This is a genomic window from Nonomuraea sp. NPDC003707 (genome assembly GCF_053587055.1).
This window is the reverse complement of record NZ_JBSFNK010000002.1, coordinates 562,480-619,792: the sequence shown is the minus strand read 5'-3', so window position 1 is coordinate 619,792 and position 57,313 is coordinate 562,480. Positions and strand designations below refer to the sequence as shown.

The window sequence follows — 57,313 nt, the reverse complement described above, 5'->3', positions numbered from 1 at the left end:
CCAGCAGGCCGGCGACCGCGAGCTGTTCGCCCGCACCACACCCGGCGCCCTGTGCGAGGCGGGCATGCCGATCCATCACCGCCACGGGCTGATCCGCCACGACCGGCCCCTGCCCGAGCTGACCTACGCCGTGCACGCCGTGCTCACGGGGTTCGGCGCCGCGCTGTCCGACCCGGCCACCGCCGCCCTCGGCGTCGATCCCGACCAGGTCCTCGCCGACACCGTGGCCCGGCTGCTCGAACCCGCCGTCGCCCCCGCCGACTCGGCCGTCGCCGCGGCCGCCGACGAGGTTCTCGCCTTCCTGCGCCAGATCCAGAAAGGGATGCTGGACCTCATCGAACGCAGCCAGACCCTCCAGCAGTGAACCGCGGCGCGGCGCCGGCTATCGGCGCGGGGGATCGATGCGGGCGCCGTCGAGGGTGAAGATCATGATGCGGGAGAGGTCGATCGCGACCTTGGCGGCGTCGCCCGTGCGCCAGACGGGGCGGTTGCCCAGGCGGACGATCAGGTCGGAGCGGCGGTGGATGCCGCTGTTCGGGTGCTGGCCGACCTGCTCCTGCTCCTGGTGCTCCTCCTCCCGCTGGGAGGAGAAGATCCGCCGTACCAGCCCCGACAGCTTCCCCGAGCCGCTCTTGTCCCCGTTGCTCCGCTGGCGCGGGTCCGGCGGCTCCGGCACCGGTACGGCGGGCACCCCGCACGCCAGGTACGCCAGCCACTCGTGCCCGTGGTACTCCAGCGCCCGCACCCGCCCGAAGAACGACGGCCCGTCGTACGACTCCTGCACCGGGGCCAGCCCGTCCGGGCGCATGCCCACCAGCACCTGCCCGCCGGTGTGCTGCGAGATCGCGTACGCCCTCGGATCGCTCCACGCCATCGTGAGCTGGTGCGGGCCGAAATCGAGCATGACGTACTGGTTCTGGGGCGTCCTGACAGTGGCCGACAACAGGTTCAACTGCTGGGAGTTGAGGAACGCCGCCACGAACGCGGTGGCTGGATCGTTGTAAATCTGGGCGGGCGTGCCGACGTCCTGGAGCACCCCTCGGTTCAGGATGGCGATCCGGTCGGCGAGCGTCAGCGCCTCCACCTGGTCGTGCGTCACGTAGATCGTGGTGACGCCGAGCGACCTGACCAGCGCCGAGATCTCCATGCGCAGCTCGGTACGCATGCCCGCGTCCAGGTTCGACAGCGGCTCGTCCATGAGGAACAGCTTGGGCTGCCGGACGATGGCCCGCCCCATGGCCACGCGCTGCCGCTGGCCGCCGGAGAGCGTGCCGGGGCGGCGGTCCAGCGTCTCGTCGATGTGCAAGGCCTTCGACAGCTCGGTCACCCGCTCGCGCACCATCGCCGGGTCCGACTTGGCGATCTCCAGGGGGAAGGCGATGTTCCCGCGCACCGTCCGGTGCGGATACAGCGCGCCGTTCTGGAACACCATGGCGACGTCACGATCGCGCGGGGCCAGATGGTTGGCGATCTCGCCGTCCAGCCACAGGTCACCCTCGGTGATCTCCTCCAGTCCCGCGATCATGCGGAGCAGCGTGGACTTGCCGCAGCCGGAGGGGCCGAGGAGGACGAGGAACTCGCCGTCTTCAGCCCGCAGGCTCAACCGGTCGACTGCGAGGTAGCCGCCCGGATACACCTTGGACACTTTGTCGAGAACGACCGAGCTCATGGGCCCACACCTTGCGCACGTGTCACCTGTGACGGGGCTGATTGAAGAGGTAGTACATCGCGCCTTAACGCTAGATGTCCACCCTTGACATAAAGAATCTCCTGCGCAGGCGTTTCGGTCGAGGGCTTTGTGGGTTCTTACGCCGAAATTTCCGGATTGGAGGGGTATGTAAGGGCTTGCGTAAACTTGCGGCAAGGGATTTCATAGTCGAGACCGTCAGGGGGAGACTATGACCGCATGGTGGCGAGACGCCGCGATTTACCAGGTGTACGTGCGTAGCTTCGCCGACGGAGACGGCGACGGCGTGGGTGACCTGATCGGCGTTCGCGATCGCCTGCCCTACCTGGCCGGGCTCGGCGTCGACGCCATCTGGCTGACGCCCTTCTACACCTCCCCCATGGCCGACTTCGGGTACGACGTCGCGGACTACCGGGACGTCGACCCGCTGTTCGGATCGCTCGCGGACGCCAAGGCGCTCATCGACGAGGCGCACGACCTCGGCCTGCGGGTGATCGTGGACATCGTCCCCAACCACACCTCCTCGGCCCACCCCTGGTTCCAGGAGGCGTTGCGCGGCGAGCACCGTGATCGTTACATCTTCCGCGACCGGCCGAACGACTGGGAGTCGATCTTCGGCGGCCCGGCGTGGACGCGGGTCGAGGACGGGCAGTGGTACCTGCACCTGTTCGATCCCGCGCAGCCGGACCTCAACTGGGACAACGACGAGGTGCGCGGCGAGTTCGAGTCGATCCTGCGGTTCTGGCTCGACCTGGGCGTGGACGGCTTCCGCGTGGACGTGGCGCACGGCATGGTCAAGCCGCGCGACCTGCCCGACATCGGCCACCCGAACCAGACCACGCTGATCGGCAAGGAGCCGGTGCCGTACTTCGACGACGACGGCGTGCACGACATCCACCGCGCGTGGCGGCGCGTGCTCGACTCCTATCCCGGCCAGCGCATCGGCGTGGCCGAGGCGTGGGCGCCGACGGCCGAGCGGCTGGCGATGTACGTCCGCCCGGACGAGCTGCACCAGGCGTTCAACTTCCACTACCTGTTCACCCCGTGGGACGCCGCCGAGCTCAGGGCGGTGATCGACTCCTCGCTCGCCACGGCCGGCTCCGTGGGCGCCCCGACCACCTGGGTGCTGTCGAACCACGACGTCAAGCGGCACGTCACCCGCTACGGCGGCCTGGCCAGGGCCCGCGCGGCCGCGCTGCTGACGCTCGCGCTGCCCGGCTCGGTCTACGTCTACCAGGGCGAGGAGCTGGGCCTGCCCGAGGTGCTCGACCTGCCGGAGGAGGTGTGCCAGGACCCGCAGCGGCTGCGCGACCCCGACAGCGGCCGGGACGGCTGCCGCGTCCCGCTGCCGTGGACGCGCGAGTCCGGCTGGCAGGACCCGTGGCTGCCGATCCCGTCCGAGTGGGCCGAGCTGAGCGTGGAGGCGCAGGAAGGGACGCCCGGCTCGACGCTGGAGCTGTACCGGGAGGCGCTGGGGCTGCGGCGCGCGCTCAGCGGGGACAGCGGGGACCTCGTCTGGCACGAGTCGCCCGAGGGCACGCTCGTGTTCTCCAGGGGGCCGTACGTCTGTGGCGTCAACCTCACCGCGACGCCGGTGGACTTCGGGATCGACGGGGAGCTCCTGATCGCGTCGGATGTCCCTGGAGCAGGGGATTCGGCGGCCTGGTGGAAAGTAAAGTGAGTGGCATGAACGGTCACGCTCGCCTAGCCGACATCGCCGCCCAGGCCGGGGTGAGTGAGGCCACGGTCAGCAGGGTGCTCAACGGCAAACCCGGCGTCTCGGCCGCCACCCGCCAGGCGGTGATGACCGCGCTCGACCTCATGGGCTACGAGCGCCCGCCCCGCCTGCGCCAGCGCAGCAACGGGCTGGTCGGCCTGGTGACGCCGGAGCTGGACAACCCGATCTTCCCCGCGTTCGCGCAGGCCATCGAGAAGGCGCTGACCCAGCACGGCTACACGCCGGTCCTGTGCACCCAGCTGCCCGGCGGCGCGCCGGAGGACGAGTTCACCGAGCTGCTGGTCGATCGCGGGGTGAGCGGCATCGTGTTCATCTCCGGGCTGCACGCCGACAGCACCGCCCGCATGGACCGCTACACCCGCCTGACCGACCGCGGGCTGCCGATCGTGCTGGTCGACGGCTACAGCGAGCACATCGACGCGCCCTTCATCTCGCCCGACGACCGCATGGCCGCCCGGCTGTCCGTGCAGCACCTGGTCGACCTCGGCCACGAGCGGATCGGGATCGCACTGGGGCCGCGCAGGTTCGTGCCGGTGATCAGGAAGATCGAGGGCTACAAGCAGGCCATGGCTCAGCTGCTCGGCGCGACCGACGTCGACGAGCTGATCGCCCACTCGCTGTTCTCCGTCGAGGGCGGGCAGGCGGCCGCCGCGCAGCTGCTGGCCCGCGGCTGCACCGGCATCGTGTGCGCGAGCGACCTGATGGCGCTGGGCGCCATCCGGGCCTGCCGGGAGCGGGGGCTGTCGGTGCCGGGAGAGGTGTCCGTGGTGGGGTTCGACGACTCGCCGCTGATCGCGTTCACCGACCCGCCGCTGACCACCGTACGCAAGCCGATCGGCGCGATGGCCTCGGCCGCCGTGCAGACGCTGCTCGAAGAGGTGAACGGCGCCCCCGCCAAGCACGTCGAGCTGATCTTCCAGCCGGAGCTCGTCGTCCGCGGCTCCACCGGCTCCGGCCCGCTGGTCAACCGGTGACCCACGATGTCCTGGTCCTCGGCGGGGCGGGGGTCGATTCGACCGTGTACGTGCCGGAGCTGCCGCTGCCGTACCGGGACACCTACCACGTGCCCCCGGTCGTCGACCGGATCGGCAACACCGGCGCGGGCGTGGCGCTGGGCTGCCACGCGCTCGGGCTCGCCGTCGCCTTCGCCGACCTGATCGGCGACGACCCGCAGGGCGCCCTGGTCCGTCAGGCGCTGCGCGAGGTCGACTGCTCCTTCGGGCCCGCCGCGGCGGGCACCCGGCGCAGCGTCCTGCTCGTGGGCCCGGACGGCCGCCGCACCTCGCTCCACGACCCGAAGGCCACGCCGGACGAGCGGCTGCCGCGCGAGCTGTACGCGAACACGCGCGCCCGGCACGTCCACCTGTCGATCATGGACTTCTGCCGCCACGTCTACCCCGACCTCGACGGCACGCCGATCTCCACCGACCTGCACGACTGGGACGGCGCCAACGACTATCACAAGGACTTCGCCTACCGGTCCGACCTGGTGTTCCTGTCGGCCACCGCGCTCCCCGACCCGGCCGCCACGATGCGCGACATCCTCGGGCGCGGCCGCGCCCACACCGTCGTCTGCACGCGCGGGGCCGACGGCTGCCTCGTCCTGACGCGCGACTCCGGCGTGCGCGCCTTCCCGGCCGCGCCGCTGCCCGGGCCGGTGGCCGACAGCAACGGCGCGGGCGACGCGTTCGTCTCCGGCTTCCTGTACGGCACGTTGCGCGGCCGGTCGCTGGAGGAGTGCGTACGGCTGGGCGCGGCAGCCGGGGCGCACGCGTGCACGGTCGCCGGCACGCACGAGTCCCCGATCACGGAGTCCGCACTGCTGGCTAGGTTTTCGCGGTAGGCGACTGATCCAGCTCCCGCCAGGCCCGGCAGACGAACGGCGGGATGGACGTGATCAGGTAGAGGCTGGTGAACGCGTAGAGCGTGGTCCGCAAGCTGGTCAGCTCGGTGAGGGAGCCGGCCAGCAGCCCGCCGGCCGGCATGGCCGCGTACGCGGCGGCCGTCATGGTGCCGAGCGCCCGCGCTCTCATGGGGGCGGGGATGCGGCCGAACTGCAGGATGCCGAGGATCGGGTTGATCGCGCCGGCCGCGAACCCGGACAGCGCGGCCGTGGCGAGCGCCACGGGGAACGGCGCGCCGAGCGCCAGGACCAGTACGCGCGGGACGCCGGCGATGAGGAAGCACACTCCGTAGGTCAGCCTCATGGGTAATCGTTCGCCGGCGGCCCCGTACACGATGGTCCCCGCCACGGCGCCCGCCCCGAGCGCGCCGGTGAGCAGGCCGAACGCGCGGGGGTCGCCTGCCACGTCGCGGGCGTACAGGGCCAGCAGCACCTGGGTCACGCCCGTGTCGAGCATGTTGACGACCACGATCATGCTGGTGGCGCTCATCTGCAGGCGGTCGCGCCAGAGGAAGGCCAGGCCGTCGCGCAGGTCGCGGATGTAGCCGCCGGATTCGCGTTCGCCGTTCTCGATGCGCGGGACTCCGCCGGCGATGAGCGCCGCCGACAGGAGGAAGGTGACGCCGTCGACGATGAGGAGCGTGCTCGGTCCCGCCCAGAGGATCAGGATGCCGGCGAGCGGGGCGCCCACCATGGTCGCGCCGCGGCTGGCGCCGTCGTACGCCGCCGTCGCGTGCTCGATGCGGACGCGGCCGAGGGCCGACAGGTCGGGCAGCATGGCCTTGCGCGCGGTCTCCCCCGGCGTGGCGGCCAGCCACCGTACGAACAGCAGGAGCAGCAGGAGCGGATAGGACAGCCCGGTCGTCAGGAACAGCGCCGGAACGGCGAGGACGACCATCCCGCTCACCAGGTCGGACACCACGCTCGCCCCACGGAACCCCAGCCAGTCCACCAGCGTGGCGCCGAACGCGGCGGAGATGACGATGGGGAACGTGGTGGCGAAGGCGGCCAGCCCCGTGAGCCCGGCGCTTCCCGTGGTCTCCAGGACGAACCAGGGGACGGCGAGCATGGAGAGCACGTTTCCGGTGACGGACAGAGCGTTGGCGGACAGCAAGGTGATGAATGGACGCCTCACGCGTAATGCCCCCGGCATCGTCTCCCGCTTCAGCGTTCCTCACGGTCGGCGTGCGGTCAAGGGAGGGTTCCGTGGCCGGTTGCCCGAGGCGCGGCGGCGGGCTCAGCCCGGCCGGTGGGTGGACAGGCTGGCGTGGTGGTCGGCGCCCGCGGGGCCGTGCGGGTCGGTGTGGACGGTGGCGGCTCTCAGCCGCGGGAGTTCGTGGATGAGCCGGTGCTCGGCCTCCACCGCCACCGCGTGGGCGTCCACCACCGACATGTCATGATCTACCAGGATCTCCACCTCGGCGTGCAGGGCGTGGCCGATCCAGCGCAGGCGTACGGAGCCGACGCGGTGCACCCCGTCCACCGCGCCCAGGATGCTCTCGGCTCGGTCCACGAGGGCGGGGTCCACGGCGTCCATGAGCCGGTGGTAGATCTCGCGGGCGGCGTCCCGCAGCACGAAGCAGATGGCGAACGTGATCAGCAGGCCCACGATCGGGTCCGCCAGCGGGAAGCCGAGCGCGGCGCCGCCCGCGCCCAGGAGGACGGCCAGCGAGGTGAAGCCGTCGGTCCTGGCGTGCAGCCCGTCGGCCACCAGGGCGGCCGAGCCGATCTCCCGGCCCACCCTGATCCGGTAGCGGGCCACCCACTCGTTCCCCGCGAACCCCACCACCGCCGCCCCGGCCACCCATCCGACGGCCCGGAGGTCCTGGGGGTTCAGCAGCCGGGTGACGGCCTCGTATCCGGCCAGGGCCGCCGAGGCGGCGATCAGCAGGACGATGACGATGCCCGCGAGGTCCTCGGCCCTGCCGTACCCGTAGGTGAAGCGCCGGGTGGCGGCGCGGCGGCCGAGCGAGAACGCGATCGCCAGCGGGACGGCGGTGAGCGCGTCGGCCACGTTGTGCAGGGTGTCGCCGAGCAGCGCCACCGACCCGGAGGCCACGACGATCACCGCCTGAACGGCGGCGGTGACCATCAGGACGCCGAACGAGACGGCCAGCACGCGCATGCCGCGACTGCTGGTCTCCAGGGCGGCATCGGTCTTGTCGGCGCTGTCGTGGGTGTGGGCGCTGAGCGGATTGTGAGCCGCGACAGCGTGCCCCACCCGGGCGAACCACCCTCGGCTCTTGCCGAGATGCCCGTGCCCGTGCCCATGTCCGTGTGGCGTATGGCCCCTGTGGTCAGTCATGGCATTCCTCGCTTGCGCAATTCGACCCTTTTGACCAGGATATGTAGTCATGTACGCACGCGACAACGTCTCAGGTGCCGACCAGTCGCAAGAGCAACCCACTCCCGCTCAGGTGAACGCGGCGGTGGACGCCTTCCGCATGCTCAGCGACGGCACCCGGCTGAGGCTGATGTGGTTGCTGTCATCGGGCGAGAAGGATGTGAACTCGCTTGCCGAGGCCATCGGCGTGCCCCGCCCGTCCGTGTCGCAGCACCTCGCCAAGCTCCGGCTGGCGGGACTGGTGGACACTCGCAGGGACGGGCGTCGCGTGCTCTACAGCGCACGCGACTCCCACGTACGGGCTCTCATAGCGGAGGCCCTGTTCCATGCCGGCCACGAGGTGTCCGGCCTGCCCCGCCACGACTAGCCGGTTGCCGCCCCGGGCCGGGCGCGGGCGGCCAGCTTGGCGACCACGTCCACGATGCGGGCGGCGCGCTCCAGCTCGGCGCGGTGGAACACCGGCCCGTCCGCCCTGGCGACCACCAGGTGCAACCCCTGTGCCACCACCGGCAGCAGCATGAGGCGCAGTTCATTGGCGTCCAGGGTGGCGGCCCGCGGCGGGGGTTCCGGCAGGTTCAGCTCGAATTTCTCGGGGGCGGCCAGCGAGGCGTGCCGTACGGCACCGTCGGCCAGGGCCACCGACCACTCCGCGCCGCACAACCCCGGCAGCGCGTCCACCAGCGCGGCGAATCCCCGGGCGGGCTGGGACACGACGTGCATGAGAAGGTCATAGTCCAGCGCCGAGCCCGGCACCTCCTTGGTTGCCCAGACGCCCTCCACCCGTACGCCTGGCATTGCCGACAATCGATCGCGAGCCTCTGAGGCGGTCACCGGCCCAGGCCAGGAAACAGTGAAATCGTCCACGGCCCGTCCGGCCTCGCGTTCGAGCACGGTGACCTGCAGGATGTCCGCGCCCAGCGCTCCAAGAGACTTGGCGACCTGGCCAAGGCCGCCCGGCCGGTCCGGCAGCGACACCCTCAGTCGCAGCAGCATTGCCGCCCCCTTTCAGAGGCTCTCACAGTGCCGTGGAAAAGTTTCGAGCATGTTCCACGGATATGTCGCGCATGCTGCGGTTATATCCCAGCATGCAGCGTTAAGTCCGGAATGTCGATAAAGGGCTGTCGCAGGTTTCCGCAGGTCATGGTACGCCCCTCCCCCGCCCCTCCGACCACCCCAAACCGTCCACCGGACCGAGCTCTCACGCCCTGCACCGGCCACCCATCACCACCCCGCGACACGCGATCGCACACCCTTGAATACGCCCCCACAGCCACGCGCCGTTCAAAGGCGCCGGCCCCCGCCGCACAACACCCCGCCAACGCGGCGTGGCGTGGCGGAGGCACCCGCCGTTACGGACCGCCGTGACGGACCGCCGTTATCTCCGCACGGTGAGTGACCCCCGCCGCGCCGCAGCTCGCCGACCCGGGGCCGGCCGACCGGCTGGGAGCGCGGAGCGGGCGGGGGCGGGAGGTCAGGCGAAGACGTCCTGTTGGTAGCGGCCGGAGGACTCCAGCTCGGCCAGCCACCCCGCGCCGTCCTCCCCCGTCCGTGACCGGTAGATGTCCAGCAGCGTCTGCCGCACCGCGGGAGCCATCCGCAGCCCGTCACCGCAGACGTACACGTACGCCCCCTGGGAGAGCAGCTCCCACACCTCGTCGGCGTGCGCCGCGACGGCGTCCTGGACGAACCGGTACGGATGCCCAGGAACGGCGGAGTACGCGGCGTGCGCGGGCACGCCCCAGCGGGCCAGGTCGTCCGCGTACAGCTCGTCGTGCCGGGGATGGCGGGAGCCGGTGAAGACGGCGGCGCGGCCGGGAGCCCCGGCCAGCAGGCGCTCCTCGATGAAGCCGCGCAGCGGCGCGAAGCCGGTGCCGGGGCCGATGAGGATCACCGGCGTGGCCGGGTCGTCCGGAAGCCGGAACGGCGGCGCGGGCACGCGGATGTAGCCGTAGAACACCTCGCCCTCCTTGAGGGCGGCGAGGTAGGCCGAGCACATCCCCTGGTAGGTGCCCGAGCCGGACCAGGCGGGGCCCTCGACGAGGCCCACGGTGAGGCGTACGAGCGAGGGGTCGGCCAGCGGCGAGGAGGAGACGGAGTAGTAGCGCGGCTTGATCGGCCCGGCCAGCTCCAGGAACACCGGCAGCGGCAGCTCGATCGCGGGGAAGCGGTCGAGCAGGGTGAGCGGGGAGACGCGCTTGGCGAGGATCTCGTCGGCGTAGTTCGCGGTCAGCTCGGCGAGCTGGCCCTTGGTCCAGGGGCAGGCGGTGTGCGCGGCCAGCGCCTCCAGGTCGGACCTGGTGGCGACCTCCTGCAGCTCGGCGAACTCGGCCAGCAGCAGACCCGCCGTGACCGCCGTGTCCACGGGCAGGTGGGTGGATCCGGCGGCGCGCAGCCGTACCACCTGGTCGCGGGGGACGCGCAGGCAGCGCAGCGCCCACTCCACCAGCTCGGGGTCGTTCTTGGCGAAGACGGCCACGTGGTCGCCCGCCGAGTAGGTGACGCCTTCGGGCAGCCGGGCCACGATGGAGCGCACGCCGGGGCGCGGCGCCTCGGTCGAGAAGTCCCAGAGGCCGGTCGGGTCGGAGGTCAGCTCCTCGTTGGAGACGACGGTCAGCGGGAACGCGCGCGAGGAGACGACCGAGGGCCTGACCTCGGCCTCGCTGAGCACCTCCATCTCGTAACGCGGCCCGGCGCTCTCGGTGCCCAGATTCGCAGCTGCCGAGTACTCCTCGGCCAGCGCCACCCACAGCCCGGCCGTCCAGGCGGTCACGTCGCCGTCGAAGTCGCCGTCCGCGTCGGCCTCGCCGCGCTCGATCAGCGGCACCGCTCCGGCGGCCGTCAGCTTCTCGTACGCGCGCTTCGGGAACTCCTGGTACGTGGGCCACTGCGTGTTCCCGCAGCCCAGCACGGCCAGCCGGACCCCGGACAGGTCGGGCAGCGCCTCCAGCGCGTCGAAGCGCTGGGCGTTGTCGGGGGCCTTGCCGTTGTAGGAGGAGGCGACCACGATCAGCAGGCCCTCGCTCGGCGGCGTCATGTCGTCGAGCGAGGTCAGCGTCGTGGCGAAGCCCGCGCGGCCGGCCCGCTCGGCCAGGCGTTCGGCGATGTCGGAGCTGGTGCCGAGGTTGGAGCCGTAGGCGACGGTGAGCGGCACGCCGGTGACGGCGATCTCCTGCTGCGCGCTCTCCTCGACCTCCTGGGCCACGACGACGGTCCGCTCGTGCGCCCGCCGCTCGCGGACCCTGAGCGTGAACCCGTCGGGCTTGAGGGTGAGGGTCTGCTTGATCTTCATGCGGTAGACGCTCGGGTCGGAGATCGCGAACCGCCGCAGGATCATCGCCAGCGCCAGCCTGGCCTCGGTCAGCGCGAACTGCCGGCCGATGCAGGCCCGCTCGCCGTTGCCGAACGGCTTGTACGCCCCGGGGTGATGGCTCTGCTTGTTCTCCGGCAGCCAGCGGTCGATGTCGAACTCGTCCGGCCGCTCCCACGCCTTGGGGCTGCGGTGCAGCACCGGCAGCAGCACGACGACGCCCTGGTCCCTGGCGATGGGGTAGCCGCCGATCGTGGTGTCCTCGACCGCGCTGACGCTGAACCCCGGGATCGGCGACCAGTGCCGCAGGGTCTCCTCCAGGACGCGCGCGATGACGTCGAGCTTCATGATCGTCTCGTACGTGGGCGGCTCGTCGCCCGGCAGCAGCCGGTCCACCTCCTCATAGGCGCGGGCCAGGGTGTGCGGCTCGCGCAGCAGGTTGTAGAGGGCGAAGGAGAGCAGGCCGCTGGTCGTCTCGTGGCCGGCGATGAGGAAGGTGAGGACCTGGTTGCGGATGTTCTCGTCGGACAGGCGGGCGCCGCTCTGCGGGTCGGACGCCTCCAGCATGAGGCCGAGCAGGTCCTTGGAGCCGGTGGCGCCCTCGGTGCGGCGCTGCGTGATCACGTCGTCGACCAGCGACTGCATGGTGGCGATGTCGCGCCGGTACGCCTCCTCGCGCCCGCGCTTGAGCTTGGTGACGAACGGCAGCTGCTGGTTGCGCAGCATGGCCTCGGTGAGCGCGCCGCCCATGGCCTGCAGGAACGGGTGCAGCTCGGGAGAGTCGAAGGAGTTGAACCGGTAGCCGAACCCGGTGAGCGAGATCGTGTCCAGGGTCAGCCGGGTCATGTCGTCGGCGACGGGCAGGTCCTCCCCCTGGCGGGCGGCCCACGACTCGACGAGCTGCTCGGCGACCTCGAGCATCTGCCCGTAGTAGGCCTTCATGGCCCGCTGGCTGAAGGCCGGCATCAGGATGCGGTGCGCGTGCCCCCACACCGGCTCGTCCGGGTCGGCCGTGAACAGCCCGTCACCGGCGAAGTCGCGCACGATCGTCAGCGGCGGCTTGATCCGCTTGACGAACCGGCTCTCGTCGCACACCTCGGCGACCAGGTCGGGGTCGTACACCACCACGACCGTGCGGCCGACGATCTCCAGCCGGTAGATGCCCTCGTCGTAACGGGTGGCGACCTGGGCGAAGTGCTCCATCGGCGAGTGAGAGGGAATCTGCAGCGTGTTGCCGAGGATGGGCAGGCCCTGCGGGGCGGGGATCTCCGCCATGATTGCTCCCTTCGAGTAGCCATACACCGTATGGCTGACGCTACCATACGGTGTATGGCAGTGAGCGCACGCAGGGGCGCACCCCTGACCCTCGACGAGATCGGCACCACGGCGGTGCGCCTGATGGACGAGAGCGGGGTGGACGGGCTGTCCATGCGCAAGCTGGCGGCCGAGCTGAACGTCAACCCGATGTCGCTCTACCACCACGTGGAGAGCAAGGACGCGCTGCTGGCGCTGGTCTGCGCCACGACGGCCGAGCGCATGCACGTCCCGCCGGACGACGGCGCCCCGTGGGAGGAGCAGCTCATGGCGCTGGCGCTGGACTATCACCGGCACGCGAAAGAACACCCCGCCATATGGAGATATGTCCACACCCATCCGAGACTCGTCGCCGACCGGCGGTTGCCCGTCTGGCAGACGCTCTACCGCATCCTGCGGCTGGCGGGGGTCCCGGAGTCGGAGCTGCGGCGGACGAGCGACATCCTGCACGCGTTCGTCTCGGGTTTCATCCTGGCCGAGACCGAGGGGCACATGTCGGACGATCCCGAGGAGATCGGCCGCACCTTCGACGCGGCCATCCAGCTGATCATCGACGGCCTGGCGCGCTCCACCTCCTGATCAAGGAGGTCCGTTGGAAAATCAAACCCACCGGGTCTAGAGTGGGTTCAGTTTTCCAACTGATGAGGAGGGCGCTGTGCGTGATGCCGTCATCGTGCAAGCCGTACGTACTCCGATCGGCAAGGGCAAACCGGGCGGCGGCCTGTCCGCGATCCACCCGGTGGACCTGCTCGCGCACACGCTGCGCGCCCTGATCGAGCGCAGCGGGGTGGACCCGTCCCTGGTGGACGACGTGATCGGCGGCTGCGTCGACCAGGTGGGCGAGCAGGCCATGAACACCACCCGCAACGCCTGGCTGGCGGCCGGCCTCCCGGAGTCGGTGCCCGCGGTCACGGTGGACCGGCAGTGCGGTTCGTCACAGCAGGCGGTGCATTTCGCCGCCCAAGGGGTCATGTCCGGCGCGTACGACCTGGTGGTGGCGTGCGGCGTGGAGTCGATGAGCCGGGTGCCGATGTGGTCGAACGTGCCCGCGGGCGCCGACCCGTTCGGCCCGGCGCTGGCCGCGCGCTTCCCCGGCGGCCTGGTGCCGCAGGGCATCAGCGCGGAGCTGATCGCGGCCAAGTGGTCGCTCAGCCGCGAGCAACTCGACGAGTTCTCCGCCGGCTCGCACCGCAAGGCCGCCGTCTCCTCCTTCGCCGGCGAGCTCGCGCCCGTCGGCGGGCTCGACCGGGACGAGTCGGTACGCCCGAGCACGACGCCGGAGATCCTGGCCGGGCTCAGGCCCGCCTTCACCGACCCCGGTTACGCCGAGCGGTTCCCGCAGATCGACTGGTCGGTGACCGCGGGCAACAGCAGCCCGATCAACGACGGGGCGGCGGCCGTACTGGTCACCACCTCGGAGACGGCGGCCCGCCTGGGCCTGCGGCCCCTGGCCCGCCTGCACAGCTTCGCCGTCGTCGGCTCGGACCCGATCCTCATGCTCACCGGCGTCATCCCGGCCACGGAGAAGGTCCTGCGCCGCGCGGGGCTGAGCCTCGCCGACATCGACCTGTTCGAGGTCAACGAGGCGTTCGCGAGCGTCGTGCTGGCCTGGCTCCAGGAGACCGGCGCCGACCCGGCCAAGGTCAACGTCAAGGGCGGCGCCATCGCCCTCGGCCACCCGCTGGGCGCCAGCGGCGCCCGCATCGCCACGACCCTGGTCCACGCCATGGCCGAGCGCGGCGCCCGCTACGCGCTGCAGACCATGTGCGAGGCGGGCGGCCTCGCCAACGCCCTCATCCTCGAACGTCCCTGACAACACCATTGGAGCAGTCGTCATGAAGATCTCCGGCAGCGTCGCACTCGTCACCGGCGCCAACCGCGGCCTGGGCGCCGCCTTCGCCCAGGCCCTCCTGGACCGGGGAGCCCGCACGGTCTACGCGGCCGCCAGGAACCCCGCCACGATCACCGGCGCGAACCTCACCCCGATCGAGCTCGACGTCACCGACCCGGCCGCCGTCGCGGCCGCGGCCGAGCGCTGCGGCGACGTGGACCTGCTCGTCAACAACGCCGGCATCTCGCGCTCCGGCAGCTCGGACCTGGACTCGGCGCGCGCCGAGATGGACACCAACTACTTCGGCACGCTGTCCATGAGCCGCGCCTTCGCCCCCGTCCTGGCCCGCAACGGCGGCGGGGCGCTGGTGAACGTCCTGTCGGTGCTGTCGTTCATCACGGCGCCCCAGGCGAGCGGGTACGCCGCGTCGAAGGCGGCGGCGTGGTCCCTGACCAACGCCCTGCGGCTGGAGCTGAAGGAGCGGGGCACCCACGTCCTGGGGGTGCACGCGGGCTACATCGACACCGACATGGCCGCCCACGTCACCGGACCCAAGATCACCCCTGAGGAGGTCGTCGCGCAGGCCCTCGACGCCCTGGAGACCGGGGCCTACGAGGTGCTGGCCGACGCCATCAGCCGGCAGTCGAAGGCCGGGCTCTCGGGCGAGCTGGAGCGCCTCTACCCGGTGCTGGCCGCCGGCAGCTGACGCCTCAGTCGCTTGCCTCCCAGACGGCCTCGAACGCCTGCTCCGTGATCTCGGCCAGCTCCCAGACCTCCAGCGGCTGGTCGGTGAGGAAGCCGTACTCGTCCTGCAGGTGGCGCCACCAGTAGCGGCGGGCGGTTCGGTCGGCGCTCACCAGCACCTGCCTGATCGCCCACTGCTCGAGGCCGTCGCCCTCGACGCTCTCGAACAGCCAGGCCCGCCCGTCCTCGTCGCCCAGGTGCCAGTAGCGCCGGGGGACGTCGGACTCGGCGAGCTGCCGCACCAGCGGCTGGCGAAGATCTGGAAGCACCCGTCCACTCTAGAACGGGCGCAGCCCGCCGATGGCGATCTCGGCGGCGCGGGCCATCGAGGCCACGATCTCCTCATCGGACTGGCCGGCCTCGCGGGCGGCGCCGCCCGCCCCCTGGACCGCGCCCACGAACGCCCCCGCCACCGCCGCGGCGCTGATCGGGTCGAGTACGTCGGGGAAGGCCTCCAGCAGGTGCCGGGCCGCCTCGCGCTGCACCCCGAACATCATGTGCAGCGCCTTGGCCTGGATGGAGGGCACGGTCGCGACCAGGTGCTCGTAGACCTTCGCCAGCTCGCGGTCGCCCGCCAGCGGACCCTTGGTCAGGTAGTGGGCGATGACCCGGTCGTAGGTCTTGAGCAGCACGTCGGCGACGCGGTCCGACGGCTCGCGCTCGGCGACCACGCCGGCCATCTGCTCCATGTACTCCAGGACCTCGGCGAACAGCACGTCTTCCTTGGTCGGGAAGTAGTTGAAGAACGTCTTGGTGGCGACGTCGGCCGCGGCGGCGATCTGCGCGACGGTCGTCTGCTCGTATCCCTGCTCGGCGAACAGCCTGAGCGCCGTGCCGACGAGCAACTGCCTGGTCTGGCGCTTCTTACGCTCGCGCCGGGACTCCTCCATGGCATGCAAGCTTACACTCACTGCATCTTTACACCCGCCAGGGCAGAGGAGCCTTTCCCACCGTCCGGGGCCCGCACCGGCGCAGGGGGCGACGCCGATGCGGGAAGGGCCAAGAGTGGCGCGTCAGCGCTGGTAGGCGCCTGCGTCGGGGGCGCCGGCCAGGGGCCTGCCGACCATGTCCTTGCCGAGCGCCTTGCCGCCGTACCACGCGGGGCTGAGGGTCAGGCCGCGGCCGAGCGCCGGCGAGCCGGGCCGCAGCCGCAGGTCGGTACGGGAGACGAACTTCGGGTCGGCCACGATCGACTTCGGCCCCAGCTTGAACTTGTTCACCCGGCCCTGGTAGACGCTGCCGCCCTCGTCGGCCCCCTTGCCGTCCTCCCAGCCGGCCTCGCCGCCCACCACGATCACGTTGTTGCGCAGCTTCAGGATCGACGGGGCGCAGCCGTCGTGGCAGGACCAGCCGATGGTGTCCCGGGCCGGCAGGTAGACCGAGTTCTGGACGGCGATCGTGCCCTTCACGGGCCCGACGATGTGGCGTGGGCCGCGGGTGATGAGGAACGAGCCGCGGCTGCGGGAGGAGGTCACGACGTTGAAGGCGAACACGTTGCCGGTGGCGGTCTTGCCCTTCTGGGCTCCGAGCTCGGTGAACGTCTCGTTGTTCCTGGAGATGTTGTGGGTGACGCGGTTGCGGTCGCCGTCGAAGATCTCCACGGCGGCCCCGTCGGTGCCGTAGTCGGCGCTCTTGGCGTAGCTGCCGGTGATGGTGTTGCCGGTCACGAGGTTGTCGTCGCCGTTGAGCAGCACGCCGAAGGCGCCGGAGTCGTTGTCGCCGCCCTCGTCGTTGACGCTCATCCGGTTGTTGTCGGTCAGGACGCTGTCGCGGATGACGTTGCGCGAGCCGGACGGGGTGACGTAGACGCCCGCGATGTTGCCGTCGGCCTGCACACCGGCCAGCTCGTTGCTGTCGCCGGCGACCTCGAAGCCGGCCCAGCGGCAGCGGGAGGCCCGCAGGCCGCCGACGCGCCAGTGGTCACCGCTGAGCACGACGCAGTCGTCGTCCATGCCGCTGATCCTGGCCAGCGGGCCGGTGCCGTACGCCTGGATGACGATGGGCCTGGCCGCGGTGCCGTTGGCCGCCAGCTTCAGCGGGCCGGTGAAGGAGCTGCCGCGCTTGAAGCTGACCGCGTCGCCCGGCTTGAGGTCGGCGGAGTTGACCTTGTCGAGTGACTTCCACGGCGCGGTGGCGCTGGTGCCCGCCGCGTCGTCGTCACCCGACTTCGAGTCCACGTAGTACGTGGTGCCCGCCAGCGCGTGGGCCGGGGCCGCAGGCGAGAAAGCAGGCAGGACAGCCGCCATGACGGCTACGGGCAGCAACCTCATTCGAGCACACCACTATCGAGTTGGAGCGGATGGGGGGTAGCCCAAGGTAGCGTGATCAGCGCGCGAGACGCCAGAGACGCACCGAAGGTCCGTCGCCCGGAAGCACGTCCCCGTCCTCGGCGTTGTAGAGGCCGTGCGCGTGGACGCCGAGGCGCAGCGGCGCGCCGGGCGCCCGCCGCACGCACACCAGGATCGACTCCTCGTACGTCTCCCGCGCGAAGACCAGGCAGTCGGCGTCGGCGTGCAGCCAGCGCAGGCCGCCGTGGCGCAGCGCGGGCTCGGCCCGGCGCAGCCCGAACAGCTCCCGGTAGGCCGCCAGCGTCGGGAGGTCCTGGTCCGCGGGCCGGTTCCAGGGCATCGGGGTGCGGGAGTGCTCGCCGTTCACCCCGGTCAGGCCGAACTCGCTGCCCGCGAACACCATCGGCGTGCCCGGCAGCGTGGCCTGCAGGCCGAGCGCGAGCAGGTGGCGCTCGCGCGAGCCGGTGACGGTGCGGATGCGGGGCGAGTCGTGCGAGTCGAGCAGCTGCCAGGAGTGGATGAGCGAGCGCCACGACATGTGGGACGCGAACGACCGGAACGTGGCCAGCGCGGCCGTCCCGTCGCGCGCCGGGACGCCGCCCGGCACGCCGAGGAAGTGGTCGAGGTCCAGCTCGGGGCCGCGCAGCCAGGTCCAGACGGGGCGGGTGAAGCCGCCGTAGTTCATGGTGCCGTGCCAGCCGTCGCGGTCGAGGTCGGAGGAGGCGTCGTGGTTGTGCTCGGCGATGAACGCGGCCTCGGGGCCCAGCTCGGCCCGCAGCATGGCGGCGACCTCGTGGTTGTGGTCGTCGGCGGCCCGCCGGCCGGTCATGTTGGCCACGTCCACGCGCCAGCCGTCCAGCGGCCCGAGCCACTTGTTCAGCACGGCCCGCATGCGGGCGCGGACGAGCTCGCTGCCCCAGTTGAGCTTGGGCAGCGTCTTGACGCCCCACCAGGACTCGTAGTCGCCGGAGTCGGGGTCGAAGTAGAACATCTCGCGCTCGACCGCGTTCACGTCGGAGACGGCCGCGGTGAACCATTCGTGCGTGTCGCCGCAGTGGTTGGTGGTGATGTCGCCGAGCAGCCGCATGCCGCAGGCGTGCAGGGCGCCGGACAGGCGGTGCAGCGCCTCGTCGCCGCCGAGCAGCGGATCGACGTGCTCGAACGTGGAGGCGTTGTAGCGGTGGTTGGAGCGGGCGGGGAAGATCGGCGTCAGGTAGACGGTGTTCACACCGAGGCTCTGGACGTGGTCGAGCCGCTGGGCGACGCCGTCGAGGTCGCCGCCGTAGAACTGCCCCGCGGTGCCGGGGCCGGCGGGGATGACCGGGTCGTGGTCCCAGTCGCGCGGCAGCGCCCAGTCGGGCAGGTCGCGCATGGGCCGGGAGCGGTCGAAGCGGTCGGGGAAGATCTGGTAGACGATCGCGTCCGACATCCAGGAGGGCGGCGGCTGATGGCACACGAGGCGGAAGTCGCCCGCGTCGGTCACGTCGTGGGTGACGAGCCCGGCCGCGGTCAGCCACGCCTGGCCGCCCCGCGTGGCGAGCAGGAACCGGTACGGGGTCACCGGGTTGACCGCGGTGATCTCGGCCCGCCACCAGACGTCCGTGCCGCCGTACCCGCCGGCCTCCCGCCGCGACGGGTCCGGCGCCGCCTCGGCGTAGCGCGGCTCGCCGTCGTGCACGGTACGCACGTGCACGCCCGTGATCCCGGCGGTCAGCGGCGCCCGCAGCCACAGCGTCACCCGCGAGCCGAGTGCGGGCTCTTGCTCGGAGACGTACAGAGCTGAGCCGTCGTGATGCGGCTCCCCGATGAAGCGCAAATGCACCTATCCCTTGACAGCCCCGGCGGTGAGCCCGGAGACGATGTACTTCTGCAACCAGAGGAACACACTCACCGTCGGAATCGCGGTAAGCAGCGTCGCCGCGGCGAACATGCCGAAGTTCGCGTTGCGGTGGTCGCCGGCGATCATCCCGTACATGCCGACGGCGAGGGTCTTGCTCTCGGGGTCGCGCAGGAACACGTTCGCCATGAGGAACTCGCTCATCGTGCCGATGAACGCCAGCAGCGCCGTGACCGCGAGGATCGGCGTGACCAGCGGCATGATGACCCGCCAGAAGATCTGCGCGTGCGTGGCCCCGTCCACGGTGGCGGCCTCGTCCAGCTCCTTCGGCACGGTGTCGAGGAAGCCCTTCATCAGCCAGGTGTTCACGCCGAGCGCGCCGCCGAGGTAGAGCAGCATCAGCCCCCACACGGTGTTGAACCCGAAGGCCGGATACAGCTCGGTCACCCTGGTGAAGATCATGAAGATCGTCACGATGGCCAGGAACTGCGGGAACATCTGGATGAGCAGCAGCGCCAGCAGCCCGACCCGGCGGCCCGCGAAGCGCATGCGGCTGAAGGCGTACGCGGCGAGCATCGACAGCAGCAGGCTCGCGAACGACGCCACCAGCGCGATGAACACCGAGTTGAAGAACCACCGGCCGAACGGGTAGCTGTCGGAGGTCAGCAGGTGGGCGAAGTTGGCCAGGCTGGCCCCGGTCGGCAGCAGGTCGGTGGAGGCCAGCGTGCCCATGGGGTTGATCGCGGCCGAGACCACGAACAGGATCGGGAAGAGCGCGAACGCGCACACGATCAGCACGAAGACGTGCCTGAGGGCGAGCTTCACGCGTAGACCTCCTCCTGCTTGCGGGTACGGTGGAACGCCACGGCCGAGATGACGGCCACGATCGTGAAGATGAACACCGAGACCGCCGCCGCGAAGCCGAACTGCGCCCCGCCCGCCCCGAACGCCAGCCTGAAGGTGTAGGTGATCAGCAGGTCCGTGCCGCCCACCTGCGGGTTGTCGGCCGGGAACGGCCCGCCCTCGGTGGTGAGCGCGATCGCGTTGAAGTTGTTGAAGTTGTAGGCGAACGACGAGATCAGCAGCGGCGTGAGCGCCACCAGCAGCAGCGGCAGCGTCACCCGCCGGAACGCCTTCCACGGCGTGGCCCCGTCGATGGCCGCCGCCTCGGTCAGCTCGCGCGGGATGGCCTGCAGCGCGCCGGTGGTGACGAGGAACATGTACGGGAAGCCGAGCCAGAGGTTGACCAGGATCACCCCGAACCGGGCGGTCCCGGTCTCGCCCAGCCAGTCGACGTTGGCGCCGAGAAGCTGGTTGATCAGGCCGAAGTCGCGGTTGAACATGTCACGCCAGACCAGCAGCATGGCGAAGGCGGGCATCGCGTACGGCAGGATCAGCGCGATCCGGTAGAAGCGGGTGCCGCGCATCCGCGGGTGGTGCAGCGCCAGCGCGACCGACATGCCGAGCGCGAACGTGCCGAGCACGGAGGCCAGCGCGAAGACCAGGTTCCAGCCGAACACCCCCGCGAAATATCCCGAAATAGTCGGATTCGTCAGCACCCGAGCGAAGTTGTCGAGGCCGACGCCGACCTGCCAGCCCTGCGCCAGGTGCTCGCCCTTGGCGTTGACGAAGAAGCCCTGGCTCTCGTCGGCCGTCCAGGTGTCGCCGTTGCCGCGCACGCAGTCGCAGCCGGCGTCGTACACGAGCGCCGCCTTGCCCTCGACGGCCCGGCTGAGCCCGTTCGCCTTGATCACGCCGTCGCCGGTCGGCACGGCCAGCGCCGAGATCTCCTGCCCGCGCGCTGCGGCCTCGGGCGTCTTGAGCACGGTCAGCCCGGGGGCCGCCAGCACCTTGCCGGTGACCCCGACCTGGGCGCCCGCCAGCGGCGACAGCCCCTTGGCGTCGCCCAGCCGCACCTGCTTGGTCTTGGGGTCGACCAGCAGGAACACCAGCTCGTCGCCGCGCAGGGCGGCCGTCATGGCGTACTCGGGCGAGCCGGGGGTCTGGCGCACCGAGCCGGTCTCGATGGCGGTGACGGCGGCGGCCTTGTCGCCGCGGTGCCCGTCGCCGAAGTTCGTGAACGCGGTGGTGACCGTGTAGGCCACGGGGAACACCTGGAACGCGATCAGGAAGACGGTGCCGGGGACCAGATACTTGGCCGGGATGAAGCGGCGGGTCAGGTAGAGGTAGGCGATGGCCGCGCTGACGGCGCCCAGCAGCCCCAGCGAGACCCATGATTCGGCGGCGACCAGCGGCGGCGCGGCGTAGAGCAGGATCGCGGCGGCCACGGCCAGCACCGCGATCCTGCTCACCACGAACGCCGTGGTGATCTCCCGGCGGGGCCGTGGAGCCGGCTTGCTCTCCACGGCCTCGCGCACGTCGAGGGTCATGATCAGTGCTTGAGCGAGCCGTCGATGGCCTTCTGCGCGGCCGCGGCGGCCTTGGCCGCGTCGCCGCCCTTGACGACGGCGTTCTCGGCGATGCCGAACGGCTCCCAGATGGCCGCCATCTCGGGGATGGCCGGCATCGGCAGGCCGTCCTTGCCCGCCTCCATGAACTTGACGGCGTCCGGGTCGCTCGCCTGGACCTCCTGGAGGGCGGCGGTCAGCGCCGGGGGCCGCGGGTCGGCCTCGTAGAGCGCCTTCGCGACGTCCTTGTTGGTCACGTAGTTGGCGACGAACTCCTGGGCCAGGGCCTTGTTCTTGCCCTTGGAGGCCACGAAGAACGTCTGCACGCCGACGAACGGGGTGGCGGGCTTGCCGCCCTTGAACGACGGGACGGCCGTGATGTCGTACGTGATGCCGCCCTTCTTGACCTCGCTCATCGCCCACGGGCCGGAGATCAGGTAGGCGCACTTGCCGCCGGCGAAGTTCACGATGTAGTTCTCGTTCGTGATCGACGTGCGCAGCGCGCCGTCACCCTTCTCGCCCAGGTCCTTGAGCTTGCCGAACGCCTTGACCGAGTCGGGCGAGCCGACCAGCACCTGCTTGGGGTCGGGGTCGCCGGTGGAGGTGGCGCCGAACAGCGCGCCGCCCGCGGAGGCGAAGATCGGGTAGACGTGGAAGGCGTCGCCCTTCTGGCCGACGGGGATGCAGAGCACCTCCTTGACCTTGCCGGCCGCCTTGAGCTCCTTGCCCTTGGCGATCATGTCCTCGATCGAGGCGGGCGCGTCGGGGGCGAGCTTGGTGTTGCGGATCAGGGCGATGTTCTCCACCGCGTACGGGGCGCCGTAGACCTGCCCGTTGAACGTCACGGCCTGCATCGCCTTGGCCGAGAAGGCGGCCTTCTGCTCGTCGGTCAGGGTGACGGGGTCGATGGCGCCGTTCTGCACGAGGTTGCCGATCCAGTCGTGCGCGCCGATCATGATGTCCGGGCCGCTGCCCTGCTGGGAGGCGGTGAGGAAGGTCGTCTGGTTGTCCTTGCTGATCTCCTTCACCTCGACGGTCACGCCGTTCTCGGCGCCGAACTGGTCGGCGAACGGCTTGAGCGGCTTGACGCGGCTGGGGTCGGCCCAGATCACGAGCGTGCCGCCGCTCTTGGCCGCCGGGGCGGAGGCGGACGCACCGGGTGCCGCCGGGGACGCCGACTGGGAAGCCGGCTGGGATTCGCCGCACGCCGTGGCGGCGAAAGCGAGGGTCGCGAGAGCGGCCACACCCAGAGCCCGCATGCGCATGGGACCTCCTGAGGTCACGCAGGAACGGCGGTGCCACGCGAGCGCCGCCGGAAGAAAGCTCTAACGTTTCCGGGACGTTAGCGGCTCTTTGCAAGAATTGGAAGAACTTGCGAAAGAGCGTTACGTGATCCTCACCGAACCTCACGAAAGCGCCTCCCGCAAGCGGCCTCAGGCCGGAGTACGGGCGGGTCAGGGTGACGTATGCAACTTTCCGCAAGTTGCGCTTGACCCCGGCCGAACGATCGCGACATCCTTCACCACAACCTCACGGGACATCTCGGGCATCCAGGGAAGGACAGCCATGCTCGGCAACGACGACTGGTGGCGTGACGCCGTCGTGTACCAGGTCTACCCGCGCAGCTTCGCCGACGCGGACGGCGATGGCATGGGCGACCTCGCCGGCGTGCGCGACCGCCTCGGCTACCTCACCGACCTGGGCGTGGACGCCATCTGGCTGAGCCCCTTCTACACCTCCCCCATGGCCGACGGCGGCTACGACGTGGCCGACTACCGGGACGTGGACCCCATGTTCGGCGCGCTCGCCGACTTCGACGCTCTCATCGCCGACGCCCACGACAAGGGCATCAGGGTCATCGTGGACCTGGTGCCGAACCACTCCTCCGACCGGCATCCCTGGTTCCAGGCCGGGCTGCGCGACCGCTACATCTTCCGCGACGAGCCCAACGACTGGGAATCGATCTTCGGCGGCCCCGCCTGGACGCAGGTGGCGGACGGGCAGTGGTACCTGCACCTGTTCGCCCCCGAGCAGCCGGACCTCAACTGGGAGAACCCGGACGTGCGCGCCGAGTTCCGCGACATCCTGCGCTTCTGGCTCGACCGGGGCGTGGACGGCTTCAGGGTCGACGTGGCGCACGGCATGATCAAGGCCGCCGGGCTGCCCGACGTGGGGCCGAAGGAGGGCCGCCAGGCCGAGATGCTCGGCGACGAGCAGCTCCCGTACTTCGACCAGGACGGCGTGCACGAGATCTACCGCGAGTGGCGGCCGATCCTCGACTCCTACCCCGGCGGCCGGATGGCGGTGGCCGAGGCGTGGGTGTCCTCCCCCGAGCGGCTGGCCCGCTACGTCGGGCCCGACGAGCTGCACCAGGCGTTCTCGTTCGAGTTCATGATGGCCGACTTCCACGCCAAGTCGTTCCGTACCGTCATCGAGAAGGCGCTGAAGGAGTCGGAGCTGGTCGGCGCGCCCACCACGTGGGTGCTGTCGAACCACGACAAGCCCCGCCACGTCACCCGCCACGGCGGCCTGGCCCGCGCCCGGGCGGCCACGCTGCTCATGCTGGCCCTGCCCGGCTCGGCCTACCTCTACAACGGCGAGGAGCTGGGCCTGCCCGAGGTGCTCGACCTGCCGGACGAGCTGCGCCAGGACCCGGCCTTCCGGCGCACCGGCGAGAGCCGCGACGGCTGCCGGGTGCCGATCCCGTGGACCGCCTCCGGCGACTTCGGCTGGCGCGACCCGTGGCTGCCGATCCCCGCCTCGTGGGGGCCGCTGTCGGCCGAGGCCCAGGAGCACGACCCCGCCTCCACCCTGAACCTCTACCGCGCCGCGCTGAAGCTCCGCAGGGAGCACCCGGCGCTCGGCGGCGGCACCGTGACGTGGCTCGACTCCCCCAAGGACGTGCTGGCCATCGAGCGCGACCCGGGGCTGGTCGTGGTGCTCAACACGGGCGAGGAGCCGGCGCGGCTCGACCTGGGCGGCGAGGTGCTGCTGTCCAGTGGCCCGCTAGCCGAGGACGGGGCCGTCCCGCCGGACACCGCGGTCTGGATCCAGCGCTGACCGGATCCGGCCCCGGGTTGGGGGAATCTTTCCCTTAACGCGGCAAATGTCGGTAATCACGCTCGGTAACCTCACAGGGTGCCACCCTGGTGGGCCAGATCCCTGCGCGGACGCGTCACCCTCATCGCGACGGCTGTAGCCGCCCTCGTGCTCATCCCCGTGGCCGTCGCCGGGGTGATCACCGCCAGGTCGCTGATGACGGCCAGCGTCTTCCGCGACACCCGGGACACGGCCGAGCGGATCGCGTACGAGATGCGCGGCGGCGCGCTGCCCATGGGCGCCGCCATCCCGGTGCCCAACCCGCCGGTGGACCTGATCCAGGTCGTCGGTCCCAACGGGCAGATCCTGGCCAGCAGCGACGCGGCCAGGAACCTGCCGCCGCTCAGCGACATCCGCCCCACGCCCGAGAACCGGGTGGTCAGCGTGATGAACTGCCTGCCGACCGAGTGCATCCACGTCACGGCCGTCCGGGTGAGCCTGTTCGCCGACTCCCCCGTGGTCTACGCGGGCCGCAGCACGCCCGACCTGCTGGCCAACCGCGGCCTGGAAGTCGTGGTGTTCATCGAGGTCGGGGTGCTCATCGGGCTGGCCTCGTGGGCCACGTGGCTGGTCACGGGACGCGCGCTGAGACCGGTGGCGACCCTGCGGGCCGAGCTGGACGCCGTACACGCGGGCGACCTGAGCCGGCGCGTCACGCAGCCACCGGGCGCGGACGAGGTGTCCCAGCTCGCCAAGTCCGTCAACGGCACGCTGGCCCGGCTGGAACGCTCGGCCCAGCAGCAGCGCCAGTTCGCCTCCGACGCCTCGCACGAGCTGCGCACCCCCATCGCGGGCCTGCGCGCCCAGCTGGAGAGCGCCCAGCTCTATCCCGACGACACCGACGTCGAGGCGCTGGTGGACAGCGCGCTGCGCGACACCGACCGCCTGGAGGCCATCATCACCGACCTGCTGCTGCTGGCCAGGATCGGCTCCCGGGTGGACGTGGTCAAGGAGCGGGTGGACCTCGCCGAGCTGGTGCGCCAGGAGCTGTCCGTGCGCTGCGACAAGGTGCCCGTGCACGTGGAACTGACCGAGGGGGTGGTGGTCGAGGGCGTACGGCTCCAGCTCGCCAGGGTGCTGACGAACCTGCTGGACAACGCCCAGCGCCACGCCGAGCACACGGTCCAGGTCGAGGTCCGCAGGGAGGGCGAGCACACGGCGCTGCTGGCGGTCGAGAACGACGGCGTGGAGATCGCCGAGGAGGATCGCGAGCGCATCTTCCAGCGCTTCACCCGCCTGGACGCCGCCCGCAGCCGCGACGCCGGCGGAACGGGTCTGGGCCTGGCCATCGCGCGTGACGTCGTGGTGGCTCATGGGGGCCAGATCACCGTTGAGGACCGTGTGGGCGGGGCGCGATTTGTGTTGAGACTTCCAGCCGTTTGACCGCTTTTCGTAGATTTCCGGTGCTCAAGTCATAGATCATGGTGTCATGACGGAACAAGCGCCGCAGGGCGTCGACCCTCACATCCCTAACGCGGCGCGCATGTACGACTACTTCCTGGGTGGCAAGGACAATTTCCAGGCCGACAGGGATCTGGCCGAGCTGGTCCTGAGCGCGGTTCCCGAAACCCGTGAAGGCACCAGAGAGAACCGGGCGCTCATTGGCCGGTTTGTGCGTTACCTGTGCGAACAGGGCATCACGCAGTTCCTTGACCTCGGCTCCGGCCTGCCTGCGCAGGAGAACGTGCACGAGGTCGCGCTCCGCCACACCCCCGATGCCCGCGTGGTCTACGTGGACAACGACCCGGTGGTGGCCACGCACGGCAGGGCCCTGCTGGCCGACCCGGACCGGGTGGCCATGGTGCTGGGCGACGTGCGCCGGCCGAAGGAGATCCTGGCCAACCCCGAAGTGCGTGCGCTCCTGGACTTCGAGCGGCCGGTGGCCGTGCTGATGATGTTCATCCTGCATCTGATCCCCGACGAGGACGACCCGAGCACGTTCGTGGCCGGCTACCGCGAGGCGATGGCGCCGGGCAGCTATCTGGCCATCTCGCACGTGGGCAGCGACTCCCACTCGGCGCTCACGGACCGGGTGGTCGAGTTCTACCAGCGGGCCAACATGCCGTTCAGGCCGCGACCCGGCAAGGAGATCGCGGCCTTCTTCGGTGACTTCGAGTTCATCCCGCCCGGCCACCTCGCCAACGGCATCGGGCCGGAGCTCGGGTGGCCGTACATCGATCGCGACATCCCGATCTTCCTCGACGCGGACATGTCGCGGCTGGGCTACGCGGGCATCGCCCGCAAGCTCTAGACCTTCGACAGCTCCCGGTCGCCCGACTCGTCGGGACCGGGGCGGTTGTCGTCGTCCTCGTCCAGCAGCGTGGCCTCGTCGAACGGGGCGTTCCCGGCGAGCACCTCATTCGCGCGCTCCCGGTCGAAGTCGCCGGTCCAGACGGCGACCAGCACGGTGGCGACGGAGTTGCCGGCGAAGTTCGTCAGCGCCCTGGCCTCGGACATGAAGCGGTCGATGCCCACGATGAGGCCGACGCCGTCGACCAGCGCGGGACGGTGCGCCTGCAGCCCGCCGGCCAGCGTGGCCAGCCCGGCCCCGGTCACGCCCGCGGCGCCCTTGGAGGCGATCATCATGAACAGCAGCAGCGCGATCTGCTCGCCGAACTGCAGCGGCGCCCCGGTGGCCTCGGCGATGAACAGCGTGGCCATGGTCAGGTAGATCGCGGTGCCGTCGAGGTTGAAGGAGTAGCCGGTCGGCACGGTGATGCCAGCCACGGTCTTGCTCACACCCAGGTGCTCCATCTTGGCGATGAGCCTGGGCAGCGCCGTCTCCGACGAGGAGGTGGACAGGATGAGCAGGAACTCGCGCCCCAGGTACTTCAGCAGCGACCACAGGTTGATCCGGGCGACCAGCCACAGGATCGAGCCGAGCACGACGCCGACGAACAGCAGACAGGTGATGTAGAAGGCGACCATGATGATCGCCAGGCTCTTGAGCGCCTCCAGCCCGGTCTCCCCGACGACCGCGGCGATCGCGCCGAACGCGCCGACGGGCGCGGCCCACATGATCATGGCGAGGATGCGGAACGTCAGCCGCTGGAAGTGCTCGATGGTGCGCAGGATCGGCTCGCCCTTGGCGCCCATGGCCTGGATCGCGAACCCGGCCAGCAGCGCCACGAGCAGCGCCTGCAGCACCGAGCCGCCGGTGAGCGAGGACACCAGCGTCTTCGGGATGATGCCGAGCAGGAAGTCGACCGTGGTGGACTCGCCGCCCTTGGCCGCCTGCGCCTCCGCGGCCTGCTTGGCGGCGTCGCTGAGGTGCAGCCCCGAGCCCGGGTCGATGACGTTGCCGACCAGCAGGCCGATGAGCAGGGCTACCGTGGACATGACGATGAAGTAGCCGAGCGCGAGGCCGCCGACCTTGCCGACCTTGGCCGCCTGGCGTACCGAGCCGATGCCCAGCACGATCGTGCAGAAGATGATCGGCCCGATCACCATCTGGATGAGCGCGACGAAGCCGGTGCCGAGCGGTTTGAGCTCCTTGCCCACGTCCGGCCAGACGAATCCGACCAGGATGCCGAGTAGGACCGCCCCGATGACGGCCAGATAGAGGTAACGAGTGCGATCACGCATGGGGGGCTCTCCAGCGGTGATGGAAATGACCTTCTAGACGCCCGAGTATGCGCCTCACAGTGACATAGGTCACCATTGAGTAAGTTTCGTTCACAGGGGAGATGTCAGATGCGGCGCTGGAGCCTGGCGGGCCAGATGCTGGTCCTGCAGCTGCTCGTGGTCGCCGTCACGGTGGCGGGCCTCGCGGTGCTCGCGCTCGTGCAGGCGCACGAGCTGCTCACCGACGAGGCGAGCAGCAAGGCCAGGGCCGTCGCGGTGAGCGTGGCCGCCTCGCCCAGCGTGCTGGCCGCCCTCGACGACCCGAACCCGTCGGTACGGCTGCAGCCGTACGCCGAGCAGGTACGCCACCAGACGGGCGTCGACTTCATCACCATCATGAAACCCGACGGCACCCGCTACACCCACCCGAACCCCGCCGAGATCGGCAAGCACTACCTCGGCCACACCGAGCGGGCCCTGGCGGGCGAGACGTTCACCGAGACCTACACCGGCACACTCGGCGACTCCAGGCGGGTGGTGACCCCCGTCATGTCGGACGGCCGGGTCCGGGCACTGGTCAGCGCGGGCATCACGATCAACAAGATCAGCGCCAAGGTCCGCGACCAGCTCGCCTGGGGCGGCCTCATCGTCGCGCTCGCGCTCTCGCTGGGCGCCGCCGGCACCTGGCTGGTCACCGCGCGGCTGCGCCGCCAGACGCATGGCCTCGGCCCGGTCGAGCTGGGCCGCATCCACGAGCACCACGACGCCGTCCTGCACGCCGTCCGGGAGGGCCTGCTGCTGGTGGGCAAGGACGGCACGCTGACGCTCTGCAACGACGCCGCCAGGATGCTGCTCGGCCTGCCCGCCGACGCCGAAGGGCGGCACGTGGACGAACTCGGCCTCTCGGAGGTGCTGGCCGACGACGACGAGCGCGTCCACCTGGTCGGCGACCGCGTCCTCGCGGTCAACAGCGCCGCCAGCCGGCTCGGCACCGTCGTGACCGTGCGCGACCACACCGAACTCCAGGCGCTGACCGGGCAGCTCAACGCCGAGCGCGACTTCGCCGACTCGCTGCGCTCGGCCGCCCACGAGGCCGCCAACCGGCTGCACACCGTCATCACGCTGGTGGAGCTGGGCCGTACCGAACAGGCCGTGGCGCTCGGCACGGCGGAGCTGCGCGCCGCGCAGGAGCTGACCGACCGGGTGGTCGGCGCGGTGCGCGAGCCGGTGCTCGCCGCGCTGCTGCTCGGCAAGAGCGCCGAGGCCGCCGAACGCGGCGCCGAACTCGTGATCAGCCAGGACAGCGAGCTCGACGACCTGGGCCTCGACCCGCGCGAGCTCGTCACCATCGTGGGCAACCTGATCGACAACGCCATCGAGGCGGCCTCCCGGGTGGAGGTCCACCTCAGCGCGGGCGGCGGCGAGGTCCTCATCAGGGTCGCCGACAACGGCCCCGGGCTGGCCGACCCGCAGGCGTTCGCGAAGGGCTGGACCACCAAGGGCGACGGGCGCGGGCTGGGGCTGGCGCTGGTGGGGCAGGCGGTGCGGCGGCTGGGCGGCACCATCGACGTGAAGGGCTCGGTGTTCACCGTGCGGCTGCCGGTGCCGGAGCGGGTGCGATGACCATCTCGGCGCCGGGATCGGGCGCGAAGATATCCGTGCTCGTCGTGGAGGACGAGGAGATCACGGCCGAGGCCAACCGCATCTACATCGAGCGGACCCCGGGCTTCGAGGTGGCCGGCGTGGTCAGGACCGGCGGCGCGGCCCTGCGGTTCCTGCGCGGCAAGCCCGTGGACCTCGTCCTGCTCGACCTGTACCTGCCGGACATGCACGGGCTGGAGGTGTGCCGGGCGATCCGCGCGGGCGGGCTCATGTGCGACGTGATCGCCGTCACCTCGGCCCGCGACCTGGCCATGGTGCGCTCCGCGGTCTCCCTCGGCATCTCCCAGTACCTGCTCAAACCGTTCACCTACGCGACACTCTCCGAAAAGCTGACGCGTTACGCCCGGTTCAAGGACGAGGCGGGCCTGGCCGTCGGGCAAGGGGACGTGGACCGGGTCCTCGGCACCCTTCGGGGCAGCTCAGAGCTGCCGAAGGGCATGGCGCGCGACACCCTCGACACGGTCGCCGCGAAGCTGCGCGACAGCCCCGAAGGCATGGCGGCCCAGGCCGTGGCCGACGCGATCGGGGTGTCCCGCGTGACGGCCCGCCGCTACCTGGAATACCTGGTCGAGCTGGGGGTGGCCGCCCGCATCCCGCAATACGGAGGAGTCGGCCGGCCAGAACTCCTCTACCGGATCCCCATGGAAAGTTAATGATGGTGACGCTGGCCGTTCAATCCGGGCCTCTAGCTTCTGGTGCAGTCCGATGCACTGAGGAGACAGATCTTGCGAGTCCTGGCCGTAGTTCCCGCCCGCGGAGGTTCGGCGGGCGTACCCCTGAAGAACCTCGCCCTGGTCGGCGGCGTCCCGCTGGTCACCCGAGCGGTACGGGCCGCCCGGCGGGCCGAGCTCGTGGACCAGGTCGTGGTCAGCACCGACCACGCGGGCATCGCCGAGACCGCCCGTGAGGCGGGGGCGATCGTCGTGGAGCGGCCCGAGGAGCTGAGCGGCGCGACCGCCTCCAGCGAGTCGGCGGTGCTGCACGCGCTCGACGCCCTCGGCGAGGACCCCGAGGTCGTCGTGCTGGTGCAGTGCACCAGCGCGTTCATCGACCCGGAGAACCTGTCCGAGGCCGTGCGCAAGGTGCTGGACGGGGAGGCCGACTCGGTCGTGTCGGGGCTGCCGACGCACGAGTTCCTGTGGACCGCCGCCGGAGGCGGCATCAACCACGACCCCGCCGTCCGGCAGCGCCGCCAGGACCGCGACCCCGAGTTCCGCGAGAACGGCGCCTTCTACGTCATGCGCACCTCCGGCCTGCGCGAGCACGGCCACCGCTTCTTCGGCCAGGTCGCCGTCCAGCCGGTGTCGCCCAAGCACGCCGTCGAGATCGACAACCCGGATGACCTGGAGCTGGTGCGCGCGCTCGCCCCGTTCATCGACGAGCCCGAGCCGATCGACGTGGACGCCGTCATCACCGACTTCGACGGCGTGCACACCGACGACCGCGCCTACGTCGACTCCGACGGCCGCGAGATGGTGCTCGTCAGCCGCTCCGACGGGATGGGCATCGCGCTGCTGAAGCGGTCCGGGGTGAAGGTGCTGGTCATGTCCACCGAGCACAACCCGGTGGTGGCCGCCCGCGCCCGCAAGCTCGGCGTCCCCGTGCTGCAGGGCCTGGCCGAGAAGCGGACCGTGCTGCGCGACTGGCTGACCATCGAGGGCCTCGACCCGGCCCGCGTCGCCTACGTCGGCAACGACGTCAACGACCTGGGCCCGATGGCCGAGGTCGGCTGGGCCATCGCCACCCCCGACGCCCACCCGCGCGTGCGCGCCGCCGCCAGGGTCGTGCTGACCAGGGCCGGCGGGTCCGGCGCCGTGCGCGAGCTGTGCGACCGCGTCGTGGCCGCCCGGCCCGAGCCGCCCGCCGCCGAGGTCCGCACGCGGCCCAGGCTCGGCCTGGAGCGGAGGAGCTCCGGGGGAGAGAGCGAGGGACGAGCCAACGAGCCCGGAAGCGGCCGCGACCATGAGCACGTCGCGATCGGCGACGTCCTGGTCGGCGACGGCGAGCCCGTGTACGTGATCGGCGAGATCGGCATCAACCACAACGGCGACATCGACATCGCCCGCCGCCTCATCGACGTGGCGGCCGAGGCCGGTTGCCAGGCGGTCAAGTTCCAGAAGCGCACCCCCGCGATCTGCGTGCCCGAGGAGCAGAAGGGCCAGATCAGGCAGACGCCGTGGGGCGAGATGACGTACCTGGAGTACAAGGAGCGGACCGAGTTCGGCTACGACGAGTACCGGCAGATCGCGAAATACTGCGACGAGCGCGGCCTGCACTGGTTCGCCTCGCCGTGGGACGTGCCCTCCGTGGAGTTCCTGGAGGAGATGGACGTCCTCGTCCACAAGGTGGCCTCGGCCAGCGTCGCCGACCACGAGTTGCTGCGGGTCCTGGCCGCCACCGGCAAGCCGATCATCCTGTCCACCGGCATGTCCACGCTGTCGGAGATCGACGCGGCCGTCGAGATCCTCGGCACCGACAAGCTGATCATGATGCACGCGACGTCCACGTACCCGCTGCCGCCGGAAGAGGCGAACCTGCGCACGATCACCACGCTCAAGGAGCGCTACGGCGTGCCCGTCGGCTACTCCGGCCACGAGCGCGGCCTGCAGATCTCCCTGGCCGCGGTCACGCTCGGCGCGGTCACCGTGGAGCGGCACATCACGCTCGACCGCACCATGTGGGGCTCCGACCACGCCGCCTCGCTGGAGCCGGCCGGCCTCGAGCACCTCGTCCGTGACATCCGCATCATCGAGCAGGCCATGGGCGACGGCGTCAAGCGCGTCTTCCCCGGCGAGGAGGCTCCCAAGGCCCGCCTGCGCCGGGTGACCGTCTGACCTCGTCCGCACTCTGGAGAAACCACTCTTGATCACTCTCTCGGTCGTCGTGCCGGTGCTGAACGGCGAGAAGTACATCGCCGACACACTGTCGTCGCTCTGCCGCAACGCCCGGCACGACTTCGAGTTCATCGTCGTCAACGACGGGTCCACGGACGCCACCGCGGACATCGTCGACGACTTCACCCGTGACCTGCCCGGGCTGACCATGCTGCGCAACCCGGCCCCCGTCGGGCTGGCCGACGCCCGCAACACGGGCCTGTCGGCCGCCTCCGGCCGGTACGTCACGTTCATGGACGCCGACGACTGGCTCGCCCCGGGCTACCTGCCACGGCTCGTCGAGGCGATCGACGGGCTCGGCTGCGACTTCGTACGCGCCGACCACGTGCAGGTCGAGGGCCGCAAACGGGTCGTGCACCGCGCCCCCATGGCGCGGAGGGGCGCGGTGCTCGACCCACGGGAGGCGATCCTGCCCGCCGGCGTGCGGACCATGGTCGACTACCCGTACGCGTGGGCCGGGATCTACCGGCGCTCCCTTCGCGACCTGCTGCACTTCCCCGGTTCCCTGCACACCGCCGAGGACCGGCCGTGGATCTGGCGCCTGCACCGGGAGGCCGCCACGTTCGCGGTGGTGTCGCTGGCCGGGGTGTTCTACCGCCGGCTGGTGTCCGGGTCGCTGACCCAGGTCGGCGACGAACGCCAGCTGCACTTCTTCGACGCGTTCGACCTGGTCTTCAAGGATCTCGAGCCGGAGTTCCTGCCCAAGGCGGTGCGGAACTTCTGCGCGCTGCTCGCCCACCACCTGGAGATCGCCGACCGGTTCACCCCGGCGCTGCGCTCCCGCTTCGAGGAGCGCGGCGCCCACATGGTGCGCGCCCTGCCCCCCGAACTGGTGTCGGAGTCGGTGGCGCGCATGTCCGTCGAACGCGAGACCACGCTGCGGGCCCTGGTGCCCGACCTGCCGCCCAGCCCGCACGTCCGGGTCCGCCGCGACCGGGAGGAGACATAGTGAAGGTCTTCTACGCCTCGACGCTGTTCGGCGCGATGTCGCTGGCCGCCGCCATCGACGACGGCCGCTTCGGCGACGGGCGCCGCGTCCTGATCGTGTCGAACAACGCGGCCATCCCCGAGGTGACGGCGCCGCTCGACAGGTCGCCCGGCTTCGCCGTGCTGCGCTCGCGCTTCGACGCGGTGCACTCGTGGAACGACCTCATCGCGCCGCTGCACCCCTCCGACTGGCGCGCCCGCGTCATCGAGGTGCCGATGATGGAGCGCCTCATCCGCTCCGTCTGGGGCCTGGACGGGGTCGAGGAGCTGGTGCTGGAGTCCATCGCGGTGCCCCCGGCCCGGACCATCGCCGGGCTGGTGCGCGACTGCCCGATCACCGTCTACTCCGACGGCCTGATGAGCTACGGCCCCACCCGCGACCCGCTGCCGGCGGAGATCTACCGCCGCATCGGCCGCCTGTTCCACCTGGACCTCGTGCCGGGCCTGACCCCGCTGCTGCTCAGCGAGTACGACGTCGCACCCTCGATCCTGCCGGACGAGCGGTTCATGTCGGTCGTGCACGAGGTCACCGCCACCGCCCCCGACATGCTGCCCGGGCAGGCGATGATCCTCGGCCAGTACCTGTCGGCCCTGGAGATCGTCACCCCGGAGGAGGAGGCGGCGCTGCACGAGACGATGCTCAAGGCCCTGGCCGCGCGCGGCTACACCGACATCGTCTTCAAGCCGCACCCGGCCGCCGGGCGGCGCCACGCCCAGCTCCTGCGGGCCGCGGCCGAACCCCTGGGCGTGCGGCTGTCGGTGGCCGCCGAGAGCGTGCCCGCCGAGGTGTGCTTCGCGGCGCTGCGGCCCGAACTGGTCGTGGGCTGCTTCTCCACCGGGCTGCTGACCGCGCAGCGCTACTTCGGGCTGCAGGTGGCCGCGTACGGCACGGAGCTGGTGCTCGACCGGCTGGCGCCGTACGAGAACAGCAACCGGATCCCCGTCACGATCGTGGACGCGCTGCTGCCCCGGCTGTCGCCGGACGGCGGCATCGAGCACCCGACGGCGGTGGACCTGCGCGGGCTCGTCCGGGCGGTGGGCTACTGCATGCAGGCCGAGACGTACCCGGAGCTGCGGCCGGCGAGCATCGAGTTCGACGCCCGCTACTTCAAGCGCAAGCGCCTGGAGACCCTCGGCCTGGTGGCCCGCCCCACGGCGCTCACCCGGCTCCGCCGGAAGATCCGCTCGGCGATCTGACAGCTCTCCCCCGAAAGGCCGCAGCCCCGACACCGGGGTTGCGGCCTTTCTGCGTGAGGCCTCCGGCCACCGCGCTTCCTCGGGAACCGCGACCCCGGCCGATCCCGCTGCCGCGCCCGGCCCCGCCACCGCGCTTCCGAGGGGACCGCAACCCCGGGCGACGGGAGGGACCCTCTCCCGCCGCCCGGGGTTGCGGTCCTTTCGGGGGAAAGGAGCGCGAATGGCCGCGTCTCAGGCGGTTCTTCGGGGAAACGGGCGCGCGTGAGCCGCACCTCAAGCGATCCCTCGGAGGGCCGGGCGTGCCGCTCAGGTGGGGCGGTGGGCTCGCCGGGTCGGGAGGGCGGCGGTCAACCGAGCACCTTGAGGTAGCGGCGCATGCGGCGCTTGGCCCGGTAGCCTGCCCGCAGCATCGAGGGATGCACCTCCACCCGCAGCCTGGCCCGCCGCCGCGCCGCCGCGTGCTCCGGCCCGTCCAGCAGCGATCGGGCCGGTACGCGCGACCCGCCCGCCACCAGCCCGGCCAGCCGCCCGGCCCAGTCGTTGTGCGCCGGCGGGTGGAAGTAGTTGGCCTCGCACCACTCGGGAGAGGCCGCCCGGAAGCCGCCCTTCGCCAGGTCGTCGAGCGTGCCCAGCAGCCCGCTGCCCTCGAACACCAGGTTGATCATCTCGGCGCTGACGCCGAAGTCCTCCAGCACCAGCGACGGCACGCCCAGCGCGATCGCCTCCAGCGCCGCCGTCGAGCTCACCGTGACGAACCCGGCCGCCCGTTCGAGCTGGTCGTGCATCGACCCCGCCGCGAACTCCACCCGCCCCGGCTCGCCCATCTCCCGCCACAGCCGCTGGTAGTGGTGGCGCTCGTTGTGCGTCTGCCGCTCGTCCTCAAGGGCCCGCAGCTTGACCACCACGTCCAGCTCGGGCCGCAGCCGGGCCAGCTCGGCCAGCGCCAGCAGGATCCGCTCGCGGTCCTGGCGCTCCCGCGGCACCTTGGCCTGGGTGGCGAACACGACCCGGTTCCCGCCCCCGGCGACCACGTCGGAGCGCAGGAACGGCAGCCTGGCCAGCCCCACCGCCCCTCCCCCGCCGAGCCGGCCGGCGATCTCCGAGAACTCGGCCACCTCACGCTCGCTGTGCACCACGAACAGGTCGCACCCGCTGCGGAACAACCACGCCTTCTCCGTCGCCGGCACCGAGATGCCCGGCAGCCCGCTCACGAACACCGGCCGCGGCCGCAGGTCGCCGAGCACGTCGGCCACCAGCACGTCCACCACCGGGCCCGTGCAGGCCACGAGCACCACGTCCGGGCGCATGCGCTCGGCCAGCCGCCGCACGGACCGCGCCGACACCACCGGCGGAGGCTCCAGACCGCCGACTGCGGCGGCGATCTGCTCCGGCGAGGGCGCGATCGGCGTGCGCACCACCACGAGCTCCGCCGTGCCGCCGGGGGGAAGGTCGCCGAGCAGGCAGGCCGCCCACTTCAGATACGAGTCGGAGTCGGCGACCGCCAACACTTTCAACCGGACACTCCTGTCAGATGCGAGCGAAGGGCGGGGGCCGCCCTGCTGGTCCACCAGTCCTCAGGAACGTCCACGGGCTCCACGGCGACACCGCGCGGGCTGAGCAGCACCCGCAGCGAGGTGATCGCGGTCGAGGGCAGGCTGAGCACGCGCTGGCCCGCGTCCAGGCCGCGCAGCGTCAGCTCGGCCGGCGCGCCCACGTCGTGCACGGTGATGCCGGGGCGCTCCCTGATCAGGGCCACGTCCACGGGGTCCTCGCGGCGGTGCGGGTAGTACGCGAGCGGCTCCTGGGCCGCCAGGTCCGTCAGCCAGCGCAGGTAGTGGTCGCGGTGCACGAGCCCGTTGCGGACGAGCGAGGTGCCGAGGACGACCGTGCGCTCCGCGGGCCCCTCCGCGCTGGGCGGCTGGGCACGCAGCCAGTCGAACTGGTGGCGTACCAGGTTGATCCCGGCCCGCCGTACGCCGTCCGCCAGGGCCTCGTCCACGGGCAGGGCGGTGAAGACCGACACGTCGCTCAGGCGCAGCCGCAGCGCGGCCGCCAGGCCCAGCACGGAGCGCAGCTTGGTCGGCTGGGCCCTGGCCCGCAGCAGCGGCCGGTACGGCCCCGCGGCCAGCAGCTCCAGCAGCCGGAGCGTGGCCAGCCCGTCGTCCACGATGACGATGCGTCCGGGACGCGAGGTGAGCCAGCGCATCTGCACCCTGCCGGAGAAGGCGTCACCGACGGCCTGCACGCGCCTGGGCATGCGCTCACGCGGCTCCGCCAGCTCCAGGCCGTCGGGCAGCCCAAGAGACCTCAGCTCCCGACGCGTGGCCTTCAACGGCCTCAGACCGGCGCGCGGCACGACCACCGTCTCGGGGCCGAGCACGCCCGCGTAATGGGCCTCGACGGCGCACAGCATCTGGAGCGGTGACTCCACCCAGGCCGACGCCTGTTCGACCACTCCTGTCCTCCCAGCCGGGTGATGGCCCGTTCACGACCGCTTCAAGCTAGCCCCGCCGCCTTAAGCCACCAGAAACGCGACGTGAACAATGGAGAGCATGAACTCGCTCATGCTCAACACCGACGGCGTGCAGATCCCGCAGCTCGGCTACGGCGTCTGGCAGGTCCCCGCCGACGAGGCCGCGCGGGCCGTCACGACCGCGCTCAAGGCCGGTTACCGGCACGTGGACACCGCCGCCGCGTACGGCAACGAAGAAGGCGTGGGGCAGGCCGTACGCGAAAGTGAGCTGCCGCGCCGGAAGCTGTTCGTGACCACCAAGCTGTGGAACGCCGACCACGGCCGCGCGGAGGCGGCCTTCGACGAGTCCCTGGCCCGGCTCGGCCTCGACTACATCGATCTTTTCCTCATCCACTGGCCGGTGCCGCAGCAGGACAAGTACGTGCAGGCTTGGAAGGCGATCGAGAAGATCTACCGTGACGGGCGCGCCAAGGCCATCGGCACCTCCAACTTCAGCATCGCCCACCTCACCCGCCTCATGAACGAGACCGACCTCGTGCCCTCCATCAACCAGATCGAGCTGCACCCGTACCTCCAGCAGCGCGAGCTGCGCGCCTTCCACGAGGCCAACGGCATCCTCACCGAGGCGTGGAGCCCGCTCGGCCAGGGCCAGGGCCTGCTGAACGACCCCGCGCTGGCCAAGCTGTCGGACAAGTGCGGCAAGACGCCCGCGCAGATCGTGCTCCGCTGGCACCTGCAGCTCGGCCACGTCGCGATCCCCAAGTCGGTCACCCCGGCGCGCATCGCCGAGAACATCGGCGTCTTCGACTTCATCCTCGACGCCGAGGACATGGCCGCCATCGGCGCGATGAACAGGGGCCAGCGGATCGGACCCGACCCCGACACGTTCAACATGACCTGACTCGTCTACGATCTCCCGCGTGCGGGATTTTGCGTGGGGCATAGCGGCGACAGGGAATATTGCGCGGACCGTCGGGGCGGCCATCGCGGCCGAACCGGGCATGCGGGTGGCCGCCGTCGGATCGAGGAACCTGGGGCGGGCGCAGGCACTGGCCGCCATTCTGGGGGCGGAGTCCGCGTACGACTCCTATGAGCGGCTCTGCGCCGACCCGGCCGTGGACGCGATCTACGTGGCGACGCCGCACGCCCAGCACCTGGAGGTGGCCGAGGTCGCCATCGCCGCGGGCAAGGCCGTGCTGTGCGAGAAGCCGCTGGCCGCCACCGTGGACGACGCGGAGAAGATGGTACGCCTGGCGCGCGAGGCGGGCGTGTTCCTGATGGAAGCGATGTGGATGCGGTTCAACCCGCTCGTCCAGAAGATCGCGGCCGACGAGCGCTTCGGCGACCTCCGCTCGGTGCACGCCTCCTTCGGCTTCGCCAAGCCCTACGACCCGGAGCACCGGCTGTGGGCGCCGGAGCTCGGCGGCGGGGCGCTCCTGGACCTGGGGATCTACCCGTTCGGGCTGGCCCAGCTGATCCTCGGCATGCCCTCCGACCTGCGGATCACCGGCACTCTGGCGCCCAACGGCGTCGACGCGGAGGCCGGCGGCGTGCTGCTCTACCCCGGTGGCAGGAAGGCTCTCGTGGAGACTTCGTTGCTCGGGAATTACCCGAACCATGCCAGTGTTGTAGGGACTCAGATGCGGGCGGACCTCCAGGCACCGTTCTGGGCCACGCCGCGGATTCTGCTCTCCGGGCCCTCCATGGAGCCGGAGGAGTACATCCTCGATCCGGCGGACAACGGGTACACCGGGGAGCTCCGCGAGGTCCGGGCCGCGACGGCCGAAGGCAGGACCGAAAGTTCGATCATGCCGCTCGACGAATCCCTTGCCATGATGGGGCTTCTGGCCGAGGCTCGCAGGCAGGTCGCCTAGCTGGACCTTTATCGATTTGTAACGCTCTTGCCTTATGCATTACGTTTGAGGCATTCTTGAGACATACGTCCGGTTTGTCCGGACTTGTCCGACCATCGCACGACACATCACAGGAACGTCCTGTGACCGCTGAATCCGCCCTCGGGCGGAACCGGGGACCCACGTCCTTTGGGGTGAATCGGCACTTCGGTGCCGTAGGGCAGCTTCCACGTCCGAACCCGTCAGCTAACCCGGTAAGCGGCATGGAAGCAAGGAGTAAACCCCCTCGATGGCCAACATCCGCTTTACCTCTGCTGCGAAGACCAACATCGCCCGCGCCCTTCTCGGCGCCACCATCCTCGGGACCGCGTTCGGCGCCCACATGACCAGCGCCACCGCAGCGGACAAGCAGCCGATCGACACCGTCGCCGGCACCGCCACCGTCGCCGACCACGCCGAGCGCTCGCGCGAGACCAAGGTCGGCGTCACCGCCGGCCAGGTCCTGGCGCTCGCCAAGTCCCAGGTCGGCATCACCGAGAACGCGGCCGGCGGCGGCACCAAGTTCCAGCGCTGGTACGCCGGCTCGCAGCGCGCCGCGGAGACCATCGCCCGTGACGGCGGCAGCCGCGCCGACTACCTGAACGCCGCCTGGTGCGCGATGTTCGTCTCCTGGGTGGGCGAGCAGACCGGCGCCCGCTCGCAGATCGGCTGGGACGCCTGGACCGTCGCCCACGCCAAGTGGTTCCAGGCCAACCACCGCTTCGGCACCGAGGCCAAGCCCGGCGCCATCGTGTACTTCTCGTGGAGCGGCAGCAAGAACCTCAACGACATCAAGCACGTCGGGTTCGTCGAGAAGGACAACGGCGACGGCACCATCTCGACCGTCGAGGGCAACACCGGCAACGGCAAGGTCGAGGAGCGCGTCCGTCCCAAGTCCCAGGTCGTCGGCTACGGCTACCCCCAGTACCGTTCCTGACCGGACTTTCCCCCGGCGCCTCCAGGCCGGACCTCCCCAGGCACCTCCTGGCCGGCCTTCCCCCAGCGCCGAACGAGCGCGCGTCCCGCAACGGGACGCGCGCTCGTCGCGTTTCACCCCCGCGAGTGCGGCGGCCCGTCACCGGGGAAGACCCGAGGCGAACCGCCCGCGACCTCGCCAAGGAGCCGCCCGCCATGCCAGCCGCGCGCAGACGCCCCGGAAGGCTGGTCCGGAATGGGCTGCGACGGGTCGCCGACGGGCTCTTCCCGCGCGGCGCCAACCCGCACGGCGTCCTGCCCGCCCTGCTGATCCTCCTGGCCTTCGTCACCGGCCTCGTGGACGCGGTCAGCTTCCTCGGCCTGGGCCGCGTCTTCGTCGCCAACATGACCGGCAACATCGTCTTCCTCAGCTTCGCCCTGGCCGGGGAGGCCCAGATGTCCAGATGGGCCTCCCCGGCGGCCCTCGTCGCCTTCGGAGCCGGCGCCTGGAGCGCCGGCCGGGTGATCAGGCGGACCGCGAACCCGCGACGGGCGTTCGCCGCCGCCACCGCCGTACACGCGCTCCTCGTCGCCGCCACCCTCGCCATCGCCCTCACGGCCGGACACCGCACGACCTGGTCCCAGGCGGCCCTCATCGTGCTGCTCGCCTGCGGCATGGGCCTGCAGAACGCGTCCGTACGCGCGCTCGGCGTACCCGACCTGGTCACCAACGTCCTCACCACGACCCTCACGAGCCTGGCCGCCGACACGCCGGGCCGGGCCGCCCTGCGTCGATCCGCCTCCATTGCCGCGATGTTCCTCGGCGCCCTGACTGGCGCCCTCCTCCACCTCACGACCGGCCCCGCACCCGCCCTGGCGGCCGCCCTGGCCCTGCTCGCCACCGTCGCCCTCGTCGCCCGCAGTGGTCTCAGCCGAGAAAGAACTCCGCCAGCGCCCGGGTGACCCCGGCCGGATCGTTCTCCATCGGGATGTGCCCCGCCCCGGGAACGCGCACCAGCGTCGTGTTCGGCACCTCGGCGGCGAAGCGCTCGGCGTACCGGACCTCCTGGAACGTGTCGTCCTCCCCCCACACCAGCAGCTTCGGCGTCCCATCGGCCTTGAGTGCGGGCACCAGATCCAGCGTGTAACGGCTGTCGGCCGCGCCCGCCAGCGCCATCCACGACCGGCCCACCCGCGGGTCGTTCCACGGATCAAGGTAATCGGCCAGCTCCGCCTCGGTGGCCGGCCGGGCGAGCGCGGTGGTGACCGCCTTGCGGCGGGCGGCCAGCAGTTCCTCCACGGTCGTGGCCGCCACCACGGCCGGATCCCGGTAACGGGCCACGCCGGGCACCGGCCAGGAGTCGTATGTGACCGAGTTGACCAGCGCCAGCCGCCGCACCTCTGGCTTCCCCTCCACCAGCAGGTGCTGGGCGACCGCACCGCCGATGTCGTGCCCCGCCACCGAGAGCCGCTCCCCCGCGCCGACCGCGGCCGCGAACCGGGCCACCCACGCCGCCAGCGCCGGAACCGCCGCGGTCTCCGCCGTCAGCTCCCCGCCGGAACGCCCCAGCCCCGGCAGATCCACCGCCACAGGACGCAGCCCCGCCGCCGCCAGCCCGTCGATCACCGGCGCCCAGACCCGGCTCCAGTACGTGCCGTGCAACAGCAACACCACCGGGCCCCGCTCGCCCGCCGTCAGATAACTGGCCACGCGGCCGTCGACTTCGATCGTCATTCGCTCGAACATGGACATAACCATCATGTTCTGGAAGTGCCCCGGTCAAATATCAATTAAGGTATGTCGGTATGACATTGGCGCAGCTTAGGGCCCTGGTCGCGGTCGCCGAACACGGCGGCTTCACCGCCGCCGCCGAGCACACCGGCATGTCCCAGCCCGCAGTCAGCCGCGCCATCGCCGCCCTCGAACGCGAGCTCGGCGCCGCCCTGTTCGTCCGCCACCGCGACGGCATCGCCCTCACCGAGGCCGGCCGGCGAGCCCTCGCCCGCGCGCGCGAGAGCCTGCGCCACTTCGACCTCATCCGCGCCGACGTGGCCGCCGCCAGCGGCCAGATCACCGGCGAACTCCGCCTGGCCAGTCTCCCCAGCGCCACCGGCACGCTCGTCGCCAAGCTGCTGCGCGCGTTCACCGACCGCTACCCGCAGGTCCGCGTACGCCTCTTCGAGGGCATGGACGACGACATCCGCGAATGGCTGCACCGCGGCGCCGCCGAGGTCGGCGTCGTCACCCTCCCCGCGCCCGGCCTGCACACCGTCCACCTGAGCACCCACGACATGGTCGCCGTGCTGCCCGCCGACCACCCCCTGGCCGCCCGCCCGGCCGTCAATCTCGCCGATCTGGAGGACAGGCCGTTCATCCTGACCACCGCCGGCTGCCGTCCCCTCATCATGGGTGCGGCGCTGACGGCCCAGGTACGGCTCGACGTCGCCTTCGAGGCCAGCGGCCCCGCCGCCATCCTGGAGATGGTGGCCGCGGGGCTGGGCGTCAGCATCGTCCCGACCCTCGGCCTCCCCGCCGACCTGGGCGCCGTCGTCACCCGGCCCCTGGAGCCGAAGATGACCCGTTCGCTGGCCCTGGCCGTTCCGTCGGCGGACGACTGCGCCCCGACCGCACGCGTTTTTCTCGACCAGCTCGGCTCCTTTACATTGTAGATCAGAGTGTACGTTGTCTACTTCTGATACGTTGTACACAAACTCGTCGAGAGGAGGGCGATCCATGACTGCCCCGCGCAAGCCCGATGACAGGCCTCCGCTGTGGGCCCGCCTCGAGCGCCCGGCGCCCGCCCCCCGCCAGACCCTGTCCCCGCACCGCATCGCCACCGCCGCCGTGGGCGTCGCGGACGCGGAGGGCCTCGACGCCATCACCATGCGGCGGCTGGCCACCGAGCTGGGCGTCGCCCCGATGGCCGCGTACCGGTACGTGTCGGGCAAGGACGAGCTGCTGGAGCTGATGGCCGACCACGTCTACGGCGAGCTGGAGCTGCCCGGCGAGACGGCGGGATGGCGCGAGACGCTGCGGGAGATCGCCGTCAGGACGCGCGAGCTGGTGCTGAAGCACCTCTGGCTCGCCCAGCTCCCGCCGAGCGCGATTCTCGCCGTCACCCCCAACCGCCTGGCGGTGGCGGAACGCTCGCTGCGCGCCGTCGACGGCCTGGACCTGGACGCCGACACCAAGATGGCCGTCGTCAACACCGTGAGCTCCTACACGCAGGGAGTCACCGGCGCCGAGATCGCGATGCGCCGGCTCATGGCGGGTCAGGGCTGGTCCAGCGAGCAGCAGGTCTACCTCAGCTTGGCCCCGCAGCTCACCTACCTCCTCGACACCGGCCGCTACCCCGGCTTCCGGCAGTACATCTACGAGGGCAGGCACAAGGACCGGCCGGGCTGGCAGTTCGAGACCGGGCTCGAGTACGTTCTGGACGGCATCGCGGCCCGGCTGTTCGCGAATTGAATCTCTCGCGTACGTGTCGATCCCGCCTGTCGCCGTTCGACGCGTTCGACGAGAGCTCGAACCGGAAAGAGAGACACCCATGAAATTCATGATCGTCGGCAAGGCCAACGCGGAGACCGAGGCCGGGGCGCTGCCCAGCCAAGAGGTCGTGGACAACATGCACGCCTACAACGAGGCGCTGACCAAGGCGGGCGTGCTGCTGGCGGCCGAAGGGCTCTACCCGAGCTCGCAGGGGGTCCAGATCGCGTACAGCGGCGGCAAGGCGACCGTGATCGACGGCCCCTTCGCCGAGGCCAAGGAGCTCATCGCCGGCTTCTGGCTGATCCAGGTCAAGTCCCGGGAAGAGGCGATCGAATGGGCGATGCGCGTGCCGGTGCCGCCGGGGTACGACGGGATCGGGCTGGACGTGTGGCGGGTGTTCGACGCTTCGGACGTACCGGACGATTCGCTGCCCGCGGACGAGCGGGAACGCGAACAAGCACTACGCGACCGCCTCGGCGCCGACACGCCCAACCCCTGACCCACCCGCACGCGCCCGCCCCGGCACTGTCAGGCACGCACTCAGGAGACGGGACTCGGGTTGCCATCGGCGCCTTCGTGCTGCTCTCATGGGCCGGTGATGGCTTCCGACACCGACGACCAGGCCCGAACCCAGGCCACCCCCCGCCGTGGGACGGAGACCCATCGGGCCATCGAGGCTGTGTGGCGGATCGAGGCGGCCCGGCTCATCGCCGGGCTCGCCGGGCTGGTGCGCGACGTCGGCCTGGCCGAGGAGCTGGCCCAGGACGCGCTGGTCGCCGCCCTGGAGCAGTGGCCGGAGTCCGGCGTGCCCCGCAACCCCGGCGCCTGGCTGATGACGGTGTCGAAGCGCCGCGCCATCGACCTGATCCGCAGGAACGAACGCCTCGAACGTAACCTGATCGAGCTCGGCCACCGGCTCGACACGGACGAGGACCTGCCCGAGGTGGACGAGATCGAGGACGACCTCCTGCGGCTGGTGTTCACGGCGTGCCACCCGGCGCTCTCCGTGGAGGCCCGGGTGGCCCTCACGCTCCGCGTGCTCGGCGGCCTGACCACCGACGAGATCGCCCGGGCGTTCCTCGTCCCGGAGTCCACGGTGGCGCAGCGGATCGTCCGCGCCAAACGGACCCTGGCCGACAAGGAGATCCCCTTCGAGGTCCCCCAAGCCACCGAGCTGTCGGCGCGCCTGGAATCGGTCCTGGAGGTCATCTACCTGATCTTCAACGAGGGCTATTCGGCGACGGCCGGCGACGACTGGATGCGTCCCGCCCTGTGCGAGGACGCGCTCCGGCTGGGCCGGGTCCTGGCCGGCCTGATGCCCAAGGAGCCGGAGGTGCACGGCCTGGTCGCCCTCATGGAGATCCAGGCGTCCAGATCGGCGGCCCGCGTGAGCCCGTCCGGCGAGCCCATCCTCCTCCTCGACCAGAACCGCGCCCGCTGGGACCGGCTCCTCATCCACCGCGGCCTCACCGCCCTGGACCAGGCCGAGAAGCTGGGGGACGGCACGCTCGGCCCGTACACCCTCCAGGCCGCCATCGCCGCCTGCCACGCGCGCTCTCTCAACCCGGAGGACACCGACTGGGTACGCATCGCGAGCCTGTACGAGGCGCTGGCCAAGCTGTCCCGCTCCCCCATCGTCGAGCTCAACCGGGCCGTCGCCCTCTCCATGGCCTACGGCCCCGCGGTCGGCCTCCAGCTCCTCGACCAGATCGCCGACGAGCCGTCCCTCAAGGACTACCACCTGCTGCCGAGCGTACGAGGAGACCTGCTCTTCAGGCTGGGCCGGAAGGAGGAGGCCCGGACCGAGTTCGAGAGGGCGGCGGACATGACCCGCAACGCCCGCGAACGCACCCTCCTCCAGGAACGCGCCACCGCCTGCCGATCATAGGGGGCGACCCACAGGGTGGCGCCTCCGCGTTCAGGCTTGGCCCGAGCTTTCGTGCAGCCGCCGGGCGTCAGCTCCAGCCAGGACGCGGGCAGGCCGCCTTTGCGATATTGCGGAAGGCCGTGCTGTTCGCCCCGAACCCACGGGTGCGGCCCCGGGCTTCCGACCGGGGTTCTCACTGGTGAGGTGACCGGGAGAAAGCGTGGTGGGTGCGGGTGACATGCCCTTGATGCGACACAAAAGATGCCTCTTGAGGTGGGAGCGCTCCCAAGCCGCCCTTTGCGAGGTATAACGCGAAAAATCCGGTTCTAGAGTGACAAACCGCCTCATTGGTAACGGTTGCGTTTCGGTGGATTGACGTGCAGACCACGTAAGTGCACCCTTTGTGGGAGCGCTCCCAAAGACTCCCACCGCGGCGGAGCGCGAGCCGCGGTGCACTCCCCCAACATTCACCCGAGAAGGGGTCCACCCATGATGATCAGCAAGCGTCGCGGCGGTCTCGCCGCGGCCTCTGCCCTGGCCGTGGCGGCGCTGACCGTCGCGTCCTGCAGCGCCGGCGGCGGCACCGCCACGGGGTCCAGCAGCGCTCCCGCCTCCTCCGCGGCGGCTGAGCCGGTCACCATCCGCGTTCAGACCTTTGGCGGCGGCACCAACTTCGGCTACAAGAACGCCATCACGAAGTGGAACGCCGAGCACAAGGACATCCAGATCAAGGAAGAGCACCTGACCGACCAGTTCGAGCAGCAGTACTGGCCGCAGATGATCCAGTGGTTGCAGGCCGGCAACGGCGCCGGCGACGTGGTCGGCATCGACGAGGGCGGCATGGGCCTGGCCAAGGCGCACCCCGAATGGTGGGCCGACCTCAAGGAGTACGGCCTGGAGTCCCGCAAGGCGGACTTCCCGGCGTGGAAGTGGGAGAACGGCGTCACGGCCGACGGCAAGCTGTTCGGCCTGGGCACCGACATCGGCGGCATGAGCCTCTGCTACCGCACGGACCTGTTCAAGAAGGCCGGGCTGCCGACCGAGCGTGACAAGGTCAGCGCGCTCTGGCCCACCTGGGACGAGTTCATGAACGTCGCCAAGACGTTCCAGTCGAAGGTCAAGGGCACCAAGTTCGCCGACGGCACGAACACGCTCTACCAGGTCGTCCTCTACCAGGAGGCGGCCAAGAACGGCAACGTGACGTACTTCGACAAGGACAACAACCTCATCGTCGACAAGAACCCGGCGGTGAAGGCGGGCTTCGACTTCGCCACGAAGATGAGCCAGCAGGGCCTGACCGCCAAGCTGCGCAACTTCACCGACGAGTGGGCGGCGGGCACCCAGAAGGGCGCGTTCGCCACGGTCGGCTGCCCGTCCTGGATGCTCGGCGTGGTCAGCGGCAACGCCGGCGACGGCGGCAAGGGCAAGTGGGACGTGGCCGGCGTGCCGGGCGGCGGCGGCAACTGGGGCGGCTCCTGGCTGGCCGTGCCCAAGCAGTCGAAGCACCCGAAGGAAGCCGCGATGGTCGCCGACTTCCTGACCAACGCGCAGACCGAGGCGAGCATCTTCACGGACTTCGGCAACATGCCGAGCAACACGAAGGCCCAGCAGGACCCGGCCGTGCAGGGCGCGAAGAACGAGTTCTTCAACGCCGCCCCCATCGGTGAGATCTTCGCCAAGTCCGCGTCGAGCCTGCAGCCGGTCTTCCTCGGCGTGAAGCACGCCCAGGTCAAGAACGCCATCGAGTCCGTCATCCAGGGCATGGACGACGGCTCCGTCCCGTACGACAAGGCCTGGCAGCAGCTGGTCGACGACGCGGTGAAGGCCGCGGGCTAGTCTCCCCGCCCGGCCCGCGAGCAGCGGGCCGGGCTTGTTGCCGAAAGGTCTGTTATGAGCCTCGACACCCTTCCGCGGGCGGCGCGGAACAACCATCGCCGCGCCCGTCCGCCCGGCCACCGCTGGCGTTCACGATTCGACGTCAAAGCGATGCCGTACGCCCTGGTGTCCCCTTATTTCCTGCTGTTCGCCGCCTTCGGGCTCTTCCCGTTGGCCTTCACCCTGTACTACTCGCTCTACGACTACGACCTGGCCGGGACCGTGGAGTGGACCGGGCTGGGCAACTACACCGCCCTGCTCGCGGACGAGGACTTCTGGAACGCCGTGGTCAACACGGTGGGCATGTTCATCCTCGCCACCGTCCCCCAGATGATCCTCGCGCTGCTCCTGGCCAACGCGCTGAACAAGCGCCTGAAGCTCCGCCTGGCCATCCGCATGAGCGTGCTGCTGCCGCTGGTCACGTCGGTGGTCGCGGTCGCGGTGGTGTTCACTCAGCTGTATGCCCGCGACTGGGGCCTGGTCAACTGGATCCTGAGCGGGTTCGGCGTGGACAAGACGAACTGGCGGGCCGAGCGCATCCCGTCGTGGATCGCCATCGCCACCATGGTCGACTGGCGCTGGACCGGCTACAACGCGATCATCTTCCTGGCCGGCATGCAGACGATCCCCCGCGACCTGTACGAGGCCGCCGCGATCGACGGCGCGTCGCGGCGCAGGCAGTTCTGGCAGATCACGCTGCCGATGCTGCGCCCGACGATGATCTTCGTGGTGCTCAACTCCACGATCGGCGGCCTGACGCTGTTCTCCGAGCCGACCACGTTCTACAACGGCAACGTCGACGGCGGCTCGCAGGGACAGTTCCAGACGGTGGCCATGTTCATCGTCAAGCAGGGCTTCCGCGAGTTCGACTACGGCTACGCCGCGGCGGCCGCCTGGCTGCTGTTCCTGCTCATCCTCATAGGAGCGGCGATCAACTTCCTGTTCGTGCGCAGGATCGGGGGCACCCGATGAACAACTTCTCCCCGACCCTCGCCACCCGGCTCATGCTGGCCCTGGCCGTCCTGCTGTCGGCGTTCCCTCTGTACTGGATGCTCGTCATCGCCTCCCGTACGAACGCCGACGCCGTCTCGATGCCGCCGCCGTTCCTGCCGGGCGGGAACCTGGGCGAGAACATCGTCGCGGTGCTCAACAACGAGGACGCCAAGTTCCTGCTGGGCCTGACGAACTCGTTCATCGTGTCGAGCATCGTCACCGTCTCCGTGGTGATCATCTCCACGCTGGCCGGCTTCGCCTTCGCGAACCTGAGCTTCAAGGGCAGGAACCTGCTGCTGGTGCTCGTGCTGCTGACGATGGCGGTGCCGTTGCAGCAGATGGGCGTGGTGCCCCTCTACCGGCTCATGGTGAGCCTGGAGTGGACCGGCACGCTCAAGGCGGTCATCCTCCCGTACCTGCTCAACGGGTTCGGCGTGTTCCTGATGACGCAGTACACTCGCCAGGCCGTGCCGATGGAGCTGGTCGAGGCCGCCCGGGTGGACGGCGCCGCCACGCTGCGGATCTGGTGGAACGTCGTCCTGCCCGCCGTACGTCCGGGCATGGCGGTGCTCGGCATCAACACGTTCATGCTCATGTGGAACGACTTCATGTGGCCGCTGATCGTGCTGACCCCGGACAACCCGACCGTGCAGATCGCGATCACCTCGCTCAACGCCAGGTTCTCCACGAACTACACGTTGATCTTCGCGGGAACGGCGTTGTCCATCATTCCGCTCATCGCAGTATTCGTCGCATTCGGCCGCCAGATCGTCGGCGGCCTCATGGAAGGTGCGGTCAAGGCGTGACGACACAAGAGGAACAGACGCGTGCCGGGCTGCGCTTCCCTGCGGGCTTCACGTGGGGTGCGGCGACCTCGGCGTACCAGATCGAGGGCGCGGTCGACGAGGACGGGCGCGGCGTCTCCATCTGGGACACCTTCACCAGGACGCCGGGCCGGATTCTCAACGGCCACAACGCGGACGTGGCCATCGACCACTACCACCGATACCGGGAAGACGTCCGGATCATGGCGGAGCTGGGCCTGTCGGCCTACCGCTTCTCGGTCTCCTGGCCCCGCATCCAGCCCACCGGTTCCGGCCAGACCAACCAGAAGGGTCTGGACTTCTACAAGCGGCTCGCCGACGAGCTCCGCCGGCACTCCATCGACCCCTGGCTCACCCTCTACCACTGGGACCTGCCCCAGGAGCTGGAGGACAAGGGCGGCTGGCCCAACCGCGACACGGCCTACCGCTTCGCCGACTACGCCGCGGCCGTGCACGAGGCGCTGAAGGACCACATCCACACCTTCAGCACCGTCAACGAGCCATGGTGCGCCGCGTTCCTCGGCTACGCCTCGGGGGAGCACGCCCCCGGCAGGCGTGAGCCGCAGAACGCGATCAGGGGCGCGCACCACCTCAACCTGGCGCACGGGCTGGCCGTCCAGGCGATGGACGCCCGGCGCGTCGGCGGCTGCGTGAACCTGTACGCGGTCACCCCCGCGACCGACAGCGCGGAGGACCTGGAGGCCGCCCGGCGCATCGACGGGCTGCAGAACAGGCTCTTCCTGGACGCGCTGCTCACCGGCCGCTATCCGGAGGACGTGCTGGCCGACCTGCCCCTCGAGATCGACTTCATCGAGCCCGGCGACATGAAGACCATCAACGCACCCATCGACCTGCTGCTCGTCAACTACTACAGCCGCTTCACGGTCTCGGGAGCACCAGGCGGCAGGCAGTCGGCGGCGGCGGCCCCCACGGACTCGGCCTCGCCGTGGGTGGGCAGCGAGCACGTGTCGTTCGTCAGCGCCGGCTACCCGGTCACCGCGATGGGCTGGGAGATCGACGAGAGCGGCCTGGTGGAGGTGCTCACGAGGATCGCGCGGGAGTACCCGCCGATCCCCATGGTGGTCTCCGAGAACGGCGCCGCCTTCGAGGACGTGCTCGAGGACGGCCGGATCCACGACCGGGAGCGGCAGGCGTACGTGGAGGCGCACCTCGGCGCCTGCAAGGCGGCCATCGAGGCCGGCGTGCCCCTGGAGGGCTATTTCGCCTGGTCACTGATGGACAACTTCGAGTGGGCCTGGGGCTACGGCAAGCGGTTCGGCCTGGTGCGCGTGGACTTCGAGACGCAGGAACGGCTGATCAAGGACAGCGCGCTCTGGTACTCGGAGATCATCCGGCAGAATAGGCGCCATGAACCGACCGACTCTTGAGGCAGTCGCGGCTCGGGCCGGGGTGGGCCGGGGCACGGTGTCTAGAGTCATCAACGGCTCGCCGAACGTCAGCGCCAAGGCCCGCGAGGCCGTGGAGCTGGCCATCCGCGAGCTGGGCTACGTGCCCAACCGTGCGGCGCGCGCCCTGGTGACGCGCCGCACCGACGCGGTTGCCCTGGTGGTGTCCGAGTCGCAGCTGCGGGTGTTCGACGACCCGTTCTTCGCGGGCACCATCCGCGGCATCGGCTCGGCGCTGTCGGAGACCGGGCTGCAGCTCATCCTGGCGATGGCCCGCACCACCGAGGAGTACGACCGGCTGGAGCACTACCTGACCGGGCAGCACGTCGACGGCGTGCTGCTCCTGTCGCTGCACGGCGCCGACCCGCTGCCGGGGCGGCTCGAGGAGATGGGCGTGCCGACCGTGCTCGGCGGCCGGCCCGTCGGGCTCGACCCCTACAGTTACGTCGACATGGACAACCGGGCGGGGGCCCGGCAGGCGGTCAAACACCTGCTGGGCCTCGGCCGCACGCGCATCGCCACCATCGCCGGTCATCAGGACATGGGCGTGGGCGTCGACCGTCTGGCCGGCTATCGCGACGCGCTGTTGCCCGCCGGGCTGCCGGAGCTGGTGGTGTACGGCGACTTCTCGGAGGAGAGCGGCTCGGCGGCGATGACCCAGCTGCTGGCGAGCCATCCCGATCTCGACGCGGTCTTCGCCGCGTCCGACCCGATGGCCCTGGGCGCGATGCGCGTGCTCAAGGCGGCGGGGCGGGCGATCCCGGAGGACGTGGCGGTGATCGGGTTCGACGACTCCAAGGCCGCGCTGCACGCCGACCCGCCGCTGACCACCGTCCACCAGCCGACCGAGCAGATGGGCCGGCAGATGGCGCAGCTGCTGGTGGCCCGGATCAACGGCGAGGAGCTGCGCCAGCCGGTCGTGATCCTCGACACCCACCTGGTACGCCGGCAGTCAGCGTGAAAGGCACCCGTGGACAGTAGAACCAAGCGCCGCTTATCCGACGCCGAGCTCGACGCCCTGCTCCGCCGCGCGCTGGGCACGGGCGTCGTGGCCGTCACCGAGCTCACCGACGGCTACGCCAACGCCGTCTGGCGGCTCAAGCTGGACGACGGCCGCGAGGTGGTGCTCAAGCTGTCCCCGCCGCCCGACCTCGACCAGCTCAGCTACGAGCGCAACCTGCTGCGCATGGAGGCCGCCGCGTACGAGCTGGCGGCGCAGGCGGGCGTGCCGGTGGCGACGCTGCTGCGCGCCGAGTTCGACGACCCGGTGCTGGGCGGCGACTACCTGCTGCTCGACGCGCTCGACGGGGTCTCGTGGAACGACGTCAAGCCGGAGGGCGAGGAGGCGCTGCGCCGGGAGCTGGGCCGCCACCTGGCCAGGTTCAACGCGGTGAGCGGTGAGGTCTTCGGCTACCCGCACGCCGGGATCGTCGGCGCCACCTGGCGGCAGGCGTTCCTGGCGATGGTGGGGGCGCTGGTCGGCGACACCGAGCGCTATCCGACGCCGCTGCCGCGCTCCCCCGGGGAGATCATGGCGCTGATCGAGGCGGCGTCGCCGGTGCTGGACGAGGTGACGACGCCGCGGCTGGTGCACTTCGACGTCTGGCCGGGCAACGTCTTCCTCGACGTCAGCGGCCCGCCCCGGATCCAGGCCATCATCGACCACGAACGGGCCTTCTGGGGCGACCCGCTCGCCGAGTTCGTCACGCCGACGATCTTCGGCGAGCTGGCGGAGGACGACCCGCTGCTGGCGGGCTACCGCGAGGTGACGCCGCTGGAGCTCACCCCGGCGGCGCGCACCCGCATCGACCTCTACCGCGCCTATCTCTACCTGATCCTGCTGGTGGAGAACGGACCCCGGCAGTATCCGGAGGAGGAGTACGCCAGGCTCCGCGAGGCCTCGTTCGGCTCACTTACCGCGGTGCTCGACCGCCTCGTAGGCGCCTCCCCTGGCGGCCGCGGCTAGCCGGATGCACGCTCTCGCGCCCTTGTTGGGCACGCCGAGGTCGACGGGTTTGTCACCCGTGCACAGCAGCGCGCCGCTGATCGTGCTGCCCGACAGGATCGGCGCGGTGTTGCCGGTCAGCAGGACGGCGCCGCGCAGGTCGGCGCCCACGATGGTCAGCGCCTTGGCGCCGCTGACGTTGAGCGCGCCGGTGAGGGAGGCCTTGAGCAGGTGTACGGCGGCGGGCTGCGCCGCGGTCAGCGTCCCGGCGATCCGGCCGCCCTTGACCACGAGCGAGGCTCCGGGCTTCACCGTGATGGGCCCGCTGATCTGGGCGCCGTCCAGGCAGGTGACGCCGTCGGCGGCGACGAGGGCGCCCTGGTAGACGCCGGTGACCGTGCGGGTGCAGGCGGGCGGCGGGGCGATCGTGGTGACGGTGAAGTTCTTCGGGGTGCCCTGGTTGCCCGCGGCGTCGATCGAGCGGTATTCGATCGTGTGCCGGCCGCGCGGCAGCTTCCCGTACACGAGGGAGTCGATGACCGTGCCCTCCTCGCTGAACGTCCACGGCAGCTCCGAGGAGGTGGGCCAGCCGAAGTAGTTGAACCAGCCGTCCCCGTCCACCCGGGACTCCGAGACCACGTAGCCGCCGCGGTCGTCCTCGCCCGCCAGCCGCATGGAGAGGGGGCCGTTGTAGACGTAGGCGTCGCCGACCGCGGCGAGCGGCTCGGACAGCTCGTAGCGGGTGGCGGGCAGGCTCGCGTCGACCTGCCAGTTGAGGGTCTGGCCGCCGAGGGCGGCGGTGAGGGCGTGCGTGCCCGGTTGCAGGTTCAGCCTGCCCAGGTCGAGGTCGGTGCCGGTGCCCGCCGGGCGGCCGTCCACGGTCCACGTCACCTCGGGCGCGGTCGCGGCCGGATGGGTGGTCTCCACGTACACGACGTCGGCGCGGCCCAGCGGCCGGTCGGTGGGGGTGGAGGAGACGAACGCGGGCTCGGCGCCGTCCGGCGGGGTGGTCAGCGACGTGTCCACCGTCCAGGTGCGGGACTTGGTGATGGCCGCCCTGATCGCCGGGTCCCTGACGAACTCGGTCGGGTCCGAGACGGTGGCCGTGACGGTGTGCGTGCCCGGGGTGAGGCCGAGGGTGCGCAGGTCGAGGGCGTCCTCGTGGCTCGCGAGGTCCTTGCCGTCCACGTTCCAGGTGGTCGTCAGCGAGTGGCCGACGGGGCGCATCGGCTCGACCCACAGCACCCGGTCGGCGCCGACGGGCTGCTGGTTGGGCGTGGCGTCCTGGATGACCATGGTCTTGGCGGTGATGCGCTGGACCATGACCTCGCGGCTGACCTGGTCGTAGGCGTAGCCGAGGGTCTTCATCATCGAGTGCCGGCTGGGCCGCCAGACACCGGTCGTGTAGTACAGGCCGCCCTCGTAGCGGCCGATGGGGCCGCCCGACTCGCTGGGCTCGCCCAGCCAGCGCCACCACTTCTTCTGCTGGTCCTTCAGCTGCTGCTCGGTCAGCAGGGTGTGGTGGGGGCTGGACGGCTCGGCTCCGGGGTAGGCGCCGCCGGGGACGCCGCGCTGGTAGTAGTCGTACTCGTCCTGGAGGCCGCCCAGGGAGTGACCCAGCTCGTGCGGGCTGATCAGGGCGGACATGCTGTTGCTGCCCGAGGCGGTGGCGTACGAGCCGCCGGCGCCGCCGTACGTGCCGCTGTTGCCGAGCGCGAGGATCTGCCGGTTGCCGGAGGAGGTGCCGGTGACCAGGTCGGCGTAGCGGGTGGCGGCGGTGTTGTCCATGGTGATCAGCCGCTGGACGCTGCCGGGGTTGCAGCGGCCCCAGAAGCCCATGCCGAGCGGGGTGACCTTCTTCGGCGAGTCCAGTCCGGGGTCGCAGCTGATGCCCGACTCGCCGGAGACGATGTCCACGCGGTAGACGTTGATGTAGTTGCGATACGTCTTGAACGGCTCGATCGACCACATCACGTTGAGGTGCCGGTCCACGTCGGCCCGGAATTTGGCCTGTTCCGGCTCGGTGTAGCCGTCCCCCATGATGATCAGGTTGAATCGCCTGGCCGGGGAGCCCGTGACCTGGACGGGCACCACGGTGGCCGCGCCCGCCTCGGCGGCCGCCGCGGGCACGGGTAACACGGGTAACAGTGCGGCGGCCAGCGCCAGGGCCGCGAAGATACGCATGCCCTGCACTATCTACGATCAAACGCGCGTGACCAAGTCCCTAACTGCGTGTCAGGCCTCAGGGAGCTCGGCCAGCAGGATCGGCTGGGTCGTGGGCCTGCCGGAACCGGCCGCCGGCTCGACCGTGAGCGCCACGCGGTCGTCCCCCCGCTCCGGCGTGATCAGCAGCGGTGCGGTCAGGCCGCTCTCGGCCCGGTCGAGCATCCCGGCGGGGCGGGGGCCGTCCGGGCCCATCAGCCACAATTCGTATCCCTTGGAGCGGGGCAGTTCGGCCAGGCCGGACGAGGCGAACACCATGCGTCCCCTGGCGCGGGAGATCACGACCGTGCCGGTGCCGCCGGAGGTGGCGGGCTGACGTACCGTCTCGGCGTCGGGCGCGGCCAGTACGGCGATCACCTCGTCGTTCCTGGCGGTCAGGTCGCTCAGGTCGCGGCGGGCGTCCACGGCGACGGCTCCGAGCGCGACCGCGGCCGCCGCGGCCACGGCCGCCAGGCCCGCCGTCACCCTGGCCCGGCGGCGCCTGAGGAGCACGACGCGGCCGCCCTCGTGAGCCGCCGGGAGCTCCGGCGCGGTCCTGAACGGGGGGTGCCGCTCGGGCTCGGGCGGGATCCTGAGCGTCGGCGAGTCCTCCGGCGCGGACGGGGGCGCGGACGGGGGTACGTGCGGGGCCACAGGCGGGGCTGCGGGCGTGCGTGACGCCGGGGGCCGCCAGATGGTCGGGCTGTCGTCGGGCACCGCTCCTGACCCCCGCTCCGGCCGTTCCTCGGGCCGCCGCAGCTCGTGGGCGGCATCGAGCAGGCGCTGCCGCAGCGTGGCGGGCGGCGGCTCGGCCACCGCCTCGGCGAGCCTGGCCGCCGTCTCCCGCAGCCGCCGGACCTCCATCCAGCAGGCCGAGCACGCCAGCAGGTGCTCCTCGTACAGCACCCACTCGGCGTACGGCAGTGCGTGCACGGCGTAGGCGCCCGAGAGGGTGTGGAGGTCGTCCGTCATCATCCACTCCCTTTGTGAGAGGCGGCTCACGCATGTACTTCGGCGGCTCGGGCATGTCGGATGGCTGCGAGGGCTTGCTCTTTTCTCATGGCGTGAGACAATCTCATCGGGTGATGAATTATGAGCTGTGTAGTAGCAGGGGGCGGACCGGCCGGCGCGATGCTGGCGCTGCTCCTGGCCAGGGCAGGAGTCGAGGTCACGCTGCTGGAGAAGCACGGCGACTTCCTGCGTGACTTCCGGGGCGACACGATCCATCCGTCCACGCTGCAGGTCCTCGACGAGCTGGGGCTGGCCGAGGAGTTCCTGAAGATCCCCCATCGCAAGGCGTACGGGATCAGCATGGTGACCGACCGCGGCGACGCCAGGCTGGCGAGCCTGCGCGGGCTGCCCGGCAAGTACGACTACATCGCGTTCGTACCGCAATGGGATTTCCTCAACCTCATCACGTCGGCCGCCGCCCGGTATCCGAGTTTCCGGCTGCTGATGAACGCGGAGGCGTACGACCTGATCCGCGACGGCCAGACCGTGCGCGGCCTGCGCTATCGGGACGAGTCGGGCGAGCACGAGATCAGGGCCGACCTCACCGTGGCCGCCGACGGGCGGCACTCGACCCTGCGCGAGCGCGCCGGGCTCGTGCCGGAGGAGCTCGGCGCGCCGATGGACGTGGTGTGGTTCCGGCTGCCCCGGCACCCGTCCGACCGTGACGACTCGTTCCTGCGGATCTCCGGCGGACGCATGATGGTGTCCATCAACCGGCAAAGTTATTGGCAACTCGCGTACGCGATCCCCAAGGGCGGGTTCGACGAGCTGGTGCGCGCCGGGATCGACGCGCTCCGCGAGCCGGTCGCGACGCTGCTGCCGTGGCTGGCCGACCGGATCGGGCAGATCGGAAGCTACGACGACGTCAGCGTGCTCACCGTCGCGCTCAACCGGCTGCACCGCTGGCACCGGCCCGGATTCCTGTGCATCGGGGACGCCGCGCACGCCATGTCGCCGGTGTTCGGGGTGGGGATCAACCTGGCCGTCCAGGACGCGGTCGCCACCGCCAACCTGCTGGCCGGCTCGCTCAGGTCCGGCGCGCCGATCCCCGAGTCCACCCTGCGCCTGGTGCAGAAGCGGCGGATGCCGCCCACGCGCGTCACGCAGGCGGCCCAGCGGGTGGTCCAGAATCTGGTGATCAAGCGGGCCCTCAGCAACAGGCTCGACCCGTCCAGGATGCCCCGCGACCTCACGCGGATCCCCCTGCTCAGGCGGGTGGCCCGGCGTTTCATCGGGCTGGGGGTGCGGCCCGAGCACGTGTCCGTAAAGGAAGTTTGACCGCCTCAGAGTCCTCAGGGGTATAACTGCATTCTCACAACGTGGACAACGAGGTCCGTGGGCCCGTAGCCAGTGGATTACCCTCGTATCTCGTGAGCAGCAATCTCGTGGATCTCGATTCCTGGCGAGCCCTCCCCGCGGCGCAGCAACCTGACTGGCCCGACCGCGGCGAGCTCGACAAGGTCGTCGCCGAGCTCGGCGGCCTGCCCCCACTGGTCTTCGCCGGCGAGTGCGACCAGCTCAAGGAGCAGCTGGCCGCAGTCGCCCGGGGCGAGGCCTTCGTCCTGCAGGGCGGCGACTGCGCGGAGACCTTCTCCGGCGCGACCGCCGACAACGTG

The 57,313-nt window shown here is 70.8% G+C and carries 50 protein-coding genes and 1 riboswitch (2 of these 51 running past the window's edge); of the genes, 32 read left to right on the top strand and 18 right to left on the bottom strand.

What is annotated here, in order from left to right; genetic code table 11:
- Window positions 1-364: the 3' portion of a TetR/AcrR family transcriptional regulator gene (locus tag ACWDRB_RS06895; protein WP_449892157.1), read on the top strand. Its footprint begins 353 nt before the window's first position; 364 of the gene's 717 nt are visible here — the last part of the coding sequence; its start codon lies off the left edge, out of view; the stop codon is at window positions 362-364.
- A gap of 18 nt (window positions 365-382) precedes the next feature.
- Here the strand turns inward: ACWDRB_RS06895 and ACWDRB_RS06890 are convergent, their stop codons facing one another.
- Entirely contained in the window at window positions 383-1,669 is a 1,287-nt protein-coding gene (locus ACWDRB_RS06890) for an ABC transporter ATP-binding protein (protein ID WP_449892156.1), read from the bottom strand.
- A 229-nt stretch (window positions 1,670-1,898) separates the two neighbouring features.
- On the opposite strand from ACWDRB_RS06890, the gene ACWDRB_RS06885 reads away from it, so the two are divergent.
- Genes ACWDRB_RS06885 through ACWDRB_RS06875 form a run of 3 tightly spaced genes read left to right on the top strand, consistent with a single transcriptional unit; the run spans window position 1,899 to window position 5,268 of the window.
- Window positions 1,899-3,368 carry a glycoside hydrolase family 13 protein gene (locus ACWDRB_RS06885; protein WP_449892155.1) on the top strand — a complete coding sequence of 490 codons (1,470 nt, stop codon included), beginning with the start codon at window positions 1,899-1,901 and terminating at the stop codon, window positions 3,366-3,368.
- Between the two features lie 5 nt (window positions 3,369-3,373).
- Window positions 3,374-4,399 carry a LacI family DNA-binding transcriptional regulator gene (locus ACWDRB_RS06880; protein ID WP_350726872.1) on the top strand — a complete coding sequence of 342 codons (1,026 nt, stop codon included), beginning with the start codon at window positions 3,374-3,376 and terminating at the stop codon, window positions 4,397-4,399.
- Window positions 4,396-5,268: a carbohydrate kinase family protein gene (locus tag ACWDRB_RS06875; RefSeq protein ID WP_449892153.1), complete on the top strand. Its 873-nt coding sequence runs from the start codon at window positions 4,396-4,398 to the stop codon at window positions 5,266-5,268. Before ACWDRB_RS06880 ends, ACWDRB_RS06875 begins: the two co-directional genes overlap by 4 nt.
- Here ACWDRB_RS06875 and ACWDRB_RS06870 read toward each other — a convergent pair.
- A complete protein-coding gene (locus ACWDRB_RS06870; protein ID WP_449892152.1) occupies window positions 5,252-6,463 on the bottom strand; it encodes an MFS transporter in 1,212 nt (403 codons plus the stop codon). The genes ACWDRB_RS06875 and ACWDRB_RS06870 overlap by 17 nt on opposite strands.
- Window positions 6,464-6,565: 102 nt before the next feature.
- Window positions 6,566-7,549: a cation diffusion facilitator family transporter gene (locus ACWDRB_RS06865; protein ID WP_449892150.1), complete on the bottom strand. Its 984-nt coding sequence runs from the start codon at window positions 7,547-7,549 to the stop codon at window positions 6,566-6,568.
- Window positions 7,550-7,682: 133 nt separating this feature from the next.
- Between ACWDRB_RS06865 and ACWDRB_RS06860 the strand changes: the two genes are divergently transcribed.
- The gene (locus ACWDRB_RS06860; RefSeq protein WP_350726868.1) at window positions 7,683-8,039 is read left to right on the top strand and encodes an ArsR/SmtB family transcription factor; all 357 of its coding nucleotides are present in this window, start codon (window positions 7,683-7,685) and stop codon (window positions 8,037-8,039) included.
- Here the strand turns inward: ACWDRB_RS06860 and ACWDRB_RS06855 are convergent.
- Complete coding sequence (locus ACWDRB_RS06855) at window positions 8,036-8,665, bottom strand: ACT domain-containing protein (RefSeq protein ID WP_350726867.1); 630 nt, start codon at window positions 8,663-8,665, stop codon at window positions 8,036-8,038. The genes ACWDRB_RS06860 and ACWDRB_RS06855 overlap by 4 nt on opposite strands.
- Before the next feature lie 478 nt (window positions 8,666-9,143).
- Window positions 9,144-12,254 (bottom strand): bifunctional cytochrome P450/NADPH--P450 reductase, encoded by a 3,111-nt coding sequence (locus ACWDRB_RS06850; protein ID WP_449892149.1) that lies wholly within the window; start codon window positions 12,252-12,254, stop codon window positions 9,144-9,146.
- 54 nt (window positions 12,255-12,308) lie between these two features.
- Between ACWDRB_RS06850 and ACWDRB_RS06845 the strand changes: the two genes are divergently transcribed.
- The 3 genes from ACWDRB_RS06845 to ACWDRB_RS06835 all read left to right on the top strand — a co-directional run bounded on the left by ACWDRB_RS06845 (window position 12,309) and on the right by ACWDRB_RS06835 (window position 14,830).
- Complete coding sequence (locus ACWDRB_RS06845; protein ID WP_350726865.1) at window positions 12,309-12,872, top strand: TetR/AcrR family transcriptional regulator; 564 nt, start codon at window positions 12,309-12,311, stop codon at window positions 12,870-12,872.
- A gap of 76 nt (window positions 12,873-12,948) precedes the next feature.
- Window positions 12,949-14,106, top strand: coding sequence for a thiolase family protein (locus ACWDRB_RS06840; protein ID WP_449892148.1), 1,158 nt, complete (start codon window positions 12,949-12,951; stop codon window positions 14,104-14,106).
- Between the two features lie 22 nt (window positions 14,107-14,128).
- Window positions 14,129-14,830 (top strand): SDR family oxidoreductase, encoded by a 702-nt coding sequence (locus tag ACWDRB_RS06835; protein WP_449892147.1) that lies wholly within the window; start codon window positions 14,129-14,131, stop codon window positions 14,828-14,830.
- 4 nt (window positions 14,831-14,834) lie between these two features.
- On the opposite strand, the gene ACWDRB_RS06830 is transcribed toward ACWDRB_RS06835, so the two are convergent.
- The 7 genes from ACWDRB_RS06830 to ACWDRB_RS06800 form a co-directional block, all read right to left on the bottom strand.
- Entirely contained in the window at window positions 14,835-15,137 is a 303-nt protein-coding gene (locus tag ACWDRB_RS06830; RefSeq protein WP_355192318.1) for a hypothetical protein, read from the bottom strand.
- Window positions 15,138-15,146: 9 nt separating this feature from the next.
- Window positions 15,147-15,758, bottom strand: coding sequence for a TetR family transcriptional regulator (locus ACWDRB_RS06825; RefSeq protein ID WP_449892146.1), 612 nt, complete (start codon window positions 15,756-15,758; stop codon window positions 15,147-15,149).
- Between the two features lie 123 nt (window positions 15,759-15,881).
- A complete protein-coding gene (locus tag ACWDRB_RS06820; protein ID WP_449892145.1) occupies window positions 15,882-17,138 on the bottom strand; it encodes a right-handed parallel beta-helix repeat-containing protein in 1,257 nt (418 codons plus the stop codon).
- A gap of 55 nt (window positions 17,139-17,193) precedes the next feature.
- Complete coding sequence (locus ACWDRB_RS06815; RefSeq protein WP_449892144.1) at window positions 17,194-18,978, bottom strand: glycoside hydrolase family 13 protein; 1,785 nt, start codon at window positions 18,976-18,978, stop codon at window positions 17,194-17,196.
- Window positions 18,979-19,818, bottom strand: a complete 840-nt coding sequence (locus ACWDRB_RS06810; RefSeq protein ID WP_319714304.1) for a sugar ABC transporter permease — start codon at window positions 19,816-19,818, stop codon at window positions 18,979-18,981.
- Complete coding sequence (locus ACWDRB_RS06805; RefSeq protein ID WP_449892143.1) at window positions 19,815-21,383, bottom strand: ABC transporter permease subunit; 1,569 nt, start codon at window positions 21,381-21,383, stop codon at window positions 19,815-19,817. The genes ACWDRB_RS06810 and ACWDRB_RS06805 overlap by 4 nt, the downstream gene beginning before the upstream one ends.
- A 2-nt stretch (window positions 21,384-21,385) precedes the next feature.
- Complete coding sequence (locus ACWDRB_RS06800) at window positions 21,386-22,666, bottom strand: sugar ABC transporter substrate-binding protein (protein WP_357736486.1); 1,281 nt, start codon at window positions 22,664-22,666, stop codon at window positions 21,386-21,388.
- A gap of 301 nt (window positions 22,667-22,967) precedes the next feature.
- On the opposite strand from ACWDRB_RS06800, the gene ACWDRB_RS06795 reads away from it, so the two are divergent.
- The 3 genes from ACWDRB_RS06795 (at window position 22,968) to ACWDRB_RS06785 (ending at window position 26,751) form a co-directional block, all read left to right on the top strand.
- Window positions 22,968-24,461, top strand: coding sequence for a glycoside hydrolase family 13 protein (locus ACWDRB_RS06795; RefSeq protein WP_449892142.1), 1,494 nt, complete (start codon window positions 22,968-22,970; stop codon window positions 24,459-24,461).
- 78 nt (window positions 24,462-24,539) lie between these two features.
- Window positions 24,540-25,883, top strand: a complete 1,344-nt coding sequence (locus ACWDRB_RS06790) for a sensor histidine kinase (protein WP_449892141.1) — start codon at window positions 24,540-24,542, stop codon at window positions 25,881-25,883.
- A 46-nt stretch (window positions 25,884-25,929) separates the two neighbouring features.
- Window positions 25,930-26,751, top strand: a complete 822-nt coding sequence (locus ACWDRB_RS06785; protein WP_350726849.1) for an SAM-dependent methyltransferase — start codon at window positions 25,930-25,932, stop codon at window positions 26,749-26,751.
- Here ACWDRB_RS06785 and ACWDRB_RS06780 read toward each other — a convergent pair.
- Entirely contained in the window at window positions 26,748-28,085 is a 1,338-nt protein-coding gene (locus tag ACWDRB_RS06780; protein ID WP_397369873.1) for a cation:dicarboxylate symporter family transporter, read from the bottom strand. The genes ACWDRB_RS06785 and ACWDRB_RS06780 overlap by 4 nt on opposite strands.
- Window positions 28,086-28,193: 108 nt before the next feature.
- Between ACWDRB_RS06780 and ACWDRB_RS06775 the strand changes: the two genes are divergently transcribed.
- From ACWDRB_RS06775 to ACWDRB_RS06755, 5 genes are all read left to right on the top strand, one after another.
- Entirely contained in the window at window positions 28,194-29,687 is a 1,494-nt protein-coding gene (locus ACWDRB_RS06775; RefSeq protein ID WP_449892140.1) for a sensor histidine kinase, read from the top strand.
- Window positions 29,684-30,379, top strand: a complete 696-nt coding sequence (locus ACWDRB_RS06770) for a response regulator (protein WP_449892139.1) — start codon at window positions 29,684-29,686, stop codon at window positions 30,377-30,379. The genes ACWDRB_RS06775 and ACWDRB_RS06770 overlap by 4 nt, the downstream gene beginning before the upstream one ends.
- 72 nt (window positions 30,380-30,451) lie before the next feature.
- On the top strand, window positions 30,452-32,560 hold the full coding sequence (locus ACWDRB_RS06765) for an N-acetylneuraminate synthase family protein (RefSeq protein WP_449892138.1): 2,109 nt from the start codon (window positions 30,452-30,454) through the stop codon (window positions 32,558-32,560).
- 28 nt (window positions 32,561-32,588) lie between these two features.
- Window positions 32,589-33,569, top strand: coding sequence for a glycosyltransferase family 2 protein (locus ACWDRB_RS06760; RefSeq protein WP_449892137.1), 981 nt, complete (start codon window positions 32,589-32,591; stop codon window positions 33,567-33,569).
- Entirely contained in the window at window positions 33,569-34,804 is a 1,236-nt protein-coding gene (locus ACWDRB_RS06755) for a polysialyltransferase family glycosyltransferase (RefSeq protein WP_350726837.1), read from the top strand. Before ACWDRB_RS06760 ends, ACWDRB_RS06755 begins: the two co-directional genes overlap by 1 nt.
- 347 nt (window positions 34,805-35,151) lie before the next feature.
- On the opposite strand, the gene ACWDRB_RS06750 is transcribed toward ACWDRB_RS06755, so the two are convergent.
- Together ACWDRB_RS06750 and ACWDRB_RS06745 are read right to left on the bottom strand one after the other, a co-directional pair.
- A complete protein-coding gene (locus tag ACWDRB_RS06750) occupies window positions 35,152-36,312 on the bottom strand; it encodes a DUF6716 putative glycosyltransferase (RefSeq protein ID WP_449892308.1) in 1,161 nt (386 codons plus the stop codon).
- Window positions 36,313-36,314: 2 nt separating this feature from the next.
- Window positions 36,315-37,259 carry a hypothetical protein gene (locus tag ACWDRB_RS06745; protein ID WP_449892136.1) on the bottom strand — a complete coding sequence of 315 codons (945 nt, stop codon included), beginning with the start codon at window positions 37,257-37,259 and terminating at the stop codon, window positions 36,315-36,317.
- Between the two features lie 97 nt (window positions 37,260-37,356).
- Here ACWDRB_RS06745 and ACWDRB_RS06740 point away from each other — a divergent pair, with 97 nt between their 5' ends.
- The 4 genes from ACWDRB_RS06740 to ACWDRB_RS06725 all read left to right on the top strand — a co-directional run bounded on the left by ACWDRB_RS06740 (window position 37,357) and on the right by ACWDRB_RS06725 (window position 41,047).
- Window positions 37,357-38,178: an aldo/keto reductase gene (locus ACWDRB_RS06740; protein WP_364247214.1), complete on the top strand. Its 822-nt coding sequence runs from the start codon at window positions 37,357-37,359 to the stop codon at window positions 38,176-38,178.
- 19 nt (window positions 38,179-38,197) lie between these two features.
- Window positions 38,198-39,151: a Gfo/Idh/MocA family protein gene (locus tag ACWDRB_RS06735; RefSeq protein ID WP_449892135.1), complete on the top strand. Its 954-nt coding sequence runs from the start codon at window positions 38,198-38,200 to the stop codon at window positions 39,149-39,151.
- Between the two features lie 117 nt (window positions 39,152-39,268).
- Window positions 39,269-39,406, top strand: a riboswitch (cyclic di-AMP (ydaO/yuaA leader).
- Window positions 39,407-39,419: 13 nt separating this feature from the next.
- Window positions 39,420-40,106 (top strand): CHAP domain-containing protein, encoded by a 687-nt coding sequence (locus tag ACWDRB_RS06730; protein WP_449892133.1) that lies wholly within the window; start codon window positions 39,420-39,422, stop codon window positions 40,104-40,106.
- A gap of 194 nt (window positions 40,107-40,300) precedes the next feature.
- Complete coding sequence (locus tag ACWDRB_RS06725) at window positions 40,301-41,047, top strand: YoaK family protein (protein WP_449892132.1); 747 nt, start codon at window positions 40,301-40,303, stop codon at window positions 41,045-41,047.
- On the opposite strand, the gene ACWDRB_RS06720 is transcribed toward ACWDRB_RS06725, so the two are convergent.
- Window positions 41,013-41,819, bottom strand: coding sequence for an alpha/beta fold hydrolase (locus tag ACWDRB_RS06720; RefSeq protein WP_449892131.1), 807 nt, complete (start codon window positions 41,817-41,819; stop codon window positions 41,013-41,015). The two genes, ACWDRB_RS06725 and ACWDRB_RS06720, sit on opposite strands and share 35 nt — an antisense overlap.
- Before the next feature lie 71 nt (window positions 41,820-41,890).
- Here ACWDRB_RS06720 and ACWDRB_RS06715 point away from each other — a divergent pair, with 71 nt between their 5' ends.
- From ACWDRB_RS06715 to ACWDRB_RS06670, 10 genes are all read left to right on the top strand, one after another.
- Entirely contained in the window at window positions 41,891-42,754 is an 864-nt protein-coding gene (locus ACWDRB_RS06715) for a LysR family transcriptional regulator (protein WP_449892130.1), read from the top strand.
- Window positions 42,755-42,818: 64 nt separating this feature from the next.
- Entirely contained in the window at window positions 42,819-43,553 is a 735-nt protein-coding gene (locus ACWDRB_RS06710) for a TetR/AcrR family transcriptional regulator (protein WP_449892129.1), read from the top strand.
- Between the two features lie 79 nt (window positions 43,554-43,632).
- Entirely contained in the window at window positions 43,633-44,073 is a 441-nt protein-coding gene (locus ACWDRB_RS06705; protein WP_449892127.1) for a YciI family protein, read from the top strand.
- Window positions 44,074-44,172: 99 nt separating this feature from the next.
- Window positions 44,173-45,462: an RNA polymerase sigma factor gene (locus ACWDRB_RS06700; protein ID WP_449892126.1), complete on the top strand. Its 1,290-nt coding sequence runs from the start codon at window positions 44,173-44,175 to the stop codon at window positions 45,460-45,462.
- Between the two features lie 468 nt (window positions 45,463-45,930).
- Window positions 45,931-47,277: an ABC transporter substrate-binding protein gene (locus tag ACWDRB_RS06695; RefSeq protein WP_449892125.1), complete on the top strand. Its 1,347-nt coding sequence runs from the start codon at window positions 45,931-45,933 to the stop codon at window positions 47,275-47,277.
- Window positions 47,278-47,331: 54 nt separating this feature from the next.
- Window positions 47,332-48,288, top strand: a complete 957-nt coding sequence (locus ACWDRB_RS06690) for a carbohydrate ABC transporter permease (RefSeq protein ID WP_449892124.1) — start codon at window positions 47,332-47,334, stop codon at window positions 48,286-48,288.
- Window positions 48,285-49,115, top strand: coding sequence for a carbohydrate ABC transporter permease (locus ACWDRB_RS06685; RefSeq protein WP_449892123.1), 831 nt, complete (start codon window positions 48,285-48,287; stop codon window positions 49,113-49,115). The genes ACWDRB_RS06690 and ACWDRB_RS06685 overlap by 4 nt, the downstream gene beginning before the upstream one ends.
- On the top strand, window positions 49,112-50,521 hold the full coding sequence (locus ACWDRB_RS06680; RefSeq protein WP_449892122.1) for a GH1 family beta-glucosidase: 1,410 nt from the start codon (window positions 49,112-49,114) through the stop codon (window positions 50,519-50,521). Before ACWDRB_RS06685 ends, ACWDRB_RS06680 begins: the two co-directional genes overlap by 4 nt.
- Window positions 50,502-51,500: a LacI family DNA-binding transcriptional regulator gene (locus ACWDRB_RS06675; protein ID WP_363964229.1), complete on the top strand. Its 999-nt coding sequence runs from the start codon at window positions 50,502-50,504 to the stop codon at window positions 51,498-51,500. The genes ACWDRB_RS06680 and ACWDRB_RS06675 overlap by 20 nt, the downstream gene beginning before the upstream one ends.
- Before the next feature lie 9 nt (window positions 51,501-51,509).
- Entirely contained in the window at window positions 51,510-52,505 is a 996-nt protein-coding gene (locus tag ACWDRB_RS06670; RefSeq protein WP_350726808.1) for a phosphotransferase family protein, read from the top strand.
- Here ACWDRB_RS06670 and ACWDRB_RS06665 read toward each other — a convergent pair.
- A complete protein-coding gene (locus ACWDRB_RS06665; protein WP_449892121.1) occupies window positions 52,449-54,668 on the bottom strand; it encodes a M64 family metallopeptidase in 2,220 nt (739 codons plus the stop codon). The genes ACWDRB_RS06670 and ACWDRB_RS06665 overlap by 57 nt on opposite strands.
- Before the next feature lie 51 nt (window positions 54,669-54,719).
- The gene (locus ACWDRB_RS06660; RefSeq protein ID WP_449892120.1) at window positions 54,720-55,661 is read right to left on the bottom strand and encodes an anti-sigma factor; all 942 of its coding nucleotides are present in this window, start codon (window positions 55,659-55,661) and stop codon (window positions 54,720-54,722) included.
- A 117-nt stretch (window positions 55,662-55,778) separates the two neighbouring features.
- Between ACWDRB_RS06660 and ACWDRB_RS06655 the strand changes: the two genes are divergently transcribed.
- Both ACWDRB_RS06655 and ACWDRB_RS06650 read left to right on the top strand, forming a co-directional pair.
- Complete coding sequence (locus ACWDRB_RS06655) at window positions 55,779-56,975, top strand: FAD-dependent oxidoreductase (RefSeq protein WP_449892119.1); 1,197 nt, start codon at window positions 55,779-55,781, stop codon at window positions 56,973-56,975.
- Between the two features lie 92 nt (window positions 56,976-57,067).
- Window positions 57,068-57,313: the 5' end (the start) of a class II 3-deoxy-7-phosphoheptulonate synthase gene (locus tag ACWDRB_RS06650; protein WP_449892118.1), read on the top strand. Its footprint extends 1,092 nt past the window's final position; the window shows 246 of its 1,338 coding nt (coding positions 1-246); its start codon is at window positions 57,068-57,070; its stop codon lies off the right edge, out of view.

Excerpts from the sequence above, each read along its gene's own strand:
- ACWDRB_RS06665 (WP_449892121.1), bottom strand. The coding sequence starts at position 54,668 with ATGCGTATCTTCGCGGCCCTGGCGCTGGCCGCCGCACTGTTACCCGTG.
- ACWDRB_RS06655 (WP_449892119.1), top strand. The coding sequence starts at position 55,779 with ATGAGCTGTGTAGTAGCAGGGGGCGGACCGGCCGGCGCGATGCTGGCG.
- ACWDRB_RS06725 (WP_449892132.1), top strand. The coding sequence starts at position 40,301 with ATGCCAGCCGCGCGCAGACGCCCCGGAAGGCTGGTCCGGAATGGGCTG.
- ACWDRB_RS06780 (WP_397369873.1), bottom strand. The coding sequence starts at position 28,085 with ATGCGTGATCGCACTCGTTACCTCTATCTGGCCGTCATCGGGGCGGTC.
- ACWDRB_RS06835 (WP_449892147.1), top strand. The coding sequence starts at position 14,129 with ATGAAGATCTCCGGCAGCGTCGCACTCGTCACCGGCGCCAACCGCGGC.
- ACWDRB_RS06700 (WP_449892126.1), top strand. The coding sequence starts at position 44,173 with ATGGCTTCCGACACCGACGACCAGGCCCGAACCCAGGCCACCCCCCGC.
- ACWDRB_RS06690 (WP_449892124.1), top strand. The coding sequence starts at position 47,332 with ATGAGCCTCGACACCCTTCCGCGGGCGGCGCGGAACAACCATCGCCGC.
- ACWDRB_RS06890 (WP_449892156.1), bottom strand. The coding sequence starts at position 1,669 with ATGAGCTCGGTCGTTCTCGACAAAGTGTCCAAGGTGTATCCGGGCGGC.
- ACWDRB_RS06825 (WP_449892146.1), bottom strand. The coding sequence starts at position 15,758 with ATGGAGGAGTCCCGGCGCGAGCGTAAGAAGCGCCAGACCAGGCAGTTG.
- ACWDRB_RS06710 (WP_449892129.1), top strand. The coding sequence starts at position 42,819 with ATGACTGCCCCGCGCAAGCCCGATGACAGGCCTCCGCTGTGGGCCCGC.
- ACWDRB_RS06820 (WP_449892145.1), bottom strand. The coding sequence starts at position 17,138 with ATGAGGTTGCTGCCCGTAGCCGTCATGGCGGCTGTCCTGCCTGCTTTC.
- ACWDRB_RS06705 (WP_449892127.1), top strand. The coding sequence starts at position 43,633 with ATGAAATTCATGATCGTCGGCAAGGCCAACGCGGAGACCGAGGCCGGG.
- ACWDRB_RS06845 (WP_350726865.1), top strand. The coding sequence starts at position 12,309 with ATGGCAGTGAGCGCACGCAGGGGCGCACCCCTGACCCTCGACGAGATC.
- ACWDRB_RS06885 (WP_449892155.1), top strand. The coding sequence starts at position 1,899 with ATGACCGCATGGTGGCGAGACGCCGCGATTTACCAGGTGTACGTGCGT.
- ACWDRB_RS06880 (WP_350726872.1), top strand. The coding sequence starts at position 3,374 with ATGAACGGTCACGCTCGCCTAGCCGACATCGCCGCCCAGGCCGGGGTG.
- ACWDRB_RS06715 (WP_449892130.1), top strand. The coding sequence starts at position 41,891 with ATGACATTGGCGCAGCTTAGGGCCCTGGTCGCGGTCGCCGAACACGGC.
- ACWDRB_RS06795 (WP_449892142.1), top strand. The coding sequence starts at position 22,968 with ATGCTCGGCAACGACGACTGGTGGCGTGACGCCGTCGTGTACCAGGTC.
- ACWDRB_RS06855 (WP_350726867.1), bottom strand. The coding sequence starts at position 8,665 with ATGCTGCTGCGACTGAGGGTGTCGCTGCCGGACCGGCCGGGCGGCCTT.
- ACWDRB_RS06730 (WP_449892133.1), top strand. The coding sequence starts at position 39,420 with ATGGCCAACATCCGCTTTACCTCTGCTGCGAAGACCAACATCGCCCGC.
- ACWDRB_RS06720 (WP_449892131.1), bottom strand. The coding sequence starts at position 41,819 with ATGACGATCGAAGTCGACGGCCGCGTGGCCAGTTATCTGACGGCGGGC.
- ACWDRB_RS06675 (WP_363964229.1), top strand. The coding sequence starts at position 50,502 with ATGAACCGACCGACTCTTGAGGCAGTCGCGGCTCGGGCCGGGGTGGGC.
- ACWDRB_RS06805 (WP_449892143.1), bottom strand. The coding sequence starts at position 21,383 with ATGACCCTCGACGTGCGCGAGGCCGTGGAGAGCAAGCCGGCTCCACGG.
- ACWDRB_RS06800 (WP_357736486.1), bottom strand. The coding sequence starts at position 22,666 with ATGCGCATGCGGGCTCTGGGTGTGGCCGCTCTCGCGACCCTCGCTTTC.
- ACWDRB_RS06695 (WP_449892125.1), top strand. The coding sequence starts at position 45,931 with ATGATGATCAGCAAGCGTCGCGGCGGTCTCGCCGCGGCCTCTGCCCTG.
- ACWDRB_RS06785 (WP_350726849.1), top strand. The coding sequence starts at position 25,930 with ATGACGGAACAAGCGCCGCAGGGCGTCGACCCTCACATCCCTAACGCG.
- ACWDRB_RS06660 (WP_449892120.1), bottom strand. The coding sequence starts at position 55,661 with ATGATGACGGACGACCTCCACACCCTCTCGGGCGCCTACGCCGTGCAC.
- ACWDRB_RS06740 (WP_364247214.1), top strand. The coding sequence starts at position 37,357 with ATGAACTCGCTCATGCTCAACACCGACGGCGTGCAGATCCCGCAGCTC.
- ACWDRB_RS06685 (WP_449892123.1), top strand. The coding sequence starts at position 48,285 with ATGAACAACTTCTCCCCGACCCTCGCCACCCGGCTCATGCTGGCCCTG.
- ACWDRB_RS06770 (WP_449892139.1), top strand. The coding sequence starts at position 29,684 with ATGACCATCTCGGCGCCGGGATCGGGCGCGAAGATATCCGTGCTCGTC.
- ACWDRB_RS06860 (WP_350726868.1), top strand. The coding sequence starts at position 7,683 with ATGTACGCACGCGACAACGTCTCAGGTGCCGACCAGTCGCAAGAGCAA.
- ACWDRB_RS06850 (WP_449892149.1), bottom strand. The coding sequence starts at position 12,254 with ATGGCGGAGATCCCCGCCCCGCAGGGCCTGCCCATCCTCGGCAACACG.
- ACWDRB_RS06775 (WP_449892140.1), top strand. The coding sequence starts at position 28,194 with ATGCGGCGCTGGAGCCTGGCGGGCCAGATGCTGGTCCTGCAGCTGCTC.